We start from the raw sequence: 54,828 nt of genomic DNA, 5'->3' as shown, positions 1-54,828 counted from the left end.
CGCCCAGAGGGGTGTCGTAGCGGCCGGCGAGCAGTTCGGCCATCAGCGCCTTGCGCGCCTCCCCCAGGGGAACCCTGGCCAGCGGTTGGCGTTGGTTCAGCCGCTGCAGCGCTTCAGCCACCACCTGGTAAGCCGTGAAGGCCTGGGCCGTGAGCTGGGGAGGGATGGCCCCGCCCTTGGCCTTCTGATACAGGGCCACGAAGTCGCGGTTCACGGCCGTGTCGAGCTCCGGGCTGTAGGCCTGGGCGATCAGGATGCCGTCGCAGTAGGCCTGGCAGATCGGATAGATGTTCGGAGTGTTCATGCCGTTGCCCACCACGATCGTGCCCCTGTAACCCAGCTCGCGCAGCTGACGGATCAGGTTGCCGCCATCCACCGCCTGGGCCGAGATCACGATCAGATCGGGCGTCTCACGCAGGGCGGCGGTGATCTGGTTCTGAAAATCCTGGTCATTGAGCTGGGTGCGCTGCACCGTCACGGGCTTGAGCCCCTTGTCGGTGAGCGCCTTCTGGAAGATGGCGGTCTCGGAGGTGCTGTAAGCGTCGTCCTGGGCATAGAACACCGCCGCCCGACGGATCGAGGGGGTCAGCTCCAGAGCCTTGGCGATGGACAGGGGTGCAATCTCGGTGCTGGGGGCCGACACCCGGCTGATGAAGCCACCGATCTGGGGAATGCCGCTGGCGGTGTTGGAGGGCGCCACCACCGGCACGCCGCGGCGCTGGGCGATCGGGTCGGCCGCGAAGGCCTGCTGCGAGAGGGTCGGACCGATCAGGGCCACCATCCCGGCGTCGATCAGCAGATTGAAGGCCTGGCTGGCGGTGGCCTCATCGCCGCCGCCGTCCTCGAGGCGCAGGTTCAGCGGCAGGGCGCCCTGAGGGTTGGCCCCCTGGCGTTGCTGGAACCAGGCCTGAGCGAGCTTGAGGCCGATCTGCTGATCCTGCCCGTAGGCATTGGCGTTGCTGGTGAGCGAGAGCACCGCCCCGACGGGGATGCCTCCCTTGAGCTGCAGCGGCTGGTCTTCGGCGCGGGGTCCGCAGGCCGCCAGTGCGGTCCCCAGGGACAGAGCGGCCCCCAGGACGGCCGCGATCCGGAAACGCCGGCCTGCCTGCATCAGGCGATGGCGGCGAAGCAGTCGCGGAAGGCCCTGAGGGTAGCTTCGATGTCGGCGTCGCTGTGGGCCAGGGAGGTGAATCCGGCCTCGAAGGCACTGGGGGCCAGGTAGATCCCGCGCTCGAGCATGGCCCGGTGCAGCCGACCGAAGCGCTGGCTGTCGGTGGCCTTGGCTTCCTCGAAGTTGCGCACGGGGCCCTCGCAGAGGAAGAAGCCGAACATGGCGCTGATCGAGCCGCCGCAGATCGGAAGGCCGGCCTCCGCACCCGCCGCTTGGATGCCGTCGCTGAGGCGTTTGGTGATCGTCTCCAGCCGTTCGTAGGTGCCGGGCTGTTTCAGCAGTTCCAGGGTCTTGATGCCGGCGGTCATCGCCAGAGGATTGCCGCTGAGGGTGCCGGCCTGGTACATCGGCCCGGCCGGGGCCACCATCGCCATGATGTCGGCCCTGCCGCCATAGGCGCCCACCGGCAGGCCGCCGCCGATCACCTTGCCCAGGGTGGTGAGATCGGGGGTGATGCCGAAGCGGGCCTGGGCGCCGCCGTAGCTGATGCGGAAGCCCGTCATCACCTCATCGAAGGTGAGCAGGGCACCGTGCTCGGTGGTCAGTTCGCGCAGACCCTCGAGGAATCCCGGTTCGGGTGTGATGAAGCCGGCGTTGCCCACCACGGGCTCGAGGATCACCCCGGCGATTTCGCCGGGGTTGTCGGCGAAGAGCTGTTTCACCGCCTCCAGGTCGTTGTAGGGGGCGGTGAGCGTGTTGGTGGTGGTGGTGCGGGGGACACCAGGGGAATCGGGCAGTCCGAGCGTGGCCACGCCCGAGCCGGCCTTCACCAGGAACATATCGGCGTGGCCGTGGTAGCAGCCCTCGAACTTGATCAGCTTGTCGCGGCCGGTGAAGGCCCGCATCAGCCGCAGCACCGACATGCAGGCCTCGGTGCCCGAATTCACGAAGCGGACCATCTCGACGCTGGGGACCGCCTCGATCACCATCTCCGCCAGGGTGTTCTCCAGGGCGCAGGGGGCGCCGAAGCTGGTGCCCTTGTCGAGAGCCTCATGCAGGGCGGCGATCACTTCCGGGTGGGCATGACCGCAGATCGCCGGCCCCCAGCTGCCGATGTAATCGATGTAGCGGTTGCCGTCCACGTCCCAGGCATAGGCGCCCTTGACCCTGTCGAAGACGATTGGGTCACCGCCCACCGAGCGGAAGGCCCGCACCGGTGAACTGACCCCACCGGGCATCAGGGTCTTTGCGGCACTGAAGAGGTCCTGGGAACGGGAGGTGTTCAGGGCAGGAACCGAAACAGGGGCCGAAGTCAAGGCGTGATCCGCGAACGTTGAAGGGGGTAAGGGGCTGGGCCGACCCTGAGGAGAGCCCTGGCACCACCTGACCATGGTGCATCTTCGCCCAACGGGCTGCCGTTCCCGTCAGCAGAAGCACCAACCATGCCAGCGGATCGTCCTCTCAGACTCCACGGGAGCCTCCGCTTGCGCAAGACTTCGCAACGAGTCTTTCCGGCCCGGAGCTCCTGGGAGGTGCTCACCCGCCATGCTCGCTATCGTCACGGAGCTGCCCGTTGTTGTTGGCTGACCCCTTGGCCAAGCCGCCTGCCCTGACCCTGCCCTGGGGCCGGATCGAGCGGCGTCTGCGTCAGTTGCTGCCCTCCAGGGCAGTGGTGGCCCGTCGCCCGGAGCTGCTCACCTACGACAGCGATGGCCTCACCCTGCAGCGGCATGAGCCGCCCCTGGTGGTGCTGCCTGAAACCACTGACCAGGTGGCGGCGGTTCTGCGCCTCTGCCATGAGGAGGGGATTCCTTTCGTGGCCCGAGGCAGCGGCACTGGCCTCTCGGGCGGTGCCGTGGCCGAACAGGAGTCGCTGCTGGTGGTGACCAGCCGCATGCGTTCTGTCCTGGCCGTGGATCTGGAGAACCAGCGCATCACCGTTCAGCCGGGGGTGATCAACAGCTGGGTCACCCGTGCCGTGGCCGGCGATGGCTTCTACTACGCCCCCGACCCCTCCAGCCAGGTGGTCTGCAGCATCGGCGGCAACGTGGCCGAGAACGCCGGTGGAGTGCACTGCCTCAAGTACGGCGTCACCAGCAATCACGTGCTGGAGCTGGAGGTGGTGCTCCCGGATGGCCGCATCACCCGCCTGGGTGGAAGCCTGGCGGAAATGCCCGGCCTGGATCTGCGCGGAGTTTTCATCGGCAGCGAGGGCACCCTCGGCATTGCCACCGCCATCACCCTGCGGCTGCTGCCACAGCCCCAGACGGTGCAGGTGCTGCTGGCGGATTTCCCCTCGATGGAAGCGGCCGGTGAGGCGGTGCGCCGCGTCACCGAAGCGGGGGTGCTGCCGGCGGGGATGGAGATCATGGACAACTTCACGATCAATGCCGTCGACGACCTCTTCGGCTGCGATGAGTACCCCCGCGATGCGGCTGCGGTGCTGCTGATCGAGCTCGACGGCCGCCTGGAGGAGGTGAGCGCCGCGGCGGAGAGGGCGATGGAGCTCTGCTGTCAGGCCGGCGCCCGTACCTTGCGCCGGGCCGAATCCGAGGCCGATCGCGCCCTGCTCTGGAAGGGGCGCAAGTCGGCCTTCGCGGCCGTGGGCCGGATCACCCCCACCTATTACGTTCAGGACGGGGTTGTTCCCCGCAGCGCCCTGCCGCAGGTCCTGGCCGCGATCGAGGAACTCAGCCGCCGCTATGCCCTGCCGGTGGCCAATGTCTTCCATGCCGGTGACGGCAACCTGCACCCGCTGATCCTCTACGACGCCGGCCAGACCGACGTGCAGGAGAGGGTTCAGGCCCTCGGCGCCGACATCCTGCGTCTGTGCATCGACGCCGGCGGCAGCATCACCGGTGAGCATGGGGTGGGCGCCGACAAGCGGTGCTACATGGATTGGATGTTCTCCCCGGACGACCTGGACACGATGCAGCTGGTGCGCCAGGCCTTCGATCCCGAGGGCCGAGCCAATCCCGGCAAGCTCTTCCCCACCCCTCGCAGCTGCGGCGAGTCAGCCCGTCGTTCCCGCAGCGTGCGCGTGCAGGTGTCCTCCGCTGATGACGCCGGCGCTGAGACCTCCGATCAATCCCTGGCCGCAGCGATCGAGGTGTTCTGAGCCTTCGCAGCCTGGTCAGGCTGCCACGGGCACCTGGTAGCGGGCGATGCGCGCGAAACCGGCTGGATCCAGTGAAGCGCCTCCCACCAGCACGCCGTCGATGTCGGGCTGGGCCATCAGCAGGTCGATGTTCTCCGCCTTGACCGAGCCGCCGTACTGGATCACCACATCGTTGTAGCCCACCCAGCCACGGATCAGGGCGCAGAGGCGGTTGGCTTCTTCGGCTCCGCAGGTCTTGCCGGTGCCGATCGCCCAGATGGGCTCGTAAGCCACCACCAGGCGGGTGGGGTCAAGGCCTTCGAGGCCCTGGTCCACCTGTCGACGGATCACCCGCTCGGCTTCGCCCGCCTCCCGCTGGGAATCGCTCTCGCCCACGCACAGAATCGGGATCATTCCCGACTTCTGGGCCGTACGGGCCCGCAGATTGATCTGTTCGTCGGTTTCGCTATAGTACTTCCGCGGCTCGCTGTGGCCCACGATCGCGTGGCTGACGCCATGTTCCAGCAGCATCGGGGCCGAGATCATGCCCGTGTAGGCCCCCATGTGATCCCAGTGCACATTCTGGGAGGCGATCTTCACGGGACTGCCCGCGAGAGCTTCACTCAGGGCGGCGATGGCGGTGAAGGGAGGGGCCAGCACCACCTCCCGATCACTGGGAAGGTCTCCCAGAAGGGGCAGGAAAGCGGCGGCATAGGCCCGCGCCTCGGCGCAGGTCATGTGCATCTTCCAGTTCCCTGCAATCACGGCCTTACGCACAGGATCGTCCTCGCCCAGAACTGCCCCACAACCTAGGTCTCGGAGGGGACCACCAGTCTCAGTCGCTCGAGTTCCACCGTGTCGCCCGGCAGGAGCTGGCGGCCGCGGCGACGTTCCACAGACCCGTTGACCCTGACCTCTCCAGCCTGCACACGCACCTTGGCTTCACCGCCGGTGGCCACCAGGCCCTGGAACTTGAGGAACTGATCAAGCCGCAAGAGACGGAGAGCCGAATCGGCACTGATAAGGTTCGCCGATGCTCGCACCCCCACCGGCCGGCTTTCGCGGGCTGCTGCCGCTGCTGAAGCCCCACCGCCGCAGGCTGGTGGCCGGTGGCCTGTGCATGCTTGTGTTCGTGGCCTGCTGGCCACTGCTCGCCGCTCTGGCAGGCCAGCTGATCCCGGCTATCGGCGCGGGCGATTTCCCCCGGGTGCTGCGGGCGATCTCCCTGGCTCTGGCGGTGTTCCTGGTGCAGAAGCTGGCCCAGTTCGGCCAGGACACCCTGCTGGCCTCCCCGGCGCTGCAGGTGAGTCAGGCGCTGCGCAGTCAGTTGTTCGCGCGTCTCCAGCGGCTGGAGTTCTCGGCCCTGGAGAAACTTTCGGCCGGTGATCTCACCTATCGCCTCACCGAAGACGCCGACCGCGTCGGCGAAGTGATCTACAAAACGATTCAGGACACCACCCCAAGCCTGCTGCAGCTGGTGGTGGTGTTCGGCTACATGGTGTTCCTGGACTGGAAGCTGTCGCTGGCCACCCTTCTGCTGGCCCCCTTGGTGGCGGTGATGGTCAGCGGTTTCGGCGCCCGGGTGATGGGGGCGGCGGAGCGCAGCCAGAAGCAGGTGAGCGACCTGGCGGGGCTGCTGGCCGAAGCCATCGGTGGACTGCCCCTGGTGCGGGCCTTCGCGGCGGAAGCCTGGCTGCAGGACCGCTTCGAGCAGGAAATCGATCTGCACCGGCGCGCCCGGTACCGCACCCTGCGTCTGCTGGCCCTGCAACATCCGGTGGTGGGCTTCATCGAAGCGGCCGGCATCCTCTCCGTGCTGCTGATCGGGGCGGCACGCATCCAGGCCGGAGGACTCGACAGCCAGGGGTTCAGCTCCTATGTGGCTGCCCTGCTGATGCTGATCGATCCGATCTCACACCTCACCACCAACTACAACGAGTTCCAGCAGGGGCAGGCGTCCCTCAACCGCCTGCGCGAGATCGAGCGTGAGCCGATGGAGATCCCCGACAGCCCCGGGGCGCAGCCCCTCGGGCCGGTGCGTGGAGCCCTGCGCCTGGAGCATGTCTGGTTTGGCTACGAACCGGAACAGCCGGTGCTGAGGGATCTCGATCTGAGCGCGGAGCCCGGACAGCTGGTGGCCCTGGTGGGCCCTTCGGGTGCGGGCAAGAGCACCCTGTTTTCGTTGCTGTTGCGCTTCAACACCGCCCAGAGAGGGCGGGTGCTGCTCGATGGTCAGGACCTCGCGGGCCTGCGGGCCGCCGACCTGCGCCGGGCTGTGGCCCTGGTGCCCCAGCAGAGCCGTGTGTTCTCGGGCAGCGTGGCCGAGGCGATCCGCTTCGGTCGTCCCGCCAGCGACGAGCAGGTGCATCAGGCGGCGCGTCTGGCCAATGCGGCCGGCTTCATCGAAGCCCTCCCCGAGGGCTATCACTCCCGCATCGAGGAGCGGGGCAGCAATTTCTCCGGTGGCCAGCTCCAGCGCATCGCCATCGCCAGGGCGGTGCTCGGTGATCCCGCGGTGCTGCTGCTGGATGAGGCCACCAGCGCACTCGATGCGGAGGCGGAGGAGGCGGTGCAGCGGGGCCTGAAGCAGGCGATGGCCGGCCGCACCGTGCTGGTGATCGCCCACCGCCTCTCCACTGTGCAGGGGGCCGACCAGATCCTGGTGCTGGAGGGAGGAGGCATCATCGAGCGCGGCAGCCATGATCAGCTGATGGCAAGACCCGGCCGCTACCGCGAGCTGTGCGACCGTCAGTTGATCCGGGTGGCGGCCTGAGCCGTCCGCGTTGATGCCACACCCCAGGTTCCGCCGTTCAGTTCCACGCACGAGCGACCATGGCTGAAATGCCTCAGTGGGAGTACCGGGTCATCCACATCAATGTGGAGAACACCTCCCCACCCCAACCGCCCGATCCCCAGGCCGCCAGTCAGAAGCTGCAGGGGATTCTCAGTCCGGAATTCATCGCCCGGGAGTTTCCCGAGTTCTACGGCGCCTCCCAGACCCCTCGTCACCCGGCGGAGCAGCTGCAGTTCTTCATGAACCTGCTCGGCAAGGAGGGCTGGGAAATGGTCGAGGCGGCCCAGGTGGGCCCGCTGCTGATGTTCTTCTTCAAACGGATCCGCCGCCCGGCCCCGGCCAAGCTGCCGCCGGCCGGCACATCCCTGGCCGCTCCAGGCGCCGAGAGCCCGCCGGGAGCGGCTTAACCTGCCCCCGACGACACAGTGGTGACCTTGACGGCCTCTCCCAACCAACCCCCCGTTCTCACCTTCGAGGGCAAGCGCTACGAACTCAATGCTCTCCCCGACGACGTCAAGGAACTCGTGCGGGGTATGCAGGTGGCCGACGCCCAGCTGCGGCTCTATGAGGACACCCTCAAGGTGCTGGCCGTCGGGCGCCAGTCGATGGCCTTTCAGCTGAACGAACGGCTCAAGTCGATCCCCGCCCTGCCGGACGGGGTCTGAACCTGTGCTTCACCCGGCCATGGGGGGCTCCAGGGCCTCGAGGGATTCGAAGCGGAAGGTCTGCAGGTTCGGGGTTTCCGGTGCTTCAGGGTCTTCGCTGCTGATCACCCGCTCACTCAGCACCCAGGGGCCCTCACCGGACAGGGGCACGAAGGTGTCGGTGAAGGAGCTCATGCCGCTACGGGCCTCGCCGCTGGCCGGATCGCTGTACTGGCTGGTGTAGGTGCGGCTGAGGTAGCCCGCTCCGGTGTCGGTGGTGCTGCCGGTGAAGATCGTGACCACGGTGCCGTGGATCTGCCGGTGCACCATCGTGACCACCGAATCCTTGATGCGGTAGCGGTCGCCGGCGTTCTTTCCGCCCACGATCACCTCGAGTCCCACGGCGTCGGTGTCGCCGGCGCTGAAGGTGTTGGCGCCGTGGGTCTGCTCGAAGCTGCGGCGCACCCTGTGGATGCACACCTCCCAGAGCTGGGAACCGATGGCTTTGCTGATCGCCTCGTCCTCGATGCCCTCCACGCTGGCCTTGAGGTCGGCGCCCACCGTGAAGGTGCCCTCCACCCGTCGTCCGTCCTGTTCCCAGACGCAGCGGCCGCGGTACCCGGCAAAGCCCGGATCCCAGGTGTAGCGGTTCTCGTAGGCCGCGCGGAACAGCTCGCGGATGTCGCTGCCGGGGGCGACGGCGGCCTCAACGGCGCCGGTGGCTCCGGCGCTGGTCGGCATGGCGGTGCTGGTCAAGGGACGGGAGGCCCGAGGGGCATCAACCCTAACGAGCCGGAACCGGGTGGATGTCCTGAAGGGCCGTCACAGTGAGCTCCTGATGCTGCAGTGTGGCGATCGCCTCCACGGCCGCCCGCGCTCCGGCCAGGGTGGTCACCGTGGGCACGGCGTAGTCGAGGGCGGCCCGGCGCAGGTACTTGTCGTCGTGGGTGGCCTGACGGCCGATCGGCGTGTTCACGATCAGCTGGATCCGGCCGGATCGGATCGCGTCCTCGATGTTGGGCCGGCCTTCATGCACCTTCAGGATCGACTCCACCTCCAGGCCCGCCTCCTGGAGCACCCTGGCGGTGCCGCTGGTGGCGATCAGGTCCAGGCCCAGCTCCGAGAGCCGCCGGGCCACCGGTACCAGGGAGGGCTTGTCCCGGTCGTGGGTGGAGAGGAACACCGTGCCCGTGCCGGGCAGGGCTTCACCAGCCGCGATCTCGGCCTTGGCGTAGGCCATGCCGAAGCTGGCCCCGCTGCCCATCACTTCGCCGGTGGATCGCATCTCCGGGCCGAGCAGGGTGTCGGCCCCGGGGAAGCGCTTGAAGGGCAGCACCGCCTCCTTGACGTTCTGCAGTGGCGGGACCGGCTCGCTGGTGAGGCCCAGTTCGCCGAGGGTGTGGCCGGCCATCAGCAGGCTGGCGAGCTTGGCCAGGGGCACGCCGGTGGCCTTGGCCACGAAGGGCACCGTGCGGGAGGCGCGCGGGTTGGCCTCGATGATGAACACCCGATCCCCCGCGATGGGGTCCGGCTGGACGGCGAACTGGAGGTTGATGAGGCCGGTCACCTCCAGGGCCAGGGCCAGGTCCCGGGTCCACTGGCGGATCGTGGCCAGCGCCTGCTCGGAGAGCGACACCGCCGGCAGGGTGCAGGCCGAATCTCCGGAATGGATGCCGGCCGGTTCGATGTGCTCCATCAGGCCGCCGATCACCACCTGGCCCTGACGATCGGCCAGGGCATCGACGTCCACCTCGATGGCGTTCTCCAGGTACTGGTCGACCAGCACCGGGTGATCGGGTTCCACCTGCACGGCCTCCACCATGTAGCGGTTGAGTTCCTCCTCGTCGAAGACCACCTCCATGGCACGACCACCGAGCACATAGCTGGGCCGCACCACCACCGGGTACCCCACCCGCTCGGCCACGGCGCGGGCCTCCGCCTCGCTGCGGGCCAGGCCGTTGCGGGGCTGACGGATGTCGAGGCGGCGCAGGATCGCTTCGAACTGCTCCCGGTCCTCGGCCTGATCGATCGATTCCGGGGACGTGCCCCAGAGGCGGGTGCCGGTGGCGGCACCGTCCGGCGTGGCCAGCCAGCGCAGCAGGGGCAGGGCGAGCTTGAGTGGAGTCTGGCCGCCGAACTGCACGATCACCCCCTCGGGTTTCTCCGCCTCGATCACGTTGAGCACGTCTTCGAGGGTGAGAGGCTCGAAATAGAGCCGGTCACTGGTGTCGTAATCCGTCGACACCGTTTCCGGGTTGCTGTTCACCATCACCGTGGCGAAGCCGTCGGCCCGCAGGGCGAACGACGCGTGGCAGCAGCAGTAGTCGAACTCGATGCCCTGACCGATGCGGTTGGGACCGCCGCCGAGGATCATCACCTTGCGGCGGGTTTCCGGGCGCACCTCATCCTCCGGAGCCAGGCGGATCGCCTGGCCTGCCTCGTCGAGGCGCTCCAGGGGCCGTTCGTAGGTGGCGTAGTGGTAGGGGGTGGTGGACGCGAATTCCGCTGCGCAGGTGTCCACCGTCTTGAACACCGCGCTCACCCCGAGAGCCTGGCGGTAGCGGCGGACACTCAGTTCGTCGCCACCGCTGGCCCAGGCGATCTGACGGTCGGAGAAGCCGAGTTGCTTCAGCTCCAGCAGATCCGCCGCCGAGAGTTGCTCGAGAGTCCGTCCCCGCAGCAGCCGCTCCTCGGCCTCGATCAGCTGCCGGAGCTTGGCGAGGAACCACGGATCGATGGCGCTGAGCTGGTGGATCTCCTCGTCGCTGCGGCCCGCCACCATGGCGGCGCGCACCGCGAAGATCCGATCGGGTGAGGGGGTGCGCAGCATCCGCTCGAGGTCGGTGGGCTCCAGCGGATTGTCGGGGCGGTCACAGCCCCAGCCGGCATGGCCTGTTTCCAGCGAGCGCAGGGCCTTCTGGAACGACTCCTCGAAGCAACGGCCGATCGCCATCGCCTCGCCCACCGATTTCATCGACGTGGTGAGCACCGCCGGTGAACCCTGGAACTTCTCGAAGGCGAAGCGGGGGATCTTGGTCACCACGTAGTCGATCGTGGGCTCGAAGCAGGCGGGCGTCTTGCCGGTGATGTCGTTGAGAATCTCGTCGAGGGTGTAGCCCACGGCCAGGCGTGCCGCGATCTTGGCGATCGGGAAGCCGGTGGCCTTGGACGCCAGCGCCGACGATCGGCTCACCCTCGGGTTCATCTCGATCACCACCACGTCGCCGTTGGCGGGGTTGATCGCGAACTGGATGTTGCTGCCGCCGGTCTCCACGCCGATCTCGCGGATGATCGCGATCGACTGGTCCCGCAGGCGCTGGTACTCCCGGTCGGTGAGAGTCTGGGCTGGCGCCACGGTGATCGAGTCGCCCGTGTGCACCCCCATCGGGTCGAGGTTCTCGATGCTGCAGATGATCACCACGTTGTCGGCGAGATCACGCATCACCTCCAGCTCGAATTCCTTCCAGCCGATCAGCGACTGCTCGATCAGGATCTGGCTGACCGGGCTGGCCTCCAGGCCGCTCTTGCAGAAGGCCTGGAATTCCTCGGGGTTGTAGGCGATGCCGCCGCCGGAACCTCCCAGGGTGAAGGCCGGCCGGATGATGCGGGGGTAGGTGCCGATCTCTTCACCCACGCGTTCGGCTTCCTCCAGCGAGGAGGCGATGCCGGACGGGCACACGGCCACCCCGATCCGCTCCATGGCCTCCTTGAACAGGCGCCGGTCCTCGGCCTTCCGGATCGCCTGGAGATTGGCTCCGATCAGCTCCACACCGAAGCGCTCGAGGGTGCCGTCCTCCGCCAGGGCCACCGCCAGGTTGAGGGCCGTCTGGCCGCCCATGGTGGGCAGCAGGGCATCGGGGCGCTCCAGTTCGATCACCTGTCTCACCACGTCGGGGGTGAGAGGCTCGATGTAGGTGCGATCCGCCATGTCCGGATCGGTCATGATCGAGGCCGGGTTGGAATTCACCAGCACCACCTCGTATCCCTCGTCGCGGAGGGCCTTGCAGGCCTGGGTTCCCGAATAGTCGAATTCGCAGGCCTGGCCGATCACGATCGGTCCCGAGCCCAGCAGAAGGATGCGATGCAGATCCGACCGGCGGGGCATGGGCGGCGCTTGAACTGCCAAACCTCGCCAGCCTCTCACGGCCCCACCACCGACCCGGACGGTGAAGCGCTGTGTCCTCGCTAACGTGAGGATCTTGTGATCAGCGAATGTGGCTCCATGAGCGAACTCCAGCGCCTGAAGGGGCTCCTCCCTCCGGAGATGCAGAGCTGGGTGTTTGTGGAAGCGGCTGCCTCCGCCGATCCCCCCCTGATCACGATCGAGGAGATCGGCCGCGATGAGGTGGAGATCCAGGTGGACCTGCTCAAGTGGGAGCCCTTCGCTCTCGACCACCGCAACCTGCTCTTCTGGCATGAGGTGGGGCGGATCCAGAACGATGCCGTTCCCCGCGACGGCTGGGAGATGGCGGCCCTGGCCATCGGCCTCGGTGGCGCCATCGGCGAGCTCTGGGTGCAGGACGGGCTGCTGCTGATGATGGCCCTGGGTCTCTCCGGCTTCGCCGGCTATCGCCTCTACCTCAAGAACAACAACGAGAAGCGTCTGCAGGACGCCATCGCCGCTGATGAGCGGGCCATCTCCCTGGCCTGCCGTTTCGGCTACAGCCTCCCCAACGCCTACAAGAGCCTGGGTGGCGCCCTCAAGGAACTGCTGGAGCAGACCCGCAAGAAGCGTCGTCGCTCCTTCTACGAGGACCGCCTCGAGGCGCTGCGCAAGAGTGCGGGCCGAGCCAGAGCTGAAATGGCCCAGCAACAGGGAAGCCGTCAGTCTGTGACCAGTGAGAACGTCTATGGCTGAGTCAGCCCCCAGCCCAGCCCTGGTGTCCTCCGGTGACAGCCGCGCACTGGCCCTGCTCGCCGCCGAGGCCTGTGACGACCGTAAGGCCGTCGACATTCGCCTCATCCGGGTGGAGGAGGTCTCGTCCCTGGCCGACTGGTTCGTGATCTGCTCCGGCCTCTCCGATGTGCAGGTGCGGGCCATCGCCCGGTCCGTGGAGGATCGGCTTGAAAGCGAGGCCGGCCGGCTCCCCCTGCGCACGGAGGGCCAGAGCGAAGGACGCTGGGTTCTGCTCGATTACGGCGAACTGATCGTGCATGTGCTCACCCCCGCTGAGCGTCGCTATTACGACCTGGAATCCTTCTGGGGGCACGGTGACCATGAGCCATTCCTAAGCTCACAACCAGCCCTGCCCCAATGAGTCGTCCCTCGGGGACTGCTCGCCACCAGCTCAGCGACCTCCCGGTGACTTTCCTCTGACTGCCATGGATCAGGCCTGCTCGGAGAGTCCCTGCCCGGTGCCGCCGGAGCAGCGCCCTCTCGAGGAATACCGCCAGCTCTGCAGCTCCTGGTTCTTCGCCTGGCCTGCGCTCACCAACGCAGGCCTGTGGCGGCCTCTGCTGATCAGCTGGTGTCTGGCTCTTCCGCTCACCGTCCTGATCAGCTCCGGCAGCTGGCCCCTGCGTCACGATCCCCTGCAGCTGGCCGCCACGGCGGCGGTGGCGGCGGTGCTGCCGTCCCTGCTGTTGCTGACCCGGCAGTGGCTGGGCTGGTCCTACGTCAACCGTCGCCTGATCTCCGAGCGGGTGGAGTACGAGGAATCGGGCTGGTACGACGGCCAGGTGTGGGAGAAGCCCCTGGCCTGGCGTCAGCAGGATCTGCTGGTGGCCCGCCATCAGGTGAGGCCGGTGCTGGTCCGGCTGCGCCAGGCCCTCAGCCTCGCCCTGCTGCTGCTGCTGGGGGGTGCCGGCCTCTGCCAGGCTCTCTGAGCGTTCCACCCGCGGTCTCTTTCCCTCCCCGATGACCCTGTCCTCCAGCTTCGGCAGCCCTCAGCGCCCCGGGGTGCCTCCCCTGGAGGTGCGTCTGCTGCGCAACGGCATCGCGGAGTCGCTCCATCGCGTCCATGCGGCGGTCTGCGACAAGCGCGGCCGGGTGCTGATGCGCGCCGGCGACCCCCAGCGGCTCAGCTTCATACGCTCGGCGCTGAAGCCTTTCCAGGCCATGGTTTTTGTGAGCAGCGGCGCCGCCGATCAGACCGGCAGCGGCGACCGCGGACTGGCCATCGCCTGCGCCTCCCATGCCGGCACCGCCGCCCACGCCCGCGAGGCCTTCAAGCTGCTCTGGAGCGCCGACATCGAAGCCGAACAGCTGCAATGCCCCACCCCGGCGGGAGCCGACAGTCCGCTTCAGCACAACTGCTCCGGCAAGCACGCGGCCTTTCTCACCACCTGCCGGCGTCTGCACTGGCCCCTGGAGAGCTATCTGCATGTGGACCATCCGCTGCAGCAGCAGATGCTGCGCAGGGTCGGGGAACTGCTGGGGCTGCCGGGGGCTGAGCTGGTCACCGCCCGCGACGACTGCGGTGCCCCCACCCTGCAGCTGCCGCTGGCCCAGATGGCTCTGCTCTTCGCCCACCTCGGCTCCTCCGAGCACGCGGATCTGGAGCGGCTCAGCCGGGCGATGCTCGCCCACCCGGAGCTGGTGGCCGGTGAAGGGCGCTTCGACACCGAGCTGATGGCCCGGGGTCACGGCATGGTGATCAGCAAGGGTGGTGCCGAGGGCATCCAGTGCCTCAGCCGCGTCGGCGAGGGTCTGGGACTGGCGATCAAGGTGGAGGACGGAGCCAGCCGGGCCAAGCACGCGGTGGCTCTGCACCTGCTCGAGCAGCTCGACTGGCTCACCCCGATCACCCTTGAGGACCTCAAGCGCCAGTTCCTGGTGCCTGGAGAGGGGCTCGAGCTGGCGGTGAGTGGCGAGTTGCGCTTCGATGCCGCGACCACCTGAGGTCTGCGGTTTGCTGACGGGCACCTTGGGCTGGTAGTCTCCAACAGGCGCCGCGGGGTAGAGCAGTCTGGTAGCTCGTCGGGCTCATAACCCGAAGGTCAGGAGTTCAAATCTCCTCCCCGCCACCACATCACGAAGCCCGGTCATCTCCAGATGCCCGGGCTTTTTGATGGCGCTCCCCCCTTCCAGCCCTGCCCTAGCTTCGGCCTGTGCTGCCGGCTGGGAAGCCCTCGGATGTCGTCTGGCCTTGCCGCATCTCCCCGCTTCGATCCAGTCCTCACCTACGACGCGGTGGTTGTGGGTTCGGGTGCCACAGGTGGAGTGGCCGCGATGGTGCTGGCGGAGGCGGGCCTGCGCGTGCTGGTGCTGGAGGCGGGCCCCGATCTGAGCCCCGCGAGGGCCTTCGGCCGGGAGCCAGTCAACAGCCTGCGCCGGCTGGCCAACCTCAGCAGCGGCCGCCAGAAGCTGCAGAGCCAGCACCCGGGCTACTGGAAGGCCAACCCCGATCTCTACGTCGATGAGATCAGGAACCCCTACACCACTCCCGAGAAGCGGCCATTCCTGTGGAGCCGGGGACGGCAGGTGGGGGGCAAGAGCCTCACCTGGGGCGGCATCACCCTGCGCCTCTCCGACCATGAGTTCAAGGCGGCCGAGCGGGATGGCCATGGCCTGCCCTGGCCGATCGCGGGGGAGGATCTCGCCCCCTACTACGACAGGCTCGAGCGGATGCTCGGGGTGCACGGCCAGTGCGACGGTCTGTCCCAGCTCCCCGACGGCCAGTACCTGCCTCCCCTGCCATTCACTCCCGCGGAGGAGCACCTGGGCGGGGCGATCGCCCGCGAGCTGGGCCTGCCCCTGATTCACTCGCGAGGCTTCCGGCTGCAGCGGCGCTCGGCCAGCAGTCCCTGGCCCCGCTCCTGCTCCCAGGGCGGTGCCCTGGCCCGTGCCCTTGCCAGTGGCCGGGTGTGCCTGCGCAGCGATGCGGTGGTGAGCCATGTGGAGATCGGCGGTGACGGCCTCGCCGAGGGAGTCGTCTTTGTCGATCGCCTCGGAGGCGTTCGCCACCGTGCCCGGGGCCGGCTGGTGGTGCTCTGTGCCTCCACCCTCGAGAGCGTGAGGATCCTGCTTCACTCCGGCGAGTCGCACCAGAGCCGGGGCCTGCCCGATGACTCGGGCTGCCTGGGGCGGTACCTGATGGATCACATCTCCAGCAGCCGCTTCTTCGCGCTGCCCGATCAGCCGCCACCGGCTGAGGCGGCTGAGCTCTCCGGGGCTGGCAGTGCCTTCATCCCCAACACGGTGAACCTCGAGGGCCCCGGTGATCTCCCCTTTCTGCGTGGCTACGGCCTCTGGGTGGGAGTGCAGCGTTTCGATCCACCCGCACCGTTCAAGCGCCATCCCCACGAGGCGGTGGGGTTTCTGATCGGCCACGGCGAGGTGCTGCCCCGGTCTGCGAACCGGCTCACGCTCAGTTCCTCCGTCAGAGATGCCTGGGGGCTGCCGGCCGCCCACATCGACTGCCACTGGGGGGAGAACGAACACCGGATGGTCACCCACATGCAGCAGCGGATGCAGGAGGTGGTGGCGGCCGGCGGCGGGGAGATCCACCCCCTCCATGACCTGTTCCTGTTCCCCCTGGCTGAACCCCTGGTCCGCCGTGGTGTGGCCCTTGCCCCCACGGCGGCCCCTCCCGGCTACTACATCCATGAGCTGGGCGGCGCCCGCATGGCCGCAAACCCGGAGAACGGGGTGCTCGATTCCTGGAACCGCCACTGGCAGGCCCCGAACCTGCTCGTGACTGATGGGTCCTGCTGGCCCAGTGCCGGCTGGCAGAGCCCGACCCTGACCGAAATGGCGATCACCTGGCGGGCCTGCGAGCGGGCGGCGGCCGATCTGGGCCGCTCGGGGATGTGAGCGGCTGCACACCAGCGTGGGCAACTGGTGTCAATGACCACAACCTGGCTGGATCGCAGGCCGCACAATCTGCGGGCGACCTTTCAACGGGTCGGGCAAGGGAGAAACGGCGGGAGCGGCAGCTTTCGCTTTTTTTTGGCGTTTTCTGGCCGTTGTCTCGCGCCGCTCTGCCGACCCTCAACTGGAGCCGGCCTTCATGAACAGACCATCGAGGTAGTGCTGGGTCACGCAGCGGTCGCTGCAACCGTTCTGGAACAGGAAGCCGGCCAGGGCGGAGGTGATCAGGCGGTACTGATCCCAGTGGGGGTGGCTGAGCATGAACTCGTGCATGCCGTTGAAGAGGTCTTCGGGGATCTCTGCTTCCAGGCTGATGTCAGCGCTGCCCCGGGTCTCTTGGCCATCGTGATGCATGGGCATGGATCCACTTGGATGGACCCAGAAAGCCACGGAGAGGGGTGTGGCGTCAAAGCGGCCGTGCGGCGTCGGATTCACCCGGCCCAAGGCTGAGACAGCCAGCCCTTGAGCGGTCTTGCACCCCTTGGCGAGGACCCGGACAGGGTGTGCAAAGGGATGGCGGCGGGCTGTCAAGTTCCGGGCCTGGGGAAGGGCGGAATCCCCAGGCCCAACGCCGTGGCGGACGGTTAGGCCCCATAACCTGTGGAAAAACCCCTTCCGACCTGGGGAAAACCCCATCAACCTGGGGAAATCGCTGATGCATGAGCAGGGCTTATGCCAGCCGTGTCTCCTGCGACTCGGCTGGGATCGAGACAGGTGAGCCGGCCGGGCCGAGGCTGCGCGGACCGAGGGGATGGTCCGCCTGGGGATAGGGCGCGTGGGTGTGCGCGTGGCCGGGACCATGGCTGTGGCTGTGGTCGCCGTGGCCGTGGCTGTGGCCCATGGGGATCGGCACCCCGTCCGGCTGGCAGGCGCCGGTGCATTCGCGCTCGCAGAGTGTGCAGCTCTCCACCAGGCCTTCCACGTGGTGGTGGTGGCTGCGCTGGGGAGACCCCACCTCGCTCTCGAAGCCCAGCACCTGGTCCCTGTATTTGCACAGGGAACAGTTCATCTGCGTGTCCCCCCGGATCACCTCCTCGACCCGTTCGCGGAAGGTGTCAAGCACCAGGGGGTGGTCCCCCAGGTAGCTGGCCGAGAGGAACTCGATCTCGGGATGATCCGCCGCCACCCGCTGGCTGTGCTGCTGGATCCTGCTCACCAGCACGCCCGAGAAGAGGAAATAGGGGAAGACGACGATGCGGCGGAAGCCCAGCTTGAGCGCATGGCGCAGGCCAGGCTCCACCAGTGGGAAGGTGACCCCGGAATACAGGGTCTCCCCCCAGCCGAAGCCCATGCCCTCCACCAGCATCCGCGTCACCTTGCTGACGTTGGAATTGGCATCGGGATCAGACGAACCTCGTCCCACCACCACCAGCAGGGTGTCGTGCAGCGGAACGGAGGTGCCGGCCTGCTCCAGGCAGGCGCTGATCCGGGCGGCGGCAGCCTGGATCATCTTGCGGTCGATCCCCAGTTCCCGGCCGTAGTCGATGCGCAGACCGGTTTCTGCCGCATAGGTGTTGAGAACCGAGGGGATGTCGTTCTTGGCATGGCCGGCCGCGAACAGCATTCCCGGTACCGCCAGCACGTGCTCCACCCCCTGGGAGCGCAGATTGTCCAGGCCATCCCGCAGGATCGGGCGGGCGAATTCGAGGTAGCCGTAGTCGACGGGCACGCCCGGCAGTCGGGCGCGCAGCCCCTCCGCCAGCTGAGCGAACTCGCCAACGGCCAGGCGGTTGCGACTGCCATGGCCACAGACCATCACGCCGAGCTTGCCGTGGGGGCCGAGGGCCGTCAGGGGTTGTGCTGGAGAAGAAACCATGGGCCATCCTGCCTTGGGGGACCCTATCGCTCCCCCCCTGGCGCGCACCGGGCGCTTCGGAGGGATGGGCAGGGGGACAACCCCAAGGCGGTCTCTGACCAGTAAGGCTCGACAGCAGATCTGTCAATGCTTCGTAAGGTACTGTTGCATTAATTCAGGTTCGCGTCGCGCTCCATGACCACCACCTCCCCAGTCCGTTCCGATTCCGTGCCCGGCCAGGCCTGGTACGAGAGTGCCGCCGCGGCCCAGATCCACGACGAGCAGCTCCGCCGCGTCGAGCTCATCAATGGCCGTGCCGCCATGCTTGGCTTTGTGATCGGTGTGCTCACCGAAGCCCTCACAGGCCAGGGGATCCTGCATCAGATCGGCCTGGGCACCCTGCTCTCCCAGGGCTGAACTGAGCAGCCTCAGGCGCTGTAGGCCTTGCGTGGGGGAATCGGGTAGGGAATGCGCCGGTGGCGCATGCGCCGCCACACCTTCACGAAGGCGCGGATCACCAGCTCCAGTTCCCCCAGGCTGATGCCGCTGTCGCGCAGCTGTCCGTCGAGTCGCCTGGCGTCGATCAGGCGCCTGACCATGGCTGCGGCCTCCTGCTCCGAGGTGCCTGGCGGCAGGGAGCGCAGGGCCGCTTCGCAGCCATCGGCCAGCATGAGGATCGCTGTTTCCCGGCTCTGGGGGGTGGGGCCCCGGTAGCGAAAGGCGGCTTCGGGTGTGGACGGATCGCGTTCACGCGCCTGATGAAAGAAGTAACCCATCCGCAGGGTGCCCTGGTGCTCGGGAATGAAGTCCTCCAGGGGGCGTGGCAGCCGGTACTTCCGGGCCAGCTTGAGCCCTTCATCCACATGGGCCTGGAGAACCCTGGCGCTGCCGAAGGGATCGTTGAGCTCGTCGTGGGGGTTGGGCCCCTCGGACTGGTTCTCGATGAACCACTGGGGCGCATGCAGTTTGCCCACATCGTGGTAGAGCGAACCCGTGCGGATCAGGTCCACGTCGGCGCCGATCGCCCGGGCTCCCTCCTCGGCGAGTCCGCAGATCATCAGGGTGTGCTCGAAGGTGCCAGGGGCCTCCGTGGACAACCGCCGCAGCAGCGGCCGCTCCAGATCGGCCATCTCCAGCAGGCGGGCACGCGTCAGCAGCCCGAAGAAGCTCTCCACCAGCGGGCCGAGAAGCAGGCCCCCCATCAGCAGGCCCCCCATCAGCAGGGCCTCGGCGGCCAGTTCGGTGCCGCTCGGGGGCACCCGGGTGCGTCCATGCCAGAGGGCCACGCTCTGCAGCACGAGCCACTGGAGCGCCAGTGCTCCGACCGGCAGCAGGATCGCCAGCTGCACCAGCTGAGCCCGGCTGCGCTGACGTCCGGCCAGCACAGCCGCTGCCACGGCCACCAGGGCCGCCACGAGCAGGCGTACTCCGCTGAAGTCATCCAGAGGCTGGGGCCAGAGCAGGCTGGCCACCGCCAGCCAGCCCAGGCCGGCCGGCGTTCCCAGGGCCTGGGCCAGCAGCAGCGTTGGGGGTACCAGCAGCGCCAGGGGGCTGGCGGCGTTGCCCAGCCAGAGTTTGAAGCCCTGCACCACCGCCAGCATCGCCAGTGCCAGGAGGGCATGACGGGGCTCGAGGCTGCAGCGCCAGCGGCGCAGGATCAGGACCATCACCACGCAGCCGACCAGGGCTTCGCTGAAGTACCCCAACCAGGTCCACAGCAGCGGCCGGCGGTTCACCAGGCCGAAATAATCGAGCACGTCGTAGGCCTGGGGGCTGATCGGTTCCCCCTGGCGTGCGATCAGATCACCTTTCTTGACCACGATTCGGGGGATGCCCTGCTGATTGAGCAGCTCCTCGATCAGCTGCTGGCTCATCAGCGGGTCGGTGCGCAGGTTGGTCCGCCCCTGCAGGTTCGTGGCCAGCAGGCGGCTCCCCAGGCTCAGTCCCGGCTCCTCCATCGGCGAGAGCTGGAGCCGGGCCGCCAGCTCCAGCTGGCGCTTGGCGAGGTTGCCCACGATCCCCTGGCTGAGCATGCGCTGCTGGGCCTTGCGCAGCGCCAGCTTCCAGTTGTTCAGATCCTTGGGGTCGCGGCCCACCAGCCAGGCCCGCTCCTGGGGGCTGAGGTTGAGCGGTCCCACCCTGGTCTGGCTGCTGCGCGACACCTGGTCCAGTTCCTGCAGCTGACGCTCCAGCCGCTCCTGCAGCATCTGGTTGGCCTCCAGATCCACGACCTGCACATGGGTGCGGGTCCCCAGCTGGGAACGGCGTTGCTCCAGGGCTTCGCTGTTGATGACGGTGGCGTCCTCAGGGGCGGTGACGCTGATCGGCGCGGCGATCCCCGGCCGCAGACTCGGCTCCACCAGCCACGGCCAGCTGGAAATCATGGCCACCAGCGCACAGGCCAGAAGAATCGCGGCCCAGTCGAGGCGTCGCCAGGAGCAGAGGGCCTGGCATGGGCTTTCCTGCCGCAGCAGCCGACGCCAGATGTTCTTGAGGCGACCCCGTCGCAGCACCATCACCGTTGCTTGAAGCCAAACGCTAGCCAGGGCGCCTGCACGCGCTCCGCTGCATGCTGGAGCTGTCCGCAACCATGAACCGATGGCCCTTCGCCTCGACGGCCGCCAGCTCGCGGCGGAGCTGGAGACCCGCCTGCGCGCCGTCATCAGCGAGCGGTTGGAGCGGGCCGGCCGCCCTCCGGGTCTGGCGGTGCTTCGGGTGGGGGATGATCCCGCCAGTGGGGTTTACGTGGCCAACAAGGCCAGGGCCTGCGACCGGGTGGGCATCCACAGCCTGGTGGAGCACCGGGGCGCCGACTCCACTCCGGAGGAGCTGCTGGCTCTGATCACGGCACTCAACCGGGACCCGGCGGTGGATGGCATCCTCCTGCAACTGCCCCTGCCGGCCGGGCTGGATGAAGCTCAGCTGCTGGCGGCGGTTGATCCGGCCAAGGACGCCGATGGGCTGCATACCCTCAACCTCGGTCGGCTGCTCAAGGGCGAGCCGGGGCCGCGCAGCTGCACACCGGCCGGAGTGATGGCTCTGCTGGCCCGCCATGGGATCGATCCCGCCGGCCGCCGGGCCGTGGTGGTCGGCCGCAGCATCCTTGTGGGCCAGCCGATGGCTCTGATGCTGCAGGCCGCCGATGCCACGGTGAGCGTGGCCCACTCCCGCACCCGTGAGCTGGCGGCCCTCACCCGGCAGGCGGAGATCCTGGTGGTGGCTGCCGGTCGGCCGCGCCTGGTGGGCGCCGAGCATGTGAGCCCTGGAGCGGTGGTGGTGGATGTGGGCATTCACCGCCTGAACGGGAGCCTCTGCGGTGATGTGCGGTTCGAGGAGGTGGAGCCGCTGGCCAGCGCCATCACGCCGGTGCCTGGTGGTGTCGGGCCGATGACAGTCACGATGCTGCTGGTGAACACCGTGGTGAGCTGGTGGAAGCGGACGCAGGAGGGGGATCCAGGCCCGGGTCGTGTGGACCATCCCCTGGCGGATCTGCTGGCCTGAGCCACCGCTGGGCCGATGGCCTGAGAGAATCCCCGCCAGCGCGCTGGTACCCATGGCCGTGGCGGTGAGCACGGACTTTGATTTCGCCGCCTACCTGGAGTCGGCCCGGCTTCAGGTGGAGCAGGCCCTCGAGGCCTCACTCGGTCCCGAGCGGCCCGAGTCCCTGCGCGAGGCGATGCGCTATTCGCTGCTGGCGGGTGGAAAGCGCCTGCGCCCGATCCTCTGCCTGGCGGCCTGTGAACTGGCCGGCGGAGAGGTGGCTCTGGCCCTGCCCACGGCGGTGGCGCTGGAGATGATCCACACCATGTCGTTGATCCACGACGATCTCCCCGCCATGGACAATGACGACCTGCGCCGCGGACGTCCCACCAACCACAAGGTGTTCGGCGATGCCCAGGCGATTCTGGCCGGGGATGCCCTGCTCACCAGAGCCTTCGAGATGGTGGCCCTGCGCAGCCCCGGCGTGCCGGCGGAACGCCTGCTCCAGGTGGTCGGGGAGCTGTCCCTTGCTGCCGGAGCTCCCGGGCTGGTGGGTGGCCAGGTGGTCGATCTGGAGTCGGAAGGCAAGGACGTGGACCTCGCCACCCTGGAGTACATCCATCTGCACAAGACCGGTGCTCTGCTGCAGGCCTGCGTGCTCACCGGGGCCATGATCGCCGGAGCCAGCGAGCCCCTGCTCCAGGGCCTGCGCACCTATTCCAGGGGCATCGGCCTGGCCTTTCAGATCATCGACGACATCCTGGATGTGACGGCCAGCAGTGAGGTGCTGGGCAAGACCGCAGGCAAGGATCTCGCTGCCGACAAGACCACCTATCCCAAGCTGCTGGGTCTGGAGGAATCGAGGCAACGGGCTGATGCCCTGGTGGCCGAGGCCAAGGCCGCCCTCCAGCCCTGGGAGGCCAGCGCCCGTCCTCTCCTGGCGCTGGCCGACTACATCACGAGCCGGGATCGATGATCGGTTCTCCCCTCTCGGATGGTCCCCTGATTCAGTTGCTCGACAACGGTGTGCTGGCCTGGGCTCTGATCGCCTGCGGTCTGGCCCAGCTCGGCAAGTTGCTGGTGGAGCTGGTGGAGCATGGCCGCTGGCGGCCTGCGGTGTTGTTCGAAACCGGGGGCATGCCCTCCAGCCACTCGGCTCTGATCACCGGGGCCTGCGCCGGCATCGGCTGGGAACTGGGATTTGCCGATCCCCTCTTCGCTTTCGCCTGCACCATCGCCTTCATCGTCATGTACGACGCCAGCGGGGTGCGCCGGGCCGCGGGCCTCCAGGCTGCCCGCCTCAACGCTCTGCCCGCCTCCCTCTGGAACCCCGGGCCGCCTGACCGGCTCAAGGAGAGCCTCGGCCACACCCGCTCGGAGGTGCTGGCCGGCAGTCTGATCGGCCCGGCGATCGCCCTGACGGGGCTGGCCCTGGCTGGATCGCCGCTGCAGATTGCCCAGGGGTGGGGTTGGCTGCCTCTGGCCTGAGCGACAGCGCGCCCGGCGGCCCCCCGGAGCTCACCCCGTCCCAGAGCCGTGCGGTGGACACCTTCACGGCATGGCTGGCGCGACCCGTCAGGGATGAGCCCTTCGTGCTCAGCGGCTATGCCGGCACAGGCAAGACGTTCCTGTCGATGGTCTTCCTGGCCGCGGCCGAAGCCAGGGGGCTCTGCTGGACCGCGGTGGCCCCGACCCACAAGGCCGTCGGAGTTCTGCGGGGCGCTCTGGAGCTGGCGGGTCTGCGCCCCACCTGGCACCCCTCCACCCTGCATCGGCTTCTGCGCCTGAAGCTGCGCCGCTTGGCGGGGCGGGAGGTCTGCGAAGAAACCGATCAGACCGCGCTGGCCCTGGAGCACCTCGGGCTGGTGCTGATCGACGAGGCCTCGATGGTGGATCCCAGTCTGCTGCGCTTCAGCCTGCAGGGGGCCCACCCCTACGGCACCCGGCTGGTGTTCGTTGGCGATCCGGCCCAGCTGCCGCCGGTGGGGGAAGCGCTCAGCCCGGTGTTCGCGCTGCAGCGCTCCTGCCGCGCCGATCTCACTGAGGTGGTTCGCCACCAGGGCCCCGTGCTGCGCCTGGCCACCGCCCTGCGCCAGGAGCAGTTTCCCTGCCGTCTGCCCCCGGTGGGGCCCCACCGCCGGACGCCCCAGGGGACTGTGGCTGTGCTGGAGCGCGGCGCCTGGCTGGCGGCCGCCCAGGCAGCCCTGCGCCGGGCCGCCGCCAGCGACGATCCCGACCAGGTCAGGCTCCTCTGCTACACCAACCGTTCGCTGGAGCGGCTGGTGCCCCTGGCCCGCCGCGCCATCCACGGCGCCATGGCCGACCAGTTGCCGGTGCTGCCCGGTGAAGTCCTGCTCAGCCGCATGGCGGTGATGGCGCCGGCCTGTCGCCAGGGAGCCGAGGGGGGCGAGGAACCGGACATGGTGCTGGCCTCGAACCGGGAGCTGCTGGTCCGGGATGTGACCCCGGAGCGCTGTGATCTGGCCGATTACGGCGTCGCGGAGTCCCCGGTGATCGACACCCAGCTGGTGGAGGTGGCCTTCGGTGAGACACCGTTGAGCCTGCGTCTGCTGCCGCCGGTCGGAACCGCCGCCCGGGCACAGCTGGAGGCCGTGCTCGCCTCCCTGAGGCGCCAGGCCCGCGAGGCGGGGCAGGATCAGGGCCGCGCCCTCTGGCGCCGATACTTCCTGGTGAGAGACGCCTTCGCCTCCCTGGGCCCCGCCGCGGTGCTCACGGTGCACCGCTCCCAGGGGAGCGGGTTCGGGGAGGTGTTCATCGATGCCGATGTCTTCTGGCCCTCCGATCTGCGCCTGCGCCGGCAGCTGGTTTACGTGGCCGTGACCCGCGCGCGGCAGGGGGTCTGGCTGGCCGGCGGCCCTGGAGGCGCGGCGGATCGCCGCTTCTGGCAGGAGGCTCTGGAGGAGCCCCTGGCCGAGGAGCCCGGACCCCCCTCGCGCCGCTAGGCCAGCTTCAGCCCCTCGATGCCCTGCCAGGCCAGATAGACCGCCAGGGCCAGGCTGATCGTGCCCATCACCAGCTCACCGTTGGCGTAGAGACTCTGCTTGCCCCGCTGCAGCAGCGGCAGCACCCGCTCGCGGCCCAGGGCCACCCCCAGCACCGGCAGCAGCAGCAGCAGGCTGGCCGCCAGGGTGAAGCAGCCCGCCAGCAGCAGCTCCTGGCCGCGACCCAGACCCGCGGCCAGAAGAGCGGAAGCGCCCTTGGCCATCAGCACCAGGTCGTCGGGGCTGATCACCTCGATCGCCACACTCACGCCGATCAGCAGCGGCAGGGGCAGGGCGCAGAAGCGATCCAGCTGGCGGATCCAGCCGGCGGGTTCTTCCCCTCCGGCCTTGGTGGGCAGCAGATCCCTGATCCCCAGGGCCAGCAGAGCCCCGGCGCCGATCAGATCCAGGCCGGTGCGGTGGTCACTGCCCTGCTCCATGGTGAGCAGCAGGCCGTGACCCACAGTCAGCAGAAGAGCCATCATCGTGGCGATGGTGAGGATCCAGCTCAGCAGGAACAGCCCCCCCCGGCGCAGGGGATCGGGCCCGAGCAGCAGCAGCAGCAGCAGGCCGATGTGGATCGGACTGAGGCTGATGCCGCTGCCGTAGGCCAGCAGCTCAGCCCAGAGCGTGGCATCGGTCATGGGAGTGGTGCGCTGCAGGGGATCCTCCAGTGCAGGATGACGGGCTGCTGCCCTTTCCGGTCCGGTCAGCTGGCACCATGGCGGAACGACCACAGCTCGGGTCTGGACGGACTCTGCGGAGCGTCCTCTGGGGTCACGCCAGAGGGTGGGTCATCGCGGTTCAGCGGCGCACCTCGAACCAGTCGTGACCCCCGAGAGGAATGACGCTCTCGCTGACGCTGCTCACCTGGGCGGTCGCAGGGCCCGATTCGCACCAGATCCTGAGCTGCTCGAGTTTCTGGCTGCATCCTTCCGCCTCCAGCTCCACCCGGCCGTCCTCGCGGTTCCTCACCCATCCCCCCAGTCCGAGGGCCTGGGCCCGCTGACAGCAGGCCTGCCGGTAGCCCACCCCCTGCACGCGGCCACTCACGATCAGGCGCCACCGCTCCACGGAGGCGCCACCACCGCTGCGCCCTCGAGGGCCTCCGCTCCCTCGGGGAAGGGAGTCGCCTGGGCGGCCGCGTCGCGCAGGCGCCGGCAGATCGCCGAACATCCAGCCCAGTGGAGGTGCAGCCAGCTTGCGTGCAGTGTCGGCGTCGTCCATCCTTCCAGCCTCGGTGCCCAACCCCAGCCTTCAAGCTGCCACAGCGGTTCGCTCCCGTCCACGACTGTGTCGTTCAGTTCCCAGCGGTGAAATTCATGGCCGACGAGCGCCTCACCCCGGCGTGTCACAAGCCCGTCTCCGAGGGGGCTGGCCTGGCGGTACCCCAGTTGCAATGAGCCGCGCCGGGCGCTGAACGGCAGCAGACCGGCCATGGCATGGGCTTCACCCTGGGGATCCTCCAGCGTCCGGCCGAGCAGCAGCAGTCCGCCGCACTCGGCGTAGATCGGCAGGCCGGCGGCGGCCGCGCGTCTCAGGTCGCCCTGGCTGCGCTGACTGGCCGCCAGCTCGGCGGCATGCAGCTCCGGGTAGCCCCCCGGCAGGATCACCCCCCGGCAGCCCCGTGGCAGGGGTTGATCGGCCAGGGGTTGCCAGGGCAGAGGAGTCATCCCAAGCGCCGTCAGCAGCTCCGCGGCCTCCGGGTAGCGGAAGTGGAAGGCGGCGTCGCTGGCGATCGCGACCGGCAGCTCTGTGCTGCCACCGCCGCAGTCCAGGTCGGCCGCTGTACGGGCGGATCGCTCCAGGCACCAGCGGATCGGATCGAGGGCCCTGCCCTCGCCGCTCGCCAGGGGCGGCGGCGGCCTCAGCAGGGGGAGCAGGCAGTCCAGATCCAGGTTGCGCTCTGCCAGGGCGGCCCATTCCTCGCTTCTGGCCTGGAAATCCTGCAACTCATCGGGAGGCAGCAGGCCGAGATGGCGGGAGGGCAGGCTCAGATCGGGATGGCGGGGCAGGACACCCAGCAGAGGCATGGTGATCGAGTCGAGGGCCTCGCTCAGCAGGGCCCGGTGACGTTCGGTGCTCACGCCGTTGAGCACCACCCCGGCCAGCTCCAGTCCCGGCTGGTGATCGCGGAAGCCCCGAACCAGGGCCGCCAGGGAGCCTGCCTGCCGGCTGGCCTCCACCACCAGCACCACCGGCAGCCCCAGCAGGGTGGCCACTTCGGCCGAGCTGCCCTCGGCGCTCGGCCCCCGGCCATCGAAGAGGCCCATCACTCCCTCCACCAGGCAGTGGTCGGCCTGGCTGCCCCACCAGTGGTAGGCCCGCTCCAGCCAGTCCTCGCCGCAGAGCAGGCGGTCGAGATTGCGGCAGGGTCGCCCGCTCACCCGTCCGAGCAGCTGCGGGTCGAGGTAATCGGGCCCCACCTTGAAGACCTGAACACTGGCCCCGCCACGACGCAGCAGGGCCGTGAGCGCGAGGCTGAGCAGGGTCTTGCCGCTGCCGCTGCAGGGTGCCGCGATCAGACAGGCCATCCCCTTGTTCCCTCAGGCCTTCATCCGTGCGGCAGCAGCTTGGCAGCCAGGGGGGCCGCGGCGGCCAGCAGGGGATTGGTGGAGTCGTGGCCACCGCCCAGCAGACGGGCCATCTCCCACTCGTCGGTGGCGTGGCGCATCGGCACCACTTCCTCCGCCAGCTCCATCCGGGCCATGCCCCCCGCTTCCAGGCGCATGCAGCCCCCGGATTCCGAGCAGAGAATCACGCAGAGGGCCTGGCGAGCGGGCGGCTCGCAGATCAGACGCAGGCCCACCACGCTGCCCGGGTGGCTGCCGGGGACTCCCACCGGCACGGGGCTGAGGTGGACATGGACCGTCACACCATCGGTGCGTTCGAATTCCGCGTGGATCTCCTCGCCTTCGGTGTGGCTCTCGACCCAGTGCCAGCCGAGCCGGTCGGCCAGCCAGGCCGCCAGCAGCAGACCCTGAACCGGATGGGTGCCCTCCACGTCGATGTCGAGCTGAACCACGTGATTAAGCGCGTCGCGCCGGTTGGGGGGGTCGAAGACCATGGCCAGCGATTCGCGCCAGGCCCGTTGCCGCAGCCAGTTGAGGTCGTTGACGGGCTGACCGCTGGCCACGCGGGACTCCAGCAGGTCGAGGCAGCGGCGCGGGGTGCCCATGGCGGTGTCGATCACCAGGCGGCGGCCGGGTTCGCTCAGGGCGTCGAGCAGTTCGGGGGCCTCATCGAGGGATCCGTTCCACCACACCCAGCAGGGCAGATCAGCCGGCACCAGCGGCTGGAGCAGTTGCAGGCCCTGCTGCAGGGCACCGAAGTCACCCCGGAGCACCACCACATCACCGCAGGCGGCGGCTGTGCTGCCTTCTCCCGGCAGCGGGCAGTACGCCGCCACCAGGGTTTCCAGGGGCTGGCCGTGGGCGAGGGTGGGGGCGAGGGTGATCAGGCGGCGTGGCTGGTAGGCGCTGATGGCCGCGTCGATGTGCTGGCCGCGCAGATCTTCGATGGCGTGGTCGCCGCTCTGCTGGCCCAGGGCCCAGGCCAGCTTTGGAGAGAGAGGAGAGATGCTCAGGGGCAGCCCGCATTCGGGGACGGCGGCGCGGGCGGCCTCCAGGAGTTCGCTGCGGACCACACCGGTGACGGGGCCATCGAGGCGGCCGGTGCGCACGAGATGCTGTTCCACCCAGGCCGGTTGCCACACCAGCAGGGTGAAGGTGGAGGCGCCGCTGGAGGACTCCAGGTCCTGGCTCCAGAGCTTTTCCAGATAGTCGGTGAGTTCCGGTGGTGGCAGCGCCACGGGGGCCTGAAGCGTGAGCTGGGGAGACATGGGTTTGCAGGCGTTGAGGCGTGGAAGCGTTGAGGCGTTTCGGAGAGGGCGCGGCCGGGCGTGCGCTGCGGATCAGGGCTGGGGGCTCAGGGGCGGCGCCACATCAGGCCATCGCGGCCGAGCATGTTGTCCGAGGCGGCCGGTCCCCAGGTCCGAGCCTCGTAGGGGTGGACTGGCAGCTGCCAGGGGCTGTCTTCGATCAGCTCCAGCAAGGGGGTGTACAGCCGCCAGGCGGCTTCCACCTCATCGCCGCGGGTGAACAGCGTGGGGTCCCCCAGCATGGCGTCGGCGAGCAGTCGAACGTAGCCCTCATCGGACGGTTCCCCGAAGGATTCGTCATAGGAGAAGTGCATGTCCACCGGCCGGCTGCGCATACCCGATCCCGGCGACTTCACCTCGAAGCGGAAGCCGGCTCCTTCATCCGGCTGGATGCGCAGGATCAGCTGGTTGGCGGTGGGGCTGCCGCCGGCGGCGTCGAACAGGTGCACCGGTGCTTCGCGGAAGGTGAGCACCACCTCGCTCATGCGCTTGGGCAGGCGTTTGCCGGTGCGCAGATAGAAGGGAACCCCCTGCCAGCGCCAGTTGTCGATGAACAGCTTCATCGCCACATAGGTTTCGGTGGTGCTGTTGGGGCTCACACCGGGTTCCTGTCGATACCCCGCCAGGGGCCGGGCCGGAGTGCCACCGGGGCCGTACTGGCCGCGAACGCAGCAGTTCCAGGGCTCCAGCTCGTCGGCCAGCCGTGCGGCTTGCAGCACCTTGGCCTTCTCGTTGCGGATCGCCTCGGGCTCGAAGCGACCGGGGGCCTCCATCGTGGTGAGGGCCAGCATCTGGGTGAGGTGGTTCTGCACCATGTCCCGCAGCGCACCGGAGCTTTCGTAGTAGCCCGCCCGCTCTTCCACTCCCACGGTCTCTGCCGCGGTGATCTCCACACTGGCGATGTAGTTCCGGTTCCAGATCGGCTCGAAGATCGTGTTGGCGAAGCGCAGCACGAGGATGTTCTGGACCGTTTCCTTGCCCAGGTAGTGGTCGATGCGGAAGACCTGGCTCTCGTGGGCGCTGGCCTGCACGATCCGGTTGAGCTCCTGGGCGCTGCCGTAGTCGCGGCCGAAGGGCTTCTCGATCACCACGCGGCTGCGTTGGGTATCGCTGAGCAGCCCGGCGGCGGCCAGGGCGCGGCAACCGCTGCCGTAGAAATTCGGCGACACCGAAAGGTAGAAGGTGCGGTTGTTGCGGGTGGCCCTGTGGCGGTCGATCACCTCCAGCCGCTGGGCGAGCCGCACCAGGTGATCGGGTTGCTGCAGATCCACTGGTTCGTAGAACAGCCCGGACGCGAACTGATCCCAGGCACTGCGGTGTTCGTGGACCACCTCGCCGAGGGCCTCGGCCATGTGGCCACGGAAGTCCTCGTCGCTCCAGGGGCGACGGGCACAGCCCAGCACCGCGAATTCGGTGGGCAGCCGCCGCTGGCGGAACAGTTCGAACAGGGCCGGTACCAGCTTGCGGTGGGTGAGGTCACCGCTTGCCCCGAAGATCACCAGGCACTGGGGCGACACCACACGCTCCTGGCGCAGCCCGACCCTCAGTGGATTGGTGAGCGTGACGGTCATGGAGTGCGCGCAGATGACACCGGTTTACCCACGAAAGCGGGGAACACCCAGCTAAGGGCAGTGGGGCTTCCCCTCTGTGCTGATTTCGGCAAAAAAAAGCCCGCCACTGGGGCGGGCGGGGGATTCGTGGCTCGTAGAGAGCCCGGTCTGGCTCAGTAGGTTTCCACGTGCCAGCGTTCGGCCTTCTTGAGCTGGGGACGAAGCTCGGCCCAGTTGAGGCCCTTGGCGGCGGCGGCCTTGCTCATGGCCTCATCGATGCCGGGCTCCATGCCCCGCAGGCCGCACATATAGACGTGGGTCTTGGAATCCTCGATCATCGTGAAGATCTCGTCGCCATGCTCGGCGACCCTGTCCTGGATGTACATCCGGCCACCGCCGGGGTTCTGCTGTTCGCGGCTGATCGCCTTGGTGTAGCGGAAGTTGTCGGGGAATTCGGCCAAGTAGTTCTGGAAATCCTCCTCATAAAGGAGGTTCGGGGTGGTGGGGACACCCATGATCAGCCAGGCCTTGCCCCGGAACTGATACTCGGGATTCTTGGCCCGCTCACCCGGATCGAACATCCTGCGCAGGTAGGCACGCATCGGAGCGATGCCCGTGCCCGTGGCCAGCATGATCACGTTGGCGTCCTCGTCGGGGGGGAGGAGCATTTCCTTGCCCACCGGGCCAGTTATCTTAACCTTGGCACCGGGCTCGATATCGCAGAGGAAAGTGGAGCAGACACCGTTGATGGTCTCCCCATCCTTCTCGTACTGGAGCTGACGCACACACAGCGAGACGGTCTTGTCTTCGAGGTTGTCGCCGTGGCGAGTGCTGGCGATCGAGTAGAGCCGGAGCTTGTGAGGCTTGCCGTTGGCATCAACGCCGTCGGGAATGATGCCGATGCTCTGGCCTTCGACGTAATGGAGATTGCCTTCGGAGAGATCGAAGGTGATGTGATTGACCCGGCCGATCGCCCCTTCGGCCAGCAGGGAATAGTTCCCGAGCACGGTGCCGATGTAGGGATCCTTCGGTTTGTAGAGATTGACGGGAGGAGCTTCGTGCTTGACGGGGGTGGTCACGGGAGCGGCGGCGGCGTTGGCAGCGATCGGGGCGGGCGCGGGAGCGGGGGCGGCCGAGGCCTGGTCAGCTGGGGTGACCGAGAGCAGGCGACCACCCTGTTGATTGATCATGCGCAGGGTGGTCTGCATCTGAGAGAGAGGGATGCTGAAGCAACGCTCGGCCGTGCGCGTGCCAGCTGCTTTGAGGCCCTGCACCACAAGGGTGAACATGCGGGCATCGGACTGACGAAGCGCTGCGGTCGAGATGCGCATGAACCCTCAATCTCCGGAAAACCGGGCCGATCATAGGCAATGCCCATGGACAGCCCTCCTCCTGATCGTGGGCCTTTCCGCACCGGCAACCGATTGTTGCGGTTAGGTTTGGTGGCGGCTGGTTTGATCCGGCTGGCGATGAATCCGGCGTTCCCCCTCACTTGGCGCAACTTTCGGTTCTGACAACCCCTCCCATCCAGGGCCTGCTCAGCAGCCAGGACGCCTGTTCGCTGGACACGATCCAGCAGGACATGGAGCGACTGCCTCAGGGAGCCCGTCGTCTGGCGGTTCAGCTCCGCCTCGAGCTCCCTCCCCAGCAGATCTGGGCCGTGCTCACCGACTACGAGAATCTCAGCCGCTTCATCCCCAACCTTTCCACCTCCCGTCTGCTCTGGCGACGGGGAAGCACCGTGGGCCTGGAACAGGTGGGTTGTCAGCAGTTCTGCGGCCTGCGCTTCACGGCCCGCGTCGAACTGGAACTGCGGGAGCATCACGACGATGGCCTGCTCAGCTTCAGCATGCGCCAGGGAGATTTTCGTCGTTTCGAGGGGGCCTGGCAGGTCAGCGGCGAACCCGGTGGCTCCCGGTTGCTCTACGAACTCACCGTGCAGGGGCGCCAGGGCATGCCGATCGGGCTGATCGAGCAGCGGCTTCGCGAAGACCTGGCTGCCAACCTGCGCGCCGTCCAACAGGAAGCTCTGCGCCGCGCCGCACAGGCCTGAATGGTTCAGTCGCCGATCATTTCAACCATCAAGTTCACGTCTCCGGTTTGAGTGTCAAGGCAGAAAGGATCCTTGATCCCGAACCTCATGGACAATCCCTTTTTCGGATCAATTGTTGGAGGACTTATTTGCCGCCTTGGCTGACGTCATTTTTATGGTGAGCAATCCTGCGCAGAAGATGTCAGGATCATCACCGCTCAATCGACTGGGGAGTTCTGCCCCGGTCATTACAATCTGATGGCTTCCAGCTGACAGGACTCAGCCATCTTCTGGTTGATCGTGATACCCCCAAGGGGATTCGAACCCCTGTCGCCTCCGTGAAAGGGAGGTGTCCTAGGCCTCTAGACGATGGGGGCGAGGCCACGGAGCAGGGGCGTTTGAAGGCGCCGCTTCCGTTCCATGGACGCTACGGGTCGGAGTGTCCCTTCGTCAAGGCGAGGCCTGGCTGGGGGAGTTCTGTCCTGACCACACCGGAACGGTGAAGTGGAAGCAGGCTCCTTCACCGGGCTCGGAGACCACCCAGATCCGTCCGCCATGCACTTCAACGATGCGGCGACAAACGGAGAGTCCCACTCCGAACCCAGACGTGGTGCCCGAGGTCTGAGGCAGCCGTACCCGCTCCAGGAAGATCCGCTCCTGCTCTCCGCGGGGAATTCCCGGACCTGTATCACAGACACTCACCTGAACCCATTGACTGGTGCGGTGCAACAGCGAAAGAGTCACCGCGCCGTCATCAGGGGTGAATTTCAACGCGTTCTCCAGCAGATTCAGAAGCACCTGGCGCATGCGCCGTTGATCGGCAAACACATCCGGCAGGTCGGCGGGAATGTCGGTGATCAGGCGCAGGTTCCGCCCCACCCACAGTTTCTCCAGCTCCAGGATCGCCTCCGCGGTCACCGGCGCCAGGTCCAGCCGCTGGGGGTTGAAGAGAGCTTCCCAGCGGGTGGTGCCCACTTCCAGGAGGTCCTTGGAGAGATGCTCGATGTCATCGAGGCGGCGGTCGAGCACATCCCGGCAGCGGGTGTTGTTGATGTGCCCGAGCTGCAGGCTCTGCAGGGCCAGCTTGGCGGCAGTGAGAGGGGTGCGCAGCTCATGGGCCACCATGCGCAGCAGCCTCTCCTGAACCCGCAGGCGCTCGATCAGGGTTTCGTTCTCCTGACGCAGCACCAGCACCTGATCTTCCAGCTGCAGCTCCCGCTGGGTGCGGCTGCCATCCATTTCCGCGGGCCGCAGGCTCATGCCCAGATCGCTGACCACCTCCAGCTGCTGCCAGCGCGGCAGCCAGCCCTTCAGCTGATCCAGGACGGCATTGCCAGCCAGCACCTGGCGAGGGGGGGGCTCCAGTTTCACCAGGGCCGGGGTGGCCACCAGCCGGTGCAGCTCCAGCAGCTCGGGGCGCAAGGCTGGATTGGCCAGCTCCAGGGCCACATCGAAGCCGCAGTCGCAGGTTTCGAGGTAGTTGAGGACTCCACCCAGATCGGCGGAAGCGAGATGGTGGGGGGCCGCCACCAGCAGCAGCTTGAGCGGCCGGCGCCTGGCCGGGAGGGGCCCTTGTGCCGTTGTGCCGGAGTCGGCTTTCCCCGCTTCAGGCACCTTGGCGGCAGGCAAGATCGTGGAGATCACCTTATGGCGTCGAACGCTGGCCCGAGAGCTGGCTATGACGAGCCTGTCAATCGACCCACCGACGATCTCCCCATCCCATGACCCCATCCACGGAACGGGTGCCGCTGGACCCTTCCGGGCCGCCGAGGCGTGACCCCCAGGGGAGCCGCATCCAGCTGGACAGCAGCCTGCGCCGCTGGTTCTCGCGCAACCTCGGGCTCTGGCGGTCCCGCCGCCTCTATTTCTTCCGTGGCGAGGATGAGCCCCTGCGCCTCGACCTTCTGCTGCGGATCGAAACGTACGAGCAGCCGGTGGAGGGGGAGGCGGCCTACCGCTTCAGCTGGACACCCGAGCAGGACTTCGGCTTCTACGAGCGGAAGCCCCAGTACCAGCGCGAGGGCAGCCTTGAGGCCTACCTCTGCGGTCACCAGCTGCGGCGCAGCCGGGGGTATCTCGTGGAACAGCCGATGCGCTCCCAGATCCGCCAGGTGGATGAGCACCAGATGATCTTCGAGTCGCAGCACCAGGGCTGGGACATCGAGCAGCACATCCGGCTGATCGATCAGGACCGCATCCGGGCCTGCTCGATTTTCTCCTGGCGGGATGGTGAGCTTGATATCACCGAGACGCATCATGAGATCAGGCTGGAGGGGCCCGGCGATCCGCTCCCTGCCGATTGAAGTTCGTGCCCCGGTGCATCAGCATGGAGCCTGTTGAACACGCTCTCCTTGCGCCTCACGCACTGCCTCCACCGACTCCTGTTGCTGGCTGGCGCACTCATCATTCCCGCCGTTTCCGCTGCCGCCCCCGCCCTGGCGGCACCCGCCACTGAAAGCGAGATGTCGCTTTACACCAGAATCGCCTCCGTCAATGTCTGCATTGCCCGCGGTGCCGGCGTCGAGTTCGACAAGGCGGCGAGCATCGCCGGTGAAACGATCGCCCAGCTGATCAAGGGTCAGCATGACGGTCAGATCAAGCAGGTGGGCTCCAAGGCTCTCACGATCGAGGAGCTGCGGCGCGGTTCGGTGAACTCCGCGGTGATCGGTGCCGTCGAGCTCTGCCCCAAGGAAGTGCCGCCTGATGTGGTCAAGAAGGTGACTGACGCCCTCAAGCAGCAGGGAGGCAAGTAACCCCTCAAGGGAGACGATGCTGGCCGGAGGCGGACGCATCCGTACATATCCGGCCCAGCTGCAGTTGCAGTTCAGGCGGTCCTGGTGGCTTTGCTGATGGCATCCCTTCGGGGCTGTCCTCCAGCTTGATCACCATGACCGTCCTCATTCAGCGTCTTCCCCTGCTGCTCGCTGCCGGGGTCTGTGGCCTCGCCGCCGCGATGCCGGCCGCCGTCTCCGCCCAGGAGGCCTACTACGGGGGCTATCAGGGCTACCAGCTGCCTTCGGATCGCTACCCGGTGTCCCGCGGTTATGTCGTGACTCCGGTCCGCAACTGGCCACCCGCTCCCTATCAGGACTACAGCAGCCAGGTCCCCAGCGGCAGCAATCCCTACGGCCAGCCGGCGCCCACCACCTGGGAGGAGGCCCAGGCCCTCCAGCAGCGCTGCTCGATCGGCCGGCTCGTGGGCGGCGTGATCGGCGGCGGCATCGGCTACGCCGCCTCCCGCGATGACGGCCGCACCTGGGCGGTCCCCCTGGGGGCCCTGCTCGGATCCCAGGTGGGCTGCAACGCCGGTCAGGGTCGAGGCCCCCTGCCCTGGTGAGCGGGGAGCCAGGATCAGGGGGCCTTCTTCCCCTGGCCTGATGAGCGTCGTGCGGCTGGCCGACTATCGGCCCTTCCCCTTCCGGCTTGAGCGCACCGATCTGACGGTGCGCCTGTTCGGCGAGGAGGCCCTGGTGGAGTCCACCCTGTCGCTGGCGCCCCTTGCGGCCGGCGAACCGCTGGTGCTGCGCGGTGAGGGTTTGGATTTGCTCTCCCTGGGCCTCGACGGCCGGCCCGTGGCGCTCGATGAGATCGGGCGTGACGGCGACGCTTACATCCTCTCGAGTACTCCCGCGCAGCCGTTTCGCCTGACCAGCGTTGTGCGCCTGCATCCCCGTGCCAACACGAGCCTCGAGGGGCTCTATGCCAGCGGCGGCATGGTGACCACCCAGTGCGAAGCGGAGGGGTTCCGCCGCATCACCCTCCATCCCGATCGTCCCGATGTGCTCAGCCTCTTCCAGGTGCGCATCGAGGCGGAGCGCGGCCTCTTCCCTGTCCTGCTCTCCAACGGCAACTGCATCGAGCAGGGAATCCTGCCGGCCCTGGCCGGCGGGGAGGAGCGGCACTATGCGGTCTGGGACGATCCCTTCCCCAAGCCGTCCTATCTGTTCGCCCTGGTGGCCGGGGTGCTCGAGGAGGTCCGTGACACCTTCACCACCGCCAGTGGCCGCACGGTGCAGTTGCGCCTGCATGTGGAGCCTGGCGATGCTCCCTACACGGCCCATGCCATCAGTTCACTGAAGCGCTCGATGGCCTGGGATGAGACGGTCTATGGGCTGGAGTACGACCTCGATGAGTACAACATCGTCGCCGTGCGCCATTTCAACATGGGCGCGATGGAGAACAAGAGCCTCAACATCTTCAACTCGAAACTGGTGCTGGCCGATGCCGCCACGGCTACCGATGCCGAACTGGAGCGGATCGAGAGCGTGATCGCCCATGAGTATTTCCACAACTGGACAGGCAACCGCATCACCTGCCGAGACTGGTTCCAGCTCTCTCTCAAGGAAGGGCTCACCGTGTTCAGGGATCAGAGCTTCACAGCAGATCTGCATGCACCGGCACTGAAGCGGATTGAGGATGTGGCGATGTTGCGCAACACCCAGTTCCGCGAAGATGCTGGCCCCACCGCTCATCCAGTGCAGCCGGATCATTATCAGGCGATCGATAACTTCTACACCACCACAATTTATGAAAAAGGCGCCGAGGTGATTCGCATGCTGCACACCCTCCTCGGCCCGGACACCTTCATGCGTGGCATGGCCATCTACGTGCAGCGCCATGACGGCACGGCCGCCACCTGTGACGACTTTGTGCAGGCCATGCAGGATGCGGCTGCCAAGGCCGGAGATTCCGACCAATCCGGGACCAGCGAGTTCTGCTTCGACCAATTCCGTCGCTGGTATCACCAGGCGGGAACGCCCCGACTTGAACTGCAGCGCCACTGGGATGAGGATCGGGGCCGTCTCTCGCTGACCATCCGGCAGCACACCCCGGCCACCCCGGGCCAGCCTGACAAGCTGCCGCTTGTGATTCCCCTGGCGATCGGGGCGGTGGACCAGGCCGGTGAGCCCCTGCTGCTGCAACGCCCCGGCGAAACCGCCGCCAGCGCCGAGGACGCCAGCCTCGAGCACTCCTGGGGGCCGCTCACACGGCTGCTGGTGATCGATCAGGCCGAGCAGACCGTGGTCTTCGAGGACTTCGAGCCCCACAGTCACCCGCCGGCCCTGTCCGTGCTGCGCCGCTTCTCCGCTCCGGTGCAGCTGGAGTTCGAGCGCACGCATGCGGAACTGCTGCATCTGCTCAGCTGCGACGGCGAGCCCCTGGCCCGTTGGGATGCCGGCCAGGAGCTGCTTCGGCAGGTGGTGCTGTGCCGCGCCGGAGGAGCCGCGGATGAGGCCCTTGAGGATGGTCTGGTGGCCGCCTTCGAGCGGATCCTGCTGGAGGGCACGCTCAGCGACGGGAACCGCTGCGCCCTGCTGACGATGCCGGGGCTGGTCGAACTCGAGGCGGCCAGCGCTGAGCCTGATCCACCGGCACTGGATCTGGCGAGGAGGACCCTGCAGACCCGCTTCGGGGAAGCCCTGGCCGAACCCCTGGCGGCCTGCCTCGAGCGCTGCCGTCCCCAGTGGGGCCTGCCATGGCCCGAGGGTGTCGGCGATCGCCAGCTCACCGGGCTGGTCTGGGCCTGGCGGGCTGCCGCGGGCGATGGGGCGGTGATGGCTGAGGCCGCCGCCGCGGTGGAGGGCCCCTCGATGACCCTGGCGCGGGCCGGGCTGCGGGCGTTGCAGCCCCTGGCCTGCAGCGAGCGGGAGCGGGCGATGGTGGACTTCTACGAGCGCTGGCAGGAGAAACCGGTGATCCTCGATGCCTGGTTCAGCCTGGAGGCTTCCGCCCCCTTCCCCAACGGGCTCGAGCGGGTGCAGGCGCTTCTGGCTCATCCTCGCTATGACCCGGCGGCTCCGAACTCCGTGCGGGCTGTGCTTGGCGGTCTGGTGGCCAACCCACCGGTGTTCCATGCCGCCGATGGCAGCGGCTACCGGTTCATGGCCGATCAGATCGCCCGGCTCGACCAGCGCAATCCGATCACCGCCTCACGGCTGGCCAAGGTGTTCAGCCGCTGGCAGAGCTATGCCCCCGAGCGGGGCGAGCGGATGCGCGAGGCGATGGAGCAGCTGGCGGTCGCCGGGCTCTCGGCCAACACCAGGGAGGTGCTGGATCAGAGCCTGGGGCGGGAGCTGCGCGGGTAGGGATCCGGGTAGAGAGCGCCGTGCAGACGCTGGAAGGAGGAGCGGCGTGCACTCGCTCCTTCCGGCCCCCCATAGGCTCCCCAGAGCCCTTCCCAGTAGAAGTAGATCACTCCCAGGCCACGCCTGGCCACCTGTTCCACCTTCTTCCCCAGCACCTCTGAGGAGGTGCTGCGGCCCCCGAAGCCCGCCAGCACCCCGATCTGCACGGGCATGCCCCAGCGTCGGGCCTTCACCAGCGCTGCCTGGTCGAGGTCCTTGGTGAACCCGGCCACGGAGTAGGCGTAGTTCTGGACCACCAGCTCGTCCACCAGCTGGCCCAGAGCCCAGATCTCCCAGTCCTGCAGCCAGTGGTTGTAGGCGAAACGGAATGGACCGGGGGAGTGGCTGATCACCGCGCCGCTGCGTTCCTTCTGCATCGTGGCGCGCAGATCCCGCAGCAGACCGGTGAGCTTCTGACGCCGCCAGGTCATCCATTCCCGGTTGTTGTAGTCACGGGGCGGTTCGCGGCCCTTCTCCGCACGGAAGAGGGCGCGGGTGTAGGCGTCGTAGCCCAGCTCCACGGGCCAGGCGAAGTGATCATCGAGCTGGATCCCGTCCACCCCGCAGCGCTGCACGATTTCCCCGATCAGCCCGATCACCCGCTCACGCACACCGGGATGGGACGGATTGAGCCAGACCCGCAGATCCTTGAGGGGGGAGGTCTTGAGGTCGGCCCCGTGCATGGCGTAGAGGGTGGAGCCGTCGCTGCGTTGCAGCACCCATTCGGGATGCCGGCGCACCACTTCGGCATCGGCCGGCTCCATCAGGCCGTACTCGAACCAGGGGATCACTTTCATGCCCCGCTTCTGACCGGCCTTGGTGATGCGGCAGATGGGATCAAGCGAGGCATTCACCTGCTTCAGCTTCGGCTCGATCGGCGCGTAGCGGCTGCGATGGAACGTGTAGCCGCGGCTCCAGACGTTGGGGTAGAGCGTGTTGAAGCCGGCGGCGTCGAGTTCGGCCACGGCCTTCTCGATCAGGTTGGCGTCGTAGTAGAGGGGGCTGGGACTGTTGGTGAGCCAGACCCCCACCCGCTGGCTGGCGGCCAGGGCCGGCAGCGTCCCCAGGGCCTGCAGGCAGGAGGTGAGGAGCACCGTGGCCAGGGCCGGCAGGGCCCTCTTCAGTCGGACGCGGCGGGGGAGTGGACCGCTCAGACCAGGGGACGCGGGGCGAGGCAGCAGGGGTCGCAACGGGATGGGGGGCGTGGGCGAGGGGACAGGGGCTGGAGGCAGGGCTCAGCGGGGCCTCTGACTCAGCGGAACATCGAGCTCACGGAGCTTTCTTCGTGGATGCGCCAGATGGCTTCGCCGAGCATTTTGGCCACGGACAGCACCTTCAGCTGGGGAAAGCTGCGATCGTCGCTGATCGGGATGCTGTTGGTGACCAGCACTTCCTCCAGCAGTCCAGGCTCCGAGAGGCGCTCGATGGCAGGGGGTGAGAAGACCGCATGGGTGGCGCAGGCCAGCACCCGGCGGGCCCCCTCGCGCCGCAGCAGGCGGGCCCCCTGGCAGATCGTGCCGCCGGTGTCGATCATGTCGTCGATCAGGACCGCTGTTTTGCCGGCCACATCGCCGATCACCGTGAGACTTTCGGCCACGTTGTGATCGGAGCGCCTCTTGTCGATGATCGCCAGGGGGGCATCGTGCATGCGTTTGGCGAAGGCCCGAGCCCGGGCCACACCGCCCACATCGGGGGAGACCACCACCATCTCGCCCAGGTCGCGGGCGGAGAGGTAGTCGACCAGAACAGGTGAGCCGTAGATGTGGTCACAGGGGATGTCGAAATATCCCTGGATCTGCGACGAGTGCAGATCCATCGCCAGCACCCGGTCGACGCCGGACTGGGCCAGCAGATTGGCCACCAGCTTGGCAGTGATCGATTCCCTCCCGGCGGTCTTGCGGTCGGCCCGGGCGTAGCCGTAATAAGGGACCACGGCAGTGATCTGGCGGGCGGAGGCCCGGCGGCAGGCGTCCACCATGATCAGCAGCTCCATCAGGTGATCGTTCACCGGAGCGCAGGTGGGCTGGATCAGAAAGACGTCGCAGCCGCGGATCGATTCCTGGATCTGGATGTAGAGCTCGCCGTCGGCGAAGCGCTTGATCACCCTCGGACCATCCGGCACGCCCAGGTAGCTGGCGATCTCGTGGGCCAGAGCGGGATTGGAGGTGCCGCTGAACAGGCGCAGACGGCGGGTGTCATGGGGCTTGCTGTCCTGCTCCACCCGTTCAGCAGTCAAGAAACTGGTCACGGCGGGCGTGAGCAAGCAGGGCTGAAGCCTGATGGTAGAAGCCCCCAGGCCCGCTCAGGGCAAACAATGATGAAGGCAGCGGGTTCATCCCCCCATTCCTCGGCTTCGATCCCGCCGCTGCGCCTGGTGCTGGTGGGTGCCGCCTCCGTCGGTGCCGCCGCTGGCGTGGAGGACGCTGCCAACCGGCTGGGGGCCTTGCTCGGGGTCGTCGCCATGCCTCCGCTGCTGGCGGCCACCACGGGTGGTACTGATGCGCCGGTGGAGGTGTTGATGGCCGAGCTGAGCAGGCGCGGCGGCTCCTGGGTCGTGCCGTTGCCCCAGGATCCCGGGGGTGTTCAGCCCTGGGGTGGGCGCTGGTCGGAGCTGCTGGGGGCCTGGCGCCAGCCGACCGTGCTGCTGATCGACGCTCAACAGGCGGATGGAGGTCTGCCCGCGGCCAGCACGGCCCTGCTGCAGCTCGGAGGGGTGCCCCTGCTGGGCCTGATCCAGTGGGGTGGTCGCTTCGATCGGGAGGCCCGCCGCCGCGATGGACTCCCCTGGCTGGGGGCGCTGGTTCAGGGCGACGGAGCTGACGCCGACGCAGACCTCTCCCTCAGCCTCAGGCGGCGCTGGAACCAGGTCGCCGCCGACGCGGCCTAGCTGCTCAGGGGCTGGCCGGCCACAGGGGTGTGGGGGCCTTGGAGCTGATCTGGCGCAGGGTCTGATCCGGCCTGGCCGGGGGCGCCAGAGGAATCTGGCCGTAGCGCACAGGCTTGTCCTGGCGCAGTCCGGCCGTGGCCAGGCTCAGGGCCTCCCCCTGGCTGAGGTTGGTGTCGAGCTGGGAGGTGAGCCGCTGCCAGCGCTCCGGCAGCTGGGCCCACTGGTCCGGACGGACGAGTTCGCCCACGATCAGAGCGACCACCTCCTGCTGTCGCTCCCGCCGGCCGGCCTCCCCCTGCTGCTTGCCGCGGTACCGCACCAGTTGCTCCACCTGGGCACCCTTGAGCCGCTGCAGGCCGCCCTGGAGATCGATGCTGTACGCCTGGCTCCTGTCTCTGTACTTCAGGGGCTGATCCAGGCTCACCTCCAGCCCCCCCAGGCCATCGACAAGCTCCCGCAGGGCCGAGCGCGGCAGCACCACGTAGCGCTCGGGCTGGCCGGGATCGAGTCCCACCAGCTCGGCCACGGCGCCGGCAGTGAGGGCTGCCCCACCCTGCCTGTAGAGGGATCCCAGCGGCTGCACGGTCTTTTGGCCGGGTAGTTTCACGGCCAGTTCGGTGGGGATGGTGAGGACCTGCAGGGGGCCGGCAGGGTCCACCCGCAGCAGCATCAGGGTGTCGCTGTTGGCGGCCCCTGCCGGGGCCGCGCCGTTGCTGGCGGCGGCCAGGCGATCGGCGTCGCTGCCGATCAGCAGCACCGTGATCGCTCTTGAGGGGGGACTGGCCAGGGGGGCGGCCTCACCGTTCTGCTCCTCGCTGCTCAGCCCCCGATCCTGCGGCGGCCAGACCAGGTCGAGCAGGCTCACCGAGCCCACCAGCCCCAGAGCCCCAAGGCCCAGCCCCGCCAGCAGGGTCCAGGGCCCTCGTCGTCGTGGCCGGGCCGGGGATGCTGACGGGGGCCGGGATGGCTCCTGCCGGTTCTCGTCTGCCCTGGACTTGCCTGCCACGACTGGATTGGCCTGAGGAATCGCCTCACTTTGACGCAGCTTCTTCAGGGCCGGTGCCATGACCGATAGGTTGAGGACCCCCACATCCCGTCGGGATCCAGCATTGAGCGCCGCTCCCCGTTCAGGCCCCGCCCCGGCCGCTTCCCCCGCTCCCGGCCATCAGCTGGCTCCCCATGAGCGGGCCCGGCCCCTGTCCAGGGGCAGCGTCAAGCCGGCCCGCGATCTCTGCAGTGAGTGCGGGCTGTGCGACACGGGCTGGGTGGCCTACGTCCGCAACGCCTGCGCGTTCCTCACCCAGGGTTTCGACCGGATGGAAGAGCGCGCCCACGGCCGGCGCCGGGACCTGGCCAACGACGACGAGCTCTACTTCGGTGTGCATCAGCGCATGCTCACCGCCCGCCTGCAGGCCCCGATCGAGGGAGCCCAGTGGACCGGCATCGTCAGCCGGATCGGTGTGCGCGCCCTCGAGAGCGGCCTGGTGGATGCCGTGCTGTGCGTGCAGCAGAGCCCGGACGACCGCTTCACCCCGGTGCCGGTGCTGGCGCGAACCCCCGAGGAGGTGCTGGCGGCCCGAGTGAACAAGCCCACCCTCTCCCCCAACCTGGAGGTGCTGCAGCAGCTCCCCGGCAGCGGCATCCGCCGCCTGCTGGTCATCGGTGTGGGCTGCCAGATCCAGGCGCTGCGTGCCGTGCAGGACACCCTGCCGCTCGACGAGCTCTATGTGCTGGGCATGCCCTGCGTCGACAACGTCAGCCGCCGTGGCCTGCAGACGTTCCTGGAGAGCGCCAGCCGCTCTCCGGAGACGGTGGTGCACTACGAGTTCATGCAGGACTTCCGCATCCATTTCCGCCACAGCGACGGCAGCGAGGAAACCGTGCCGTTCTTCGGTCTCGACACCCCCAACCTCAAGAGCGTCTTCGCCCCCAGCTGCCTGAGCTGTTTCGATTACACCAATGCCGGCGCCGATCTGGTGGTGGGCTACATGGGAGCGACCTTCGGACGCCAGTGGCTGGTGGTGCGCAACCCGAGGGGCCAGCAGTTGCTCGATCTGGTGGAGGCCGAGCTCGACACCGCCCCCGTGACCAGCCAGGGGGATCGCCGCGCCGCTGTGCAACAGGGGATCGAGGCTTACGACAACGCCGTGAAGCTGCCCCTCTGGCTGGCGGAGGTGGTGGGCTTCGTCGTCAAGCGGTTCGGTCCCCGCGGCCTGGAATACGGCCGCTTTTCGATTGATTCCCACTTCACCCGCAACGCGATCTGGGTGAGACGTCATCACCCGGATCAGGCGGAACGCCACATTCCAGCCTTCGCCAAGGCCATCATCAGCCGTTACCGCCTGCCCGATTGATGCCTGTGCCCTCCGGTCCCGACCACGGGCCTTCCTTCCGGCAGTGCGGCGTGCTCCTCCATCCCAGTGCCCTGCCGGGCACCCCGGGCTGCGGCACCTTCGGTCTGGCGGCTCGTCAGTGGATCGACCAGCTGGCTGCCGCCGGCATCGCCGCCTGGCAGCTGCTGCCCCTGGCCCCCACCGATGGCACCGGCTCCCCCTACAGCTCCCCCAGTGGCTTCGCCCTCAACCCCTGGTTCCTCGACGCCGACACGCTGGTGGCGGATGGGTTCCTCGATGCCGCCTCCGCTGCGGACCTCCCAGCCGGCAGCCACGAGCGGCTTGACCTGGAGGCGTCACGGCTGAGGGCCTCGGCTCTGGGGGAACGCCTGCTGGAGCACTGGCCGGCCCAGAGCCAGGAGCACCGTCAGGACTTCGAGCACTGGCGGAACCGGGAGAACGATTGGCTGCGCGATCACTGCCGCTACATGGTGCTGCGTGAGCGCCACGGCCAGCAGCCCTGGTGGACCTGGCCCCGCCCCCTGGCGCGGCGCGGCCGCCTGGCCCTGCGCCAGCTCGACAGAGAGGCTTCCGGGCCCCTGCTGCAGGAAGCCCTGATTCAGTGGCAGCTGCAGAGGCAATGGCAGCAGCTGCACCGCCACGCCAGCCGTTCAGGCGTCTGTCTGATCGGGGATCTGCCCTTCTACGTGGCCCACGACAGTGCCGATGTCTGGGCCAACCGCCGCCTGTTCTCCGTTCGCGCCGATGGCTCCCTCACCGAGCAGAGCGGTGTCCCCCCCGATTACTTCTCTGACACCGGCCAGCTCTGGGGCACCCCGGTCTACCGCTGGAGCCTGCACCGGCTCACCGGGTTCCGCTGGTGGATGCGCCGGCTGGAGCGGCAGCTGCAGCTGCTCGACCTGCTGCGGCTCGACCATTTCCGCGCGCTGGAGTCGTACTGGAGTGTGCCCGGCCAGGCCGGGACGGCCCAGGAGGGTCGCTGGCGCCCGTCCCCAGGTGCGGCCCTGCTCTCCAGCCTGAAGGCGCGCTGGCAGCGGCAGCAGGGTGCCGGCGGCAGCAGGGGCCGCTCAGCCCCGGCGCTGCCCCTGATCGCCGAAGACCTGGGTGTGATCACCCCGGAGGTGGAGGCCCTGCGCGATCGTTTCGCCCTGCCGGGGATGAAGATCCTCCAGTTCGCCTTCGATGGCAACGCCGACAATCCCTACCTGCCGGCCAACTACCAGGGTGAGCACTGGGTGGTGTACACGGGCACCCACGACAACGCCACCTGTCTGGGCTGGTGGCAGGACCTGGAGGAGGACCAGCGGCGCCAGGTGGGGGAGCTGGTCGGACACACCATCGACGCACCGGGCTGGCAGCTGCTGGAGCTGGCTCTGGGCTCCTCGGCCCAGCTGGCGGTGGTTCCCCTGCAGGATCTGCTGCATCTCGATGACCAGGCCCGTTTCAACACGCCAGGCACCGCCTCGGGCAACTGGACCTGGCGCCTGGGCCAGCCGATCGCCAGCCTCCGGGATCCGCTGATGGGGCTCCAGGGGCTGGCCCAGCGCTATGGGCGCACGGGCACCTGCGCGCCTGAGGTCGTGGCCGGAGGCAGCCGGTAACGGCCCCCACCTCCGGGCTCCGGTGTCAGTGCCTTGCCGTCCCAGAGCACTGCGCCCTGCGATGGCACAGGATCCAGAGTCAGACGCAGGGGGGGGCGCAGCTGCAGCACCAGCTCACCCGAGGCCCCGGTGAGTTCGGTCTTCACCCCCGCCTCACTGCCGAGGCTGATTCGGGTGGGTTGCCCCAGCCGCAGTTGCAGCACCCCGGCGGCGGGACGGCGCTCGAGGCCTCCCTCCAGCAGCCGCTGCCTGGCCACACCCCTCGCCGCCTGCTGCAGGGGCCTGAGATCTGGATAGGCCTGCAGCAGCTCGGCGTTGGGGTCCGGTGCCCGTTGCTCCGAGGCCGGCAGGGGGGAGATCGGCCGCAGGGCCAGCAGGTTCTCAGCAGCCAGCCGCCGCTGCTGCAGGTTGACGCCGTAGATCAGCGCGAGGGTCAGTGCCCCGTAGAGCACGGTCCCCTGCCAGGTGGTGAAGACATCGATCGATCCCGGCGTGAAGCGGGACAGCAGGGCCTGACGCCCTGAGACGCCGTGCTGGGCCGTCTCGGGTCGGTCCGGCAGGGCCCCATTGAGGGCACCGGCCGGAAGATCCAGATGCTGCTCCAGCAGCGGCAGCATGGTTCTGAGGTAGGCCGGCTCCGGCAGCCGCTCGCGCCAGCCGCGCTCCAGGGCTTCGAGCACCGGGGTGCTCACCCGCGTCTCGATCGCCAGCTGGCGCAGGTTCAGCCCCCGGGCTTCCCGCTGCTGGCGCAGCTGCCGGCCGGCGTTGAGCAGAGGATCCTCCCGCGGCTCGACCGGTTGGCTGAGCACGGCTTTCCGCCAGGGCCACCAGCCCCTGAGGCGGGAGGGCACGGCCGTGGGAATCCTGGAGGGCGGCATCGATCAGGGCGTGGGTTCGATCGGTCCGCGGCTCAGTTCCGCGGGTCCAGTTCCCTCCATTCTTCAGGGCTGAGGTGGCGCCAGCGTCCTTCGGGAAGCTCACCGAGGCGCAGTGGACCGATCGCCACCCGCTGCAGATCGCGTACGGGGTAGCCCAGCAGCTCCGCCGTGCGCCGGATCTGCCGGTTCCGGCCCTCGCCCATCTCCAGCTCCAGCAGGGTGCCCCGTCGCCCCCGCGCCAGTTCCTTCACCCCCACCGGCTGACTGGGCTGGCCGTCGAGGGGAACGCCGCGGCGCCACTGCTCCAGTGCCGCCGCGGAGGGCTCACCGGCGACCCAGACCCGGTAGTGCTTGCGGTGGCCGAAGCGGGGATGGGTGAGGTGCAGGGTGAGCGTCCCGTCGTTGCTCAGCAGCACCGCTCCTCGGCTGGCGCCATCAAGGCGCCCCACAGGATGCAGGCCGGTCCCCTCGCCCAGCTCCGGCGGCAGCAGATCGAGCACCGTCGGACGCCCCTCGGGATCGTGGCAACTGCAGATCACGCCGCGGGGCTTGTTGAGCAGCACGGTGATGCTGGCGGCTGGCGGACCCACCGGTTTTCCATCCAGCTCCAGCCGGTCGCTGGAGAGATCGGCCTGGTCCCCGAGCCGTGCCACGGATCCGTTCACCGTCACCCGCCCCTGCAGGATCAGCTCCTCGGCCCGGCGTCGGGAACAGAGCCTGGCACTGGCCAGCAGTTTCTGAAGTCGTTGCGCCGTCATGTCCGGGTGCCCGTGTCTCCAGTGTTGCCTTCGTTCCGCAGGCCGGGGCCTGATCGGCCCTCCGCAGGCGAGGGTCTGGCCTGGAGAGGCCTGTCAGTGGTAATTTACGAAACACAAAGGTTTCCTAACTCCCCAACCGGCCCCATGCCCTCCCTCCCCGTGGCCGCCGCAGCCTCCTCGTCGTCCCTGCTGCCCACCGGCGACCTGGTGCGCTCGTACCTGCGCGACATCGGCCGCGTGCCTTTGCTGACCCATGAGCAGGAGATCACGCTGGGCCGTCAGGTGCAGGAGCTGATGCGCCTGGAGGAAACGGAGCAGGAACTGGAGATGCGCGCCGGAGGCCAGAAGCCGAGTGCGGCGGAATGGGCGAGCGCGGCGGGTCTGAGCCCGGCGCTGCTGAAGCGGAAGCTGGCGAGCGGGCGGCGTGCGAAGGAGCGGATGGTGGCGGCGAACCTGCGGCTGGTGGTGAGCGTGGCGAAGAAGTACACCAAGCGGAACATGGAACTGCTGGACCTGATCCAGGAGGGAACGATCGGTCTGGTGCGTGGCGTGGAGAAGTTCGACCCGACGCGGGGCTACAAATTCAGCACGTATGCGTACTGGTGGATCCGTCAGGGGATCACGCGGGCGATCGCGGAGAAGAGCCGGACGATCCGTCTGCCGATCCACATCACCGAAACGCTGAACAAGCTGAAGAAAGGCCAGCGGGAGTTGAGCCAGGAGCTGGGGAGGACCCCGACGCTGAGCGAACTGGCGGAGTCGGTGGAGCTGCCGGAGGAGGAGGTGAAGGATCTGCTCTGCCGTGCGCGGCAACCGGTGAGCCTGGAGACGAAGGTGGGGGACGGAGAGGACACGGAACTGCTGGACCTGCTGCAGGCGGATGGGACGCTGCCGGCGGAGAGCGTGGACGGGGAGTGCCTGCGGGGTGACATGCGTGCGCTGCTGGAGCAGCTGCCGGAGCTGCAGCGGAGCGTGCTGACGATGCGCTACGGCATCGATGGTGATGAGCCGATGAGTCTCACCTCGATCGCCCGAACTCTGGGCATGAGCCGGGACAAGACCCGCAACCTGGAGCGCCGCGCCCTGGAGGGGATCCGCTCCCGCTCCTGTCGCCTCGAGGGCTATCTGGTGGCCTGAGACCATGACCTTCTTCGAGGTCTACTGGCGAGGGGAGTGCGTCGCTGATGCCGGCGATCTGGAGGAGGCGCTGGCCTGTTATGCCGTTGTCCGCCCCAAGGAGCTGACCTGGCAGGAGGCCTGGGATCAGGCCCAGGCCGAGGGTGATCCACCCCCGTGCGTGTGCCGGTACAGATCCTTCGAGGCCTTCCTCGACAACGAGGAGGCCCTGGAGACGATCCCCGTCACGGTGGCCATGCTGGAGATGGCCGGCAGTGAGGCCTGATTTCGGCAGCGCGGCCTGATCAGCGGGCTCCGGCCGGGGTTCGGATCAGCCGGAAGGTCAGGTTGAGGCGCTCCTGCCGCACCCGCAGCCGCCGTGGCAGCGCATGCAGCCAGTGGCGCTGGGTGGGAGGGTCCATCACCAGCAGATCGCCGTGGCTCAGCTCCAGAGTGATGGGTTCGGCGCCCTCGCCCCGGCGTCCTCGGGGCTTGAGGCGGAAGCTGCGGCTGGCCCCCAGGCTCACCGAGGCGATCGGCGCCTGCGGCTCGAGCTCCGGTTCATCGTCGGCATGCCAGCCCATGGCGTCGCTGCCGTCGCGGTAGCGGTTGAGCAGCACCGAGTTGAAGCGCCAGCCCAGGGTCGTCTCCAGGGCCTTCCTGATCTCCAGCAGGGCTGCCGACCAGGGCTGGGGCTCGTTGGCCAGGCCGCTGTAGCGGTACGTGCAGCCGTCATCCGCCACCCAGCAGGTGAGCCGCGGCATGGGCCGGCTGCGGCCGAACAGGATGATCGCCTCCTGGCGCCAGGGAATCTCCTGCTGCAGCCGGCTCAGCTGCCGGTCGGCATCCTCGACCCAGTCCGGCCAGAGACGCAGGGCCAGGCCTGGGGCCTGCCAGCAGAGGATCCGGCCTGCCGGTTCCATCGGGACAGCCGCTGCAGGCTTCAGAAGAACTGATCGAAGTTGTCGAAATCCACGGCCTTGAAACTGCCGTCCTGCACCTGACCCATCAGGCCCTCCAGTTGCACCCAGAGGGCCCCGGCGGTGAGCAGAGAGAGCAGCAGGGCCACGAGCAGGGCCGTGCCGCCAGCGAAGCCGAACACCTGCAGGCTGCCACCGATGAACAGCGTCACCCCCAGGATCAGCCCCGAGTAGGAGGCCACGGTTTCCGGCACGGCCAGGGGCAGCAGCTGGAGGCGGTCCTGCTTCCAGCCGTCGAGCCGGTTCTGCACCAGGCGTGAGAAGGTCAGGCCGCAGAGGATCGCGATCACGAGGCCCACCCCTGCCAGGAAGAAGGGAGGCTGCCCCACCGGCACGTACTCCAGAAGGATGTCGGCGCCCTCGAAATCGGCGAAGGAGCCTCCGGCATAGCCCTGGACCAGGGCCTCGGAACCGGTGGGATCACTGATCACGGGTCGGGCTGCCAGGAACGTGACGCTGACCCTAGCGATCGGGAGGGGAGCACCCAGCCGCTCAGGCGGCCGGTGCGAGGGGGTTGAGCCGCTGCAGCACCCCACCCGCCAGCTTGGACGGAGAGAAGGTGCGCCGCAGCAGCCCCATCAGGGCCTGCAGATCCTCGGTGTTCAGATGGTTGTCGCGCACCAGCATCAGCAGCAGCCGCTGGCGCAGACTCCCGCCCCGGGGACCGAGCAGCAGGCGCAGACCCGCTCCGGCCACGGGCAGCAGATCGGGGTTCGCCTCGTCCTGCTCCACGACCCCCAGCAGACTCTCGAGCCGCTCCAGCTGCAGATGTCCCTCGCGATCGAAGAGCACCTCCAGCAGCTTCTCGCGCAGCTCGGCGGTGTCCCCGGCCAGCAGACGCCTGGCCACATAGGGATAGGCCACGCGGATGATCTTGAAGTCGGGGTCGAGGCGCAGGGCCAGCCCCTCCTGGCTCACCACCGCCCGGATGATCAGGGCGAAGCGGGCCGGCACCCGGAAGGGGTAGTCGAACATCAGCTCCGAGAAGCGATCGGTGATCGCCTTGAAGTTGAACGAGCCCACGCTTTCCCCCAGCTGGCCGCCGAGCACGGTTTCCAGTGCCGGGACGATCGGGGCGAGGTCGGCGTCGGGGCGAAGGAAACCGAGCGTCTGGAAATCGCGGGCGAGGGCTTCGAAATCGCGGTTGATCAGGTGCACCACCGCTCCGGTGAGGGTGAGGCGGTCAGCGTCGCTGATCGAATCCATCATCCCGAAATCGACGTAGGCCACGTGGCCCATGGCCCCGGTGCGCCCCGGTAGGGCGAAGAGGTTGCCGGGATGGGGGTCGGCGTGGAAGTAGCCGAATTCCAGCAGTTGCTGCAGGCCGGCCGTCACGCCGGTGCGGATCAGGGCATCGGGTTCGAGTCGGTGCGACTCCAGCTCCAGCCGGTCCTGCAGCTTGACCCCGTTGATCCAGGTGGTGGTGAGCACCCGGCGGCTGGAGAACTGCCTCTCCACCCGAGGCACTGTCACGGCGGGGTTGTCGGCGAAGAGGGCGGCGAAGCGCTCGGCGTTGTCGGCCTCGCGGCGGTAATCGATCTCGTCGAAGAGGGTCAGGCCGAATTCATCGATGATGTCGCCGAGACCGAATCCCAGGTTCAGGGGCAGGAACGGTGCTGTGAGCACCCCGAGCAGGCGGATGATCACCAGATCGCGGCGCAGCAGGTAGGCCAGGTTGGGCCGCTGCACCTTCACCGCCACCCAGTGCCCCGCCGTGAGCTCGGCCTTGTACACCTGCCCCAGGCTGGCCGCCGCCACGGGGTAGGGAGGGAAATGCTCGAACAGCTTTGAGGCAGGAGCCCCCAGCTCGGCTTCGATCTCGGCCAGAGCCAGCTCGTGCGGGAAGGGGGGCAGGTTGTCCTGCAGCTGGGTGAGCTGGTCGAGCCAGTCGCGGCGCACCAGGTCGGGGCGGGTGGAGAGGGCCTGTCCCACCTTGATGAAACAGGGCCCCAGCTGGGTGAGGGTCTGGAGGATGCGGCGGCCCAGGCGTTGCTGCACGGCCCGTTCGCTGCTGCCGCCCTGCACCACCAGCACCACGGCCAGCCAGCCCAGCTGCCAGAGGACCACCACCAGGCGCGACACCAGGATCCAGGGGCGCAGCAGCATCCAGCGCAGGTCGGCGGCGGGCTCGTAGCGGGGCGGCGGACCTTCGACCCGGGCGGGAAGCGCTGGCGGGAGCGGACGCGCGGGGGAGCTGGCGGTGATGGGGGGAACTCCTGCGGCGCCTGGGGTTGTCATCGCAGACTCTAGAAAGTTCAAGGGCGGTGATGCTCCTGCTGTCGGCCCTGCGCACCCCCCCCCCACGCCTGGATCTGCACCTGCCCGCCCATGGGCGCGGACGGGGGCTGGCACCTGCTCTGCGGCGGCTGCTGCGGCGGCGCCCCGGCCGCTGGGATCTGCCGGAACTGCCCGAGATCGGAGGGCCGCTGGAGCCGGGCGGTGCCGTGGCCGCCGACCAGGCCGAATGCGCCCGCCTCTGTGGCGCCGATCGCTGCTGGTTCGGGGTGAACGGAGCCAGCGGGATGCTGCAGGTGGCGCTGCTGGCCCTGGCCAGGCCCGGCGAGCGGGTGCTGCTGCCACGCAACCTGCACCGCAGCCTGCTGCACGCCTGTGTGCTCGGTGGCCTGCGGCCGGTGCTGTTCGATCTGCCCTTCGATGCCGCCACCGGGCTGTGGCTGCCGCCGACCCCGGCCTGGCTGCAGCAGCGCCTGGCGCAGGCCCCGCCCCTGGCTGCTCTGGTGCTGGTGCATCCCACCTATCAGGGCCTGGCGGGGGATCTGCAGGGGCTGATCGACGCAGCCCACCGCCACGGCCTGCCGGTGCTGGTGGATGAGGCCCATGGCACTCACTTCAGCCAGCCGGGACTGCCGATGGGAGCCATGGCGGCCGGGGCTGATCTGGTGGTGCAGTCCCTGCACAAGAGCGCCGGCGGGTTGGCCCAGAGCGCGGCCCTGCTGCTGCGGCGCGGGCGGGTGAGCGAGGAGGCGATCGAGCGGTCGCTGCTCTGGCTGCAGACCTCCAGTCCCAGTGCCCTGCTGCTGGCTTCGGCGGCGGCAGCCATCGCTCACCGCCACAGCCCTGCCGGCGCCCGCGGCCTGCGCCTGGCTCTCAACCGCGCCACCAGGCTGCGGCAGGCGCTGGAGGCGGCCTCCCTGCCCCTGGCGGCCAACCAGGATCCCCTGCGCCTGGTGTTCCATGCCGCCGCCCTGGGCATCAATGGCCTGACGGCCGACGCCTGGTTGCTGCAACGGGGCGTGATCGCCGAGCTTCCTGAGCCGGGATGCCTCACCTTCTGCCTGGGGGAACGCCCGCCGAGACGGGCCCTCTGGCTTCTGCCCGCCCAGCTCAGGCAGCTGCGCCAGGACCTGGGCGGGGCACCCCTTCCCGGCTTCTCGTCACCGCCCATTCCCGCCCTGATGGAGCCGGAGCTGACCCCGGGTGAGGCCTGGAGGTCGCCCCACCAGACCCTTCCCCTCGAGCAGGCGCTCGAGCGGCTGGCGGCGGAGCCGATCTGCCCCTACCCCCCGGGGATTCCCCTGTTGATTCCCGGCGAGCGGATCGATGGGGCGCGGCTGGAGTGGCTGAGGGAGCAGCGTCGGCTCTGGCCCGGACAGATCGCTGATACGGTGAAGGTTGTGGCCTGATGGGCGCTGCGGATGGGCGCAAGGCAGCGAGGCGACGATCCATCGCGGCGATCCGGGTCAGAGTCTGCCTTCCAATGGGATTTCGTCACTCCGGGTCTGCCTGATCAGGCCTTTGAAGACGCCCCGGGCTTCAGTCCCACGCCGATGGAGTTGCGGGTGATGCTGCTGGCCCACCTGCGCCCCAGGGCCGATTCCACGGTCTGGGACGTGGGCGGCGGCACCGGAGCCCTGGCCCTGGAGATTGCCAGGCTGATGCCTCTGGGTCAGGTGCACACCCTGGAGAGGGATCCAGAGGCGATCGAGCTGCTGGAGCGCAACCGGAGGCACCTGGCCATCGACAATCTGCACATCCACGCCGGCCAGGCTCCCGATGGACTCTCCCTGTTGCCGCAGCACCCCGACCGGGTGGTCCTGGAGGTGGGCCGACCGCTGGCGAGCGTGCTGCGGGCCGTCTGGGCGGCTCTGCAGCCCCGGGGACGGCTGGTGATCAGCACCGCCAGCCTGGAGGGGCTCGTGGATGCGACCGATACCCTGGGTCAGCTGGAAGCCAGGGACATTCAGGTGGTTCAGGCGACGGTCCATCGGATGCAGCGCCGCGGCAGTCAGGCCCGCCTGGCGGCGGCTGAACCCCTCTTCCTGATCGCTGCCGAGCGCAACGGGTGAGTCAGGGTTCACGGCCGCGCACCTCGCTTTCACGGCTGTTCAGCGGCTTCGCGGCCGGTGGCTTTGGTCTGGTCGTGGTCAGCCTGGGGGGCTGGTGGTTCACCGTGGCGGTGGGCGTGATCGTGCACCTTGGCCTGCTGGAGTTCTTCCGGCTGGCCCAGTTCAAGGGCATCCGGCCCGCCACCAAGACCACCCTGGTGGCCTGCCAGCTGCTGCTGTTCGCCACCCAGTGGGCCAGCGGCGGCGGCATGGCGGTCGATCTGGCGGCGTCGGTGGTGCCGGTGTCGGGCGCGGTGATCTGCGGCTGGTTGCTGCTTCAGCCCGTGACCGGCACCATCGCCGACATCGCCGCCTCGATCTTCGGTCTGTTCTATCTGGGTTTTCTGCCCAGCCACTGGCTGCGTCTGCGTGATCTGGTCGATCCCGCTCTGGCCCCCCAGCTCCAGGGAGCCGGCTGGCCCTTCACCCCTGGGATGGCGCTCACCCTGATGGCCTGTCTGATGGTGGTGGCCACCGACATCGGCTCCTACGTGATCGGTCGCCGTTTCGGGGCCCACCCCCTCTCGCCCATCTCGCCCGGCAAGACGGTGGAGGGAGCGTTCGGCGGCGTGGCCAGCGCCGTGCTGGTGGGCGTGGTGGGCGGTCAGCTGCTGGGCTGGCGCTGGGGCTGGGTGGTGGGCGGGCTGCTGGGAGGCGTGGTGTCGCTGTTCGCCCTGGTGGGCGACCTCACCGAATCGATGATGAAGCGGGATGCGGGGGTGAAGGATTCCGGTGATGCCATCCCGGGGCACGGGGGAATTCTTGATCGGATCGACAGTTTCCTGTTCACCCCGGCGGTGGTCTATTACTTCGTGACTCTGCTGGTGCCGCTTCTGGGCTGAGGAGCTGATCAGGTCCGCGCCAGCAGGAAGTTGACTCAGGGGGAGACCCTGGCCTGGCCCTCGAGCTGGAGCATGTCGGCCTCGAGGGTGGCCCGCTCGATGCGGATGTTGGGGTCCATCGGCAGGCGCCCCCGCAGCATCCCGTTGAGGTCACGGATGACCACACTGCCCTGGTCGGCCTCAGGAAGGGTCTCCAGCTCCATCAGCCTGGGCTCTCCCCGGGCCTCGGCGGCGACGATCAGGATGCCTCGACTGATGCGCAGCTGCCGGAGGGGCCCCAGGCCCAGCAGCTGGTCACCGAGCTGGTCACTGAGCTCCCTCCAGCGGGGACGGTTCAGGGAACTGCTCAACCCATCGGCCGTGAACGCCACTGAGCCGCGGATCAGGAATGCATGCTCCAGCAGCACCGGCTGGCCGCGCAGAACCCCGCCGACCTGGATGCGCAGGGGATCACTCCGCAGCTGGACACGTTCGATCTCCAGGCCCTGGTACACCACCCGGCGGGCCAGCAGACTGACCCCGTCGAGGCGGCCGCGCAGCAGGTTCAGGGCGGAACCGTGCAGCTGAATCTCCAGGTTCTCGACGGCCTCGCACTGGCTGCGGATCCAGAGCTGGAGGCCTGAGGCCAGCAGCTGCAGCACAGGGCCGCTGCTGGGCGAACGCGACGGCTGTGCGGGTTCGGCTCCAGCCATGCAGGCGAGGTCGGGAGTGCTCCTCCTAACAGAGCAGGTTCCACGGCTTTCA

General features: G+C 68.3%; 52 protein-coding genes and 2 tRNA genes (1 of these 54 only partly in view). 28 read left to right on the top strand and 26 right to left on the bottom strand.

Going from position 1 to position 54,828, the window contains the following annotated elements; all coding sequences use genetic code 11:
- A protein-coding gene (locus tag I1E95_RS01175) for an ABC transporter substrate-binding protein (protein ID WP_197164656.1) crosses the window boundary here: on the bottom strand, positions 1-1,111 show its 5' portion. 107 nt of this gene lie to the left of the window's left edge; 1,111 of the gene's 1,218 nt are visible here — the first part of the coding sequence; its start codon is at positions 1,109-1,111; its stop codon lies beyond the left edge, outside the window.
- Positions 1,111-2,427, bottom strand: a complete 1,317-nt coding sequence (gene hemL / locus I1E95_RS01170) for a glutamate-1-semialdehyde 2,1-aminomutase (protein WP_197164654.1) — start codon at positions 2,425-2,427, stop codon at positions 1,111-1,113. Before hemL ends, I1E95_RS01175 begins: the two co-directional genes overlap by 1 nt.
- A gap of 275 nt (positions 2,428-2,702) precedes the next feature.
- Here hemL and I1E95_RS01165 point away from each other — a divergent pair, with 275 nt between their 5' ends.
- Positions 2,703-4,229 (top strand): FAD-linked oxidase C-terminal domain-containing protein, encoded by a 1,527-nt coding sequence (locus tag I1E95_RS01165; RefSeq protein WP_197164652.1) that lies wholly within the window; start codon positions 2,703-2,705, stop codon positions 4,227-4,229.
- Between the two features lie 15 nt (positions 4,230-4,244).
- Here the strand turns inward: I1E95_RS01165 and tpiA are convergent, their stop codons facing one another.
- Positions 4,245-4,946: a triose-phosphate isomerase gene (tpiA, locus tag I1E95_RS01160; RefSeq protein WP_231594771.1), complete on the bottom strand. Its 702-nt coding sequence runs from the start codon at positions 4,944-4,946 to the stop codon at positions 4,245-4,247.
- A 71-nt stretch (positions 4,947-5,017) separates the two neighbouring features.
- Positions 5,018-5,203 carry an RNA-binding S4 domain-containing protein gene (locus I1E95_RS01155; RefSeq protein ID WP_197164648.1) on the bottom strand — a complete coding sequence of 62 codons (186 nt, stop codon included), beginning with the start codon at positions 5,201-5,203 and terminating at the stop codon, positions 5,018-5,020.
- A 38-nt stretch (positions 5,204-5,241) separates the two neighbouring features.
- Between I1E95_RS01155 and I1E95_RS01150 the strand changes: the two genes are divergently transcribed.
- Genes I1E95_RS01150 through I1E95_RS01140 form a run of 3 tightly spaced genes read left to right on the top strand, consistent with a single transcriptional unit; the run spans position 5,242 to position 7,667 of the window.
- Positions 5,242-6,981, top strand: coding sequence for an ABC transporter ATP-binding protein (locus I1E95_RS01150; RefSeq protein WP_197164646.1), 1,740 nt, complete (start codon positions 5,242-5,244; stop codon positions 6,979-6,981).
- Between the two features lie 59 nt (positions 6,982-7,040).
- Positions 7,041-7,409: a hypothetical protein gene (locus tag I1E95_RS01145; protein WP_156776544.1), complete on the top strand. Its 369-nt coding sequence runs from the start codon at positions 7,041-7,043 to the stop codon at positions 7,407-7,409.
- Between the two features lie 27 nt (positions 7,410-7,436).
- Positions 7,437-7,667, top strand: a complete 231-nt coding sequence (locus I1E95_RS01140) for a DUF6447 family protein (protein WP_006170799.1) — start codon at positions 7,437-7,439, stop codon at positions 7,665-7,667.
- Positions 7,668-7,676: 9 nt separating this feature from the next.
- Here the strand turns inward: I1E95_RS01140 and I1E95_RS01135 are convergent, their stop codons facing one another.
- Both I1E95_RS01135 and carB read right to left on the bottom strand, forming a co-directional pair.
- Positions 7,677-8,387: a DUF3386 domain-containing protein gene (locus tag I1E95_RS01135; protein WP_197166937.1), complete on the bottom strand. Its 711-nt coding sequence runs from the start codon at positions 8,385-8,387 to the stop codon at positions 7,677-7,679.
- A gap of 43 nt (positions 8,388-8,430) precedes the next feature.
- Positions 8,431-11,751 (bottom strand): carbamoyl-phosphate synthase large subunit, encoded by a 3,321-nt coding sequence (carB, locus tag I1E95_RS01130; RefSeq protein WP_197164644.1) that lies wholly within the window; start codon positions 11,749-11,751, stop codon positions 8,431-8,433.
- Positions 11,752-11,868: 117 nt separating this feature from the next.
- Between carB and I1E95_RS01125 the strand changes: the two genes are divergently transcribed.
- The 6 genes from I1E95_RS01125 to I1E95_RS01100 all read left to right on the top strand — a co-directional run bounded on the left by I1E95_RS01125 (position 11,869) and on the right by I1E95_RS01100 (position 16,401).
- Positions 11,869-12,504 carry a DUF3318 domain-containing protein gene (locus I1E95_RS01125; protein WP_197164634.1) on the top strand — a complete coding sequence of 212 codons (636 nt, stop codon included), beginning with the start codon at positions 11,869-11,871 and terminating at the stop codon, positions 12,502-12,504.
- Positions 12,497-12,904: a ribosome silencing factor gene (gene rsfS, locus I1E95_RS01120; RefSeq protein WP_197164632.1), complete on the top strand. Its 408-nt coding sequence runs from the start codon at positions 12,497-12,499 to the stop codon at positions 12,902-12,904. The genes I1E95_RS01125 and rsfS overlap by 8 nt, the downstream gene beginning before the upstream one ends.
- A 64-nt stretch (positions 12,905-12,968) precedes the next feature.
- A complete protein-coding gene (locus I1E95_RS01115; protein ID WP_197164624.1) occupies positions 12,969-13,472 on the top strand; it encodes a CGLD27 family protein in 504 nt (167 codons plus the stop codon).
- 31 nt (positions 13,473-13,503) lie between these two features.
- The gene (locus I1E95_RS01110; RefSeq protein WP_197164622.1) at positions 13,504-14,487 is read left to right on the top strand and encodes an asparaginase; all 984 of its coding nucleotides are present in this window, start codon (positions 13,504-13,506) and stop codon (positions 14,485-14,487) included.
- A gap of 51 nt (positions 14,488-14,538) precedes the next feature.
- A tRNA-Met gene (locus tag I1E95_RS01105) sits at positions 14,539-14,615 on the top strand.
- Positions 14,616-14,721: 106 nt separating this feature from the next.
- A complete protein-coding gene (locus I1E95_RS01100) occupies positions 14,722-16,401 on the top strand; it encodes a GMC oxidoreductase (RefSeq protein WP_197164620.1) in 1,680 nt (559 codons plus the stop codon).
- 177 nt (positions 16,402-16,578) lie between these two features.
- Here the strand turns inward: I1E95_RS01100 and I1E95_RS01095 are convergent, their stop codons facing one another.
- Together I1E95_RS01095 and I1E95_RS01090 are read right to left on the bottom strand one after the other, a co-directional pair.
- A complete protein-coding gene (locus I1E95_RS01095) occupies positions 16,579-16,812 on the bottom strand; it encodes a DUF2811 domain-containing protein (RefSeq protein ID WP_197166935.1) in 234 nt (77 codons plus the stop codon).
- Between the two features lie 316 nt (positions 16,813-17,128).
- Positions 17,129-18,274, bottom strand: coding sequence for a sirohydrochlorin chelatase (locus tag I1E95_RS01090; RefSeq protein WP_197164618.1), 1,146 nt, complete (start codon positions 18,272-18,274; stop codon positions 17,129-17,131).
- A 174-nt stretch (positions 18,275-18,448) separates the two neighbouring features.
- Here I1E95_RS01090 and I1E95_RS01085 point away from each other — a divergent pair, with 174 nt between their 5' ends.
- Positions 18,449-18,670 (top strand): chlorophyll a/b-binding protein, encoded by a 222-nt coding sequence (locus I1E95_RS01085; protein ID WP_197164616.1) that lies wholly within the window; start codon positions 18,449-18,451, stop codon positions 18,668-18,670.
- Positions 18,671-18,681: 11 nt separating this feature from the next.
- On the opposite strand, the gene I1E95_RS01080 is transcribed toward I1E95_RS01085, so the two are convergent.
- A complete protein-coding gene (locus I1E95_RS01080) occupies positions 18,682-20,769 on the bottom strand; it encodes an HDIG domain-containing metalloprotein (RefSeq protein WP_197164614.1) in 2,088 nt (695 codons plus the stop codon).
- Between the two features lie 82 nt (positions 20,770-20,851).
- Between I1E95_RS01080 and folD the strand changes: the two genes are divergently transcribed.
- Genes folD through I1E95_RS01060 form a run of 4 tightly spaced genes read left to right on the top strand, consistent with a single transcriptional unit; the run spans position 20,852 to position 24,696 of the window.
- Complete coding sequence (folD, locus tag I1E95_RS01075) at positions 20,852-21,754, top strand: bifunctional methylenetetrahydrofolate dehydrogenase/methenyltetrahydrofolate cyclohydrolase FolD (RefSeq protein ID WP_197164612.1); 903 nt, start codon at positions 20,852-20,854, stop codon at positions 21,752-21,754.
- Between the two features lie 52 nt (positions 21,755-21,806).
- The gene (gene crtE, locus I1E95_RS01070; protein ID WP_197164610.1) at positions 21,807-22,709 is read left to right on the top strand and encodes a geranylgeranyl diphosphate synthase CrtE; all 903 of its coding nucleotides are present in this window, start codon (positions 21,807-21,809) and stop codon (positions 22,707-22,709) included.
- Positions 22,706-23,221 (top strand): divergent PAP2 family protein, encoded by a 516-nt coding sequence (locus I1E95_RS01065; RefSeq protein ID WP_197164608.1) that lies wholly within the window; start codon positions 22,706-22,708, stop codon positions 23,219-23,221. The genes crtE and I1E95_RS01065 overlap by 4 nt, the downstream gene beginning before the upstream one ends.
- The gene (locus tag I1E95_RS01060; RefSeq protein ID WP_370594566.1) at positions 23,203-24,696 is read left to right on the top strand and encodes an AAA family ATPase; all 1,494 of its coding nucleotides are present in this window, start codon (positions 23,203-23,205) and stop codon (positions 24,694-24,696) included. Before I1E95_RS01065 ends, I1E95_RS01060 begins: the two co-directional genes overlap by 19 nt.
- Here the strand turns inward: I1E95_RS01060 and I1E95_RS01055 are convergent.
- From I1E95_RS01055 to I1E95_RS01030, 6 genes are all read right to left on the bottom strand, one after another.
- Positions 24,693-25,379 carry a GAP family protein gene (locus I1E95_RS01055; RefSeq protein ID WP_197164606.1) on the bottom strand — a complete coding sequence of 229 codons (687 nt, stop codon included), beginning with the start codon at positions 25,377-25,379 and terminating at the stop codon, positions 24,693-24,695. The two genes, I1E95_RS01060 and I1E95_RS01055, sit on opposite strands and share 4 nt — an antisense overlap.
- A 160-nt stretch (positions 25,380-25,539) precedes the next feature.
- On the bottom strand, positions 25,540-25,788 hold the full coding sequence (locus I1E95_RS01050; protein ID WP_231594770.1) for an acylphosphatase: 249 nt from the start codon (positions 25,786-25,788) through the stop codon (positions 25,540-25,542).
- 2 nt (positions 25,789-25,790) lie between these two features.
- Positions 25,791-27,269, bottom strand: coding sequence for a cobyrinate a,c-diamide synthase (locus tag I1E95_RS01045; protein WP_197164602.1), 1,479 nt, complete (start codon positions 27,267-27,269; stop codon positions 25,791-25,793).
- 20 nt (positions 27,270-27,289) lie between these two features.
- The gene (locus I1E95_RS01040; RefSeq protein ID WP_197164600.1) at positions 27,290-28,576 is read right to left on the bottom strand and encodes a glucose-6-phosphate dehydrogenase assembly protein OpcA; all 1,287 of its coding nucleotides are present in this window, start codon (positions 28,574-28,576) and stop codon (positions 27,290-27,292) included.
- Positions 28,577-28,662: 86 nt separating this feature from the next.
- The gene (gene zwf, locus I1E95_RS01035) at positions 28,663-30,186 is read right to left on the bottom strand and encodes a glucose-6-phosphate dehydrogenase (protein WP_197164598.1); all 1,524 of its coding nucleotides are present in this window, start codon (positions 30,184-30,186) and stop codon (positions 28,663-28,665) included.
- A gap of 152 nt (positions 30,187-30,338) precedes the next feature.
- Positions 30,339-31,496, bottom strand: coding sequence for a phycobilisome linker polypeptide (locus tag I1E95_RS01030; protein WP_197164596.1), 1,158 nt, complete (start codon positions 31,494-31,496; stop codon positions 30,339-30,341).
- A gap of 161 nt (positions 31,497-31,657) precedes the next feature.
- Here I1E95_RS01030 and I1E95_RS01025 point away from each other — a divergent pair, with 161 nt between their 5' ends.
- Positions 31,658-32,218, top strand: a complete 561-nt coding sequence (locus I1E95_RS01025; RefSeq protein WP_197164594.1) for an SRPBCC family protein — start codon at positions 31,658-31,660, stop codon at positions 32,216-32,218.
- Positions 32,219-32,501: 283 nt separating this feature from the next.
- On the opposite strand, the gene I1E95_RS01020 is transcribed toward I1E95_RS01025, so the two are convergent.
- Positions 32,502-32,574: transfer RNA gene (locus I1E95_RS01020), tRNA-Glu, on the bottom strand.
- A gap of 73 nt (positions 32,575-32,647) precedes the next feature.
- Positions 32,648-33,841 (bottom strand): histidine kinase, encoded by a 1,194-nt coding sequence (locus tag I1E95_RS01015; RefSeq protein WP_370594565.1) that lies wholly within the window; start codon positions 33,839-33,841, stop codon positions 32,648-32,650.
- A 77-nt stretch (positions 33,842-33,918) separates the two neighbouring features.
- On the opposite strand from I1E95_RS01015, the gene I1E95_RS01010 reads away from it, so the two are divergent.
- From I1E95_RS01010 to pepN, 4 genes are all read left to right on the top strand, one after another.
- Positions 33,919-34,500 carry a hypothetical protein gene (locus I1E95_RS01010; protein ID WP_231594769.1) on the top strand — a complete coding sequence of 194 codons (582 nt, stop codon included), beginning with the start codon at positions 33,919-33,921 and terminating at the stop codon, positions 34,498-34,500.
- Between the two features lie 48 nt (positions 34,501-34,548).
- Complete coding sequence (locus tag I1E95_RS01005) at positions 34,549-34,950, top strand: cAMP phosphodiesterase (RefSeq protein WP_231594768.1); 402 nt, start codon at positions 34,549-34,551, stop codon at positions 34,948-34,950.
- 134 nt (positions 34,951-35,084) lie between these two features.
- On the top strand, positions 35,085-35,534 hold the full coding sequence (locus I1E95_RS01000; RefSeq protein ID WP_197164590.1) for a glycine zipper 2TM domain-containing protein: 450 nt from the start codon (positions 35,085-35,087) through the stop codon (positions 35,532-35,534).
- Positions 35,535-35,574: 40 nt separating this feature from the next.
- Positions 35,575-38,283 (top strand): aminopeptidase N, encoded by a 2,709-nt coding sequence (gene pepN / locus I1E95_RS00995; RefSeq protein WP_197164588.1) that lies wholly within the window; start codon positions 35,575-35,577, stop codon positions 38,281-38,283.
- Here pepN and I1E95_RS00990 read toward each other — a convergent pair.
- Both I1E95_RS00990 and I1E95_RS00985 read right to left on the bottom strand, forming a co-directional pair.
- Entirely contained in the window at positions 38,253-39,446 is a 1,194-nt protein-coding gene (locus I1E95_RS00990) for a glycoside hydrolase family 10 protein (protein WP_370594600.1), read from the bottom strand. The genes pepN and I1E95_RS00990 overlap by 31 nt on opposite strands.
- A 128-nt stretch (positions 39,447-39,574) precedes the next feature.
- Positions 39,575-40,570: a ribose-phosphate pyrophosphokinase gene (locus I1E95_RS00985; RefSeq protein ID WP_197164586.1), complete on the bottom strand. Its 996-nt coding sequence runs from the start codon at positions 40,568-40,570 to the stop codon at positions 39,575-39,577.
- 66 nt (positions 40,571-40,636) lie between these two features.
- On the opposite strand from I1E95_RS00985, the gene I1E95_RS00980 reads away from it, so the two are divergent.
- A complete protein-coding gene (locus I1E95_RS00980) occupies positions 40,637-41,209 on the top strand; it encodes a hypothetical protein (protein ID WP_231594766.1) in 573 nt (190 codons plus the stop codon).
- A 4-nt stretch (positions 41,210-41,213) separates the two neighbouring features.
- Here I1E95_RS00980 and I1E95_RS00975 read toward each other — a convergent pair whose 3' ends face one another.
- Complete coding sequence (locus I1E95_RS00975) at positions 41,214-42,275, bottom strand: LCP family protein (RefSeq protein ID WP_197164582.1); 1,062 nt, start codon at positions 42,273-42,275, stop codon at positions 41,214-41,216.
- A gap of 103 nt (positions 42,276-42,378) precedes the next feature.
- On the opposite strand from I1E95_RS00975, the gene I1E95_RS00970 reads away from it, so the two are divergent.
- Positions 42,379-43,563, top strand: a complete 1,185-nt coding sequence (locus I1E95_RS00970; RefSeq protein ID WP_197166928.1) for a Coenzyme F420 hydrogenase/dehydrogenase, beta subunit C-terminal domain — start codon at positions 42,379-42,381, stop codon at positions 43,561-43,563.
- Positions 43,563-45,164, top strand: coding sequence for a 4-alpha-glucanotransferase (malQ, locus tag I1E95_RS00965; RefSeq protein WP_197164580.1), 1,602 nt, complete (start codon positions 43,563-43,565; stop codon positions 45,162-45,164). The genes I1E95_RS00970 and malQ overlap by 1 nt, the downstream gene beginning before the upstream one ends.
- Here malQ and I1E95_RS00960 read toward each other — a convergent pair.
- Entirely contained in the window at positions 45,110-46,042 is a 933-nt protein-coding gene (locus I1E95_RS00960) for a RodZ family helix-turn-helix domain-containing protein (protein ID WP_231594765.1), read from the bottom strand. The two genes, malQ and I1E95_RS00960, sit on opposite strands and share 55 nt — an antisense overlap.
- Positions 46,043-46,074: 32 nt before the next feature.
- Entirely contained in the window at positions 46,075-46,800 is a 726-nt protein-coding gene (locus I1E95_RS00955) for a pseudouridine synthase (protein WP_197164578.1), read from the bottom strand.
- Between the two features lie 144 nt (positions 46,801-46,944).
- Between I1E95_RS00955 and I1E95_RS00950 the strand changes: the two genes are divergently transcribed.
- Positions 46,945-47,937: an RpoD/SigA family RNA polymerase sigma factor gene (locus I1E95_RS00950; protein WP_197164576.1), complete on the top strand. Its 993-nt coding sequence runs from the start codon at positions 46,945-46,947 to the stop codon at positions 47,935-47,937.
- Positions 47,938-47,941: 4 nt separating this feature from the next.
- Positions 47,942-48,202: a hypothetical protein gene (locus I1E95_RS00945; protein ID WP_197164574.1), complete on the top strand. Its 261-nt coding sequence runs from the start codon at positions 47,942-47,944 to the stop codon at positions 48,200-48,202.
- 19 nt (positions 48,203-48,221) lie between these two features.
- On the opposite strand, the gene I1E95_RS00940 is transcribed toward I1E95_RS00945, so the two are convergent.
- The 3 genes from I1E95_RS00940 to I1E95_RS00930 all read right to left on the bottom strand — a co-directional run bounded on the left by I1E95_RS00940 (position 48,222) and on the right by I1E95_RS00930 (position 51,002).
- Entirely contained in the window at positions 48,222-48,839 is a 618-nt protein-coding gene (locus I1E95_RS00940; protein WP_197164572.1) for an alpha-ketoglutarate-dependent dioxygenase AlkB, read from the bottom strand.
- A 20-nt stretch (positions 48,840-48,859) separates the two neighbouring features.
- The gene (locus I1E95_RS00935; protein ID WP_197164571.1) at positions 48,860-49,327 is read right to left on the bottom strand and encodes a hypothetical protein; all 468 of its coding nucleotides are present in this window, start codon (positions 49,325-49,327) and stop codon (positions 48,860-48,862) included.
- A 61-nt stretch (positions 49,328-49,388) separates the two neighbouring features.
- Complete coding sequence (locus tag I1E95_RS00930) at positions 49,389-51,002, bottom strand: AarF/ABC1/UbiB kinase family protein (protein WP_197166926.1); 1,614 nt, start codon at positions 51,000-51,002, stop codon at positions 49,389-49,391.
- Between the two features lie 161 nt (positions 51,003-51,163).
- Here I1E95_RS00930 and I1E95_RS00925 point away from each other — a divergent pair, with 161 nt between their 5' ends.
- From I1E95_RS00925 to I1E95_RS00915, 3 genes are read left to right on the top strand one after another with little or no spacing between them, the layout of a single operon-like run.
- On the top strand, positions 51,164-52,540 hold the full coding sequence (locus I1E95_RS00925) for an aminotransferase class I/II-fold pyridoxal phosphate-dependent enzyme (protein ID WP_197164569.1): 1,377 nt from the start codon (positions 51,164-51,166) through the stop codon (positions 52,538-52,540).
- A 12-nt stretch (positions 52,541-52,552) separates the two neighbouring features.
- On the top strand, positions 52,553-53,203 hold the full coding sequence (cbiT, locus tag I1E95_RS00920; RefSeq protein WP_197164567.1) for a precorrin-6Y C5,15-methyltransferase subunit CbiT: 651 nt from the start codon (positions 52,553-52,555) through the stop codon (positions 53,201-53,203).
- Positions 53,200-54,084: a phosphatidate cytidylyltransferase gene (locus tag I1E95_RS00915; protein WP_197164565.1), complete on the top strand. Its 885-nt coding sequence runs from the start codon at positions 53,200-53,202 to the stop codon at positions 54,082-54,084. Before cbiT ends, I1E95_RS00915 begins: the two co-directional genes overlap by 4 nt.
- 35 nt (positions 54,085-54,119) lie before the next feature.
- Here I1E95_RS00915 and I1E95_RS00910 read toward each other — a convergent pair whose 3' ends face one another.
- Complete coding sequence (locus I1E95_RS00910; RefSeq protein ID WP_231594764.1) at positions 54,120-54,776, bottom strand: DUF2993 domain-containing protein; 657 nt, start codon at positions 54,774-54,776, stop codon at positions 54,120-54,122.
- Between the last annotated feature and the right edge of the window lie 52 nt (positions 54,777-54,828).

It is taken from the genome of Synechococcus sp. CBW1107, from assembly GCF_015841355.1.
GTDB lineage: Bacteria > Cyanobacteriota > Cyanobacteriia > PCC-6307 > Cyanobiaceae > Regnicoccus_A.
This window is presented reverse-complemented; position numbering and strand designations above follow the sequence as displayed.

What these genes read in the sequence shown, in the direction of transcription:
- tpiA (WP_231594771.1), bottom strand. Translation starts at nt 4,946, where the DNA reads ATGACCTGCGCCGAGGCGCGGGCCTATGCCGCCGCTTTCCTGCCCCTT.
- I1E95_RS01150 (WP_197164646.1), top strand. Translation starts at nt 5,242, where the DNA reads ATGCTCGCACCCCCACCGGCCGGCTTTCGCGGGCTGCTGCCGCTGCTG.
- I1E95_RS01145 (WP_156776544.1), top strand. Translation starts at nt 7,041, where the DNA reads ATGGCTGAAATGCCTCAGTGGGAGTACCGGGTCATCCACATCAATGTG.
- I1E95_RS01135 (WP_197166937.1), bottom strand. Translation starts at nt 8,387, where the DNA reads ATGCCGACCAGCGCCGGAGCCACCGGCGCCGTTGAGGCCGCCGTCGCC.
- carB (WP_197164644.1), bottom strand. Translation starts at nt 11,751, where the DNA reads ATGCCCCGCCGGTCGGATCTGCATCGCATCCTTCTGCTGGGCTCGGGA.
- I1E95_RS01125 (WP_197164634.1), top strand. Translation starts at nt 11,869, where the DNA reads ATGAGCGAACTCCAGCGCCTGAAGGGGCTCCTCCCTCCGGAGATGCAG.
- rsfS (WP_197164632.1), top strand. Translation starts at nt 12,497, where the DNA reads ATGGCTGAGTCAGCCCCCAGCCCAGCCCTGGTGTCCTCCGGTGACAGC.
- I1E95_RS01115 (WP_197164624.1), top strand. Translation starts at nt 12,969, where the DNA reads ATGGATCAGGCCTGCTCGGAGAGTCCCTGCCCGGTGCCGCCGGAGCAG.
- I1E95_RS01110 (WP_197164622.1), top strand. Translation starts at nt 13,504, where the DNA reads ATGACCCTGTCCTCCAGCTTCGGCAGCCCTCAGCGCCCCGGGGTGCCT.
- I1E95_RS01100 (WP_197164620.1), top strand. Translation starts at nt 14,722, where the DNA reads ATGTCGTCTGGCCTTGCCGCATCTCCCCGCTTCGATCCAGTCCTCACC.
- I1E95_RS01095 (WP_197166935.1), bottom strand. Translation starts at nt 16,812, where the DNA reads ATGCATCACGATGGCCAAGAGACCCGGGGCAGCGCTGACATCAGCCTG.
- I1E95_RS01090 (WP_197164618.1), bottom strand. Translation starts at nt 18,274, where the DNA reads ATGGTTTCTTCTCCAGCACAACCCCTGACGGCCCTCGGCCCCCACGGC.
- I1E95_RS01085 (WP_197164616.1), top strand. Translation starts at nt 18,449, where the DNA reads ATGACCACCACCTCCCCAGTCCGTTCCGATTCCGTGCCCGGCCAGGCC.
- I1E95_RS01080 (WP_197164614.1), bottom strand. Translation starts at nt 20,769, where the DNA reads ATGGTGCTGCGACGGGGTCGCCTCAAGAACATCTGGCGTCGGCTGCTG.
- folD (WP_197164612.1), top strand. Translation starts at nt 20,852, where the DNA reads ATGGCCCTTCGCCTCGACGGCCGCCAGCTCGCGGCGGAGCTGGAGACC.
- crtE (WP_197164610.1), top strand. Translation starts at nt 21,807, where the DNA reads ATGGCCGTGGCGGTGAGCACGGACTTTGATTTCGCCGCCTACCTGGAG.
- I1E95_RS01065 (WP_197164608.1), top strand. Translation starts at nt 22,706, where the DNA reads ATGATCGGTTCTCCCCTCTCGGATGGTCCCCTGATTCAGTTGCTCGAC.
- I1E95_RS01055 (WP_197164606.1), bottom strand. Translation starts at nt 25,379, where the DNA reads ATGACCGATGCCACGCTCTGGGCTGAGCTGCTGGCCTACGGCAGCGGC.
- I1E95_RS01045 (WP_197164602.1), bottom strand. Translation starts at nt 27,269, where the DNA reads ATGGCCTGTCTGATCGCGGCACCCTGCAGCGGCAGCGGCAAGACCCTG.
- I1E95_RS01040 (WP_197164600.1), bottom strand. Translation starts at nt 28,576, where the DNA reads ATGTCTCCCCAGCTCACGCTTCAGGCCCCCGTGGCGCTGCCACCACCG.
- zwf (WP_197164598.1), bottom strand. Translation starts at nt 30,186, where the DNA reads ATGACCGTCACGCTCACCAATCCACTGAGGGTCGGGCTGCGCCAGGAG.
- I1E95_RS01030 (WP_197164596.1), bottom strand. Translation starts at nt 31,496, where the DNA reads ATGCGCATCTCGACCGCAGCGCTTCGTCAGTCCGATGCCCGCATGTTC.
- I1E95_RS01010 (WP_231594769.1), top strand. Translation starts at nt 33,919, where the DNA reads ATGACCCCATCCACGGAACGGGTGCCGCTGGACCCTTCCGGGCCGCCG.
- I1E95_RS01000 (WP_197164590.1), top strand. Translation starts at nt 35,085, where the DNA reads ATGACCGTCCTCATTCAGCGTCTTCCCCTGCTGCTCGCTGCCGGGGTC.
- pepN (WP_197164588.1), top strand. Translation starts at nt 35,575, where the DNA reads ATGAGCGTCGTGCGGCTGGCCGACTATCGGCCCTTCCCCTTCCGGCTT.
- I1E95_RS00980 (WP_231594766.1), top strand. Translation starts at nt 40,637, where the DNA reads ATGATGAAGGCAGCGGGTTCATCCCCCCATTCCTCGGCTTCGATCCCG.
- I1E95_RS00975 (WP_197164582.1), bottom strand. Translation starts at nt 42,275, where the DNA reads ATGGCACCGGCCCTGAAGAAGCTGCGTCAAAGTGAGGCGATTCCTCAG.
- malQ (WP_197164580.1), top strand. Translation starts at nt 43,563, where the DNA reads ATGCCTGTGCCCTCCGGTCCCGACCACGGGCCTTCCTTCCGGCAGTGC.
- I1E95_RS00960 (WP_231594765.1), bottom strand. Translation starts at nt 46,042, where the DNA reads ATGCCGCCCTCCAGGATTCCCACGGCCGTGCCCTCCCGCCTCAGGGGC.
- I1E95_RS00955 (WP_197164578.1), bottom strand. Translation starts at nt 46,800, where the DNA reads ATGACGGCGCAACGACTTCAGAAACTGCTGGCCAGTGCCAGGCTCTGT.
- I1E95_RS00950 (WP_197164576.1), top strand. Translation starts at nt 46,945, where the DNA reads ATGCCCTCCCTCCCCGTGGCCGCCGCAGCCTCCTCGTCGTCCCTGCTG.
- I1E95_RS00945 (WP_197164574.1), top strand. Translation starts at nt 47,942, where the DNA reads ATGACCTTCTTCGAGGTCTACTGGCGAGGGGAGTGCGTCGCTGATGCC.
- I1E95_RS00940 (WP_197164572.1), bottom strand. Translation starts at nt 48,839, where the DNA reads ATGGAACCGGCAGGCCGGATCCTCTGCTGGCAGGCCCCAGGCCTGGCC.
- I1E95_RS00930 (WP_197166926.1), bottom strand. Translation starts at nt 51,002, where the DNA reads ATGCTGCTGCGCCCCTGGATCCTGGTGTCGCGCCTGGTGGTGGTCCTC.
- I1E95_RS00925 (WP_197164569.1), top strand. Translation starts at nt 51,164, where the DNA reads ATGCTCCTGCTGTCGGCCCTGCGCACCCCCCCCCCACGCCTGGATCTG.
- cbiT (WP_197164567.1), top strand. Translation starts at nt 52,553, where the DNA reads ATGGGCGCAAGGCAGCGAGGCGACGATCCATCGCGGCGATCCGGGTCA.
- I1E95_RS00910 (WP_231594764.1), bottom strand. Translation starts at nt 54,776, where the DNA reads ATGGCTGGAGCCGAACCCGCACAGCCGTCGCGTTCGCCCAGCAGCGGC.